This is a genomic window from Bradyrhizobium sp. USDA 3311 (genome assembly GCF_054062495.1).
This window is the reverse complement of the sequence record NZ_JBSSFI010000001.1, coordinates 3,680,084-3,737,754: the sequence shown is the minus strand read 5'-3', so window position 1 is coordinate 3,737,754 and position 57,671 is coordinate 3,680,084. Positions and strand designations below refer to the sequence as shown.

General features: G+C 64.6%; 45 protein-coding genes and 2 pseudogenes (2 of these 47 running past the window's edge). 32 read left to right on the top strand and 15 right to left on the bottom strand.

The window, feature by feature from the left end:
* The 3 genes and pseudogenes from ACVWW6_RS17740 to ACVWW6_RS17730 all read left to right on the top strand — a co-directional run.
* Window positions 1-139, top strand: partial view of an efflux RND transporter periplasmic adaptor subunit gene (locus ACVWW6_RS17740; RefSeq protein ID WP_456681141.1) — the end only. 1,055 nt of this gene lie to the left of the window's left edge; the window shows 139 of its 1,194 coding nt (coding positions 1,056-1,194); its start codon lies off the left edge, out of view; the stop codon is at window positions 137-139.
* A gap of 12 nt (window positions 140-151) precedes the next feature.
* Window positions 152-3,310 carry an efflux RND transporter permease subunit gene (locus tag ACVWW6_RS17735; RefSeq protein WP_456681140.1) on the top strand — a complete coding sequence of 1,053 codons (3,159 nt, stop codon included), beginning with the start codon at window positions 152-154 and terminating at the stop codon, window positions 3,308-3,310.
* Between the two features lie 329 nt (window positions 3,311-3,639).
* A pseudogene (locus ACVWW6_RS17730) lies at window positions 3,640-4,792 on the top strand (IS481 family transposase).
* 205 nt (window positions 4,793-4,997) lie between these two features.
* Here the strand turns inward: ACVWW6_RS17730 and ACVWW6_RS17725 are convergent.
* Window positions 4,998-6,170 carry an MFS transporter gene (locus ACVWW6_RS17725; protein ID WP_161533619.1) on the bottom strand — a complete coding sequence of 391 codons (1,173 nt, stop codon included), beginning with the start codon at window positions 6,168-6,170 and terminating at the stop codon, window positions 4,998-5,000.
* 59 nt (window positions 6,171-6,229) lie between these two features.
* Between ACVWW6_RS17725 and ACVWW6_RS17720 the strand changes: the two genes are divergently transcribed.
* On the top strand, window positions 6,230-7,030 hold the full coding sequence (locus ACVWW6_RS17720; RefSeq protein ID WP_161533618.1) for an AraC family transcriptional regulator: 801 nt from the start codon (window positions 6,230-6,232) through the stop codon (window positions 7,028-7,030).
* A gap of 299 nt (window positions 7,031-7,329) precedes the next feature.
* The gene (locus ACVWW6_RS17715) at window positions 7,330-8,679 is read left to right on the top strand and encodes a malonyl-CoA decarboxylase (protein WP_456681139.1); all 1,350 of its coding nucleotides are present in this window, start codon (window positions 7,330-7,332) and stop codon (window positions 8,677-8,679) included.
* Window positions 8,680-8,765: 86 nt separating this feature from the next.
* On the opposite strand, the gene tarD is transcribed toward ACVWW6_RS17715, so the two are convergent.
* The 5 genes from tarD to ACVWW6_RS17690 all read right to left on the bottom strand — a co-directional run bounded on the left by tarD (window position 8,766) and on the right by ACVWW6_RS17690 (window position 12,663).
* Window positions 8,766-9,935, bottom strand: coding sequence for a D(-)-tartrate dehydratase (tarD, locus tag ACVWW6_RS17710; protein WP_028174563.1), 1,170 nt, complete (start codon window positions 9,933-9,935; stop codon window positions 8,766-8,768).
* Window positions 9,936-10,038: 103 nt separating this feature from the next.
* Window positions 10,039-10,296 (bottom strand): DUF3297 family protein, encoded by a 258-nt coding sequence (locus ACVWW6_RS17705; RefSeq protein ID WP_011089470.1) that lies wholly within the window; start codon window positions 10,294-10,296, stop codon window positions 10,039-10,041.
* On the bottom strand, window positions 10,293-10,769 hold the full coding sequence (locus tag ACVWW6_RS17700; protein WP_011089471.1) for a glutathione peroxidase: 477 nt from the start codon (window positions 10,767-10,769) through the stop codon (window positions 10,293-10,295). Before ACVWW6_RS17700 ends, ACVWW6_RS17705 begins: the two co-directional genes overlap by 4 nt.
* 2 nt (window positions 10,770-10,771) lie before the next feature.
* Window positions 10,772-12,172 carry an amidase family protein gene (locus tag ACVWW6_RS17695; protein ID WP_404521256.1) on the bottom strand — a complete coding sequence of 467 codons (1,401 nt, stop codon included), beginning with the start codon at window positions 12,170-12,172 and terminating at the stop codon, window positions 10,772-10,774.
* 233 nt (window positions 12,173-12,405) lie between these two features.
* On the bottom strand, window positions 12,406-12,663 hold the full coding sequence (locus ACVWW6_RS17690; RefSeq protein WP_028174561.1) for a DUF6894 family protein: 258 nt from the start codon (window positions 12,661-12,663) through the stop codon (window positions 12,406-12,408).
* Between the two features lie 266 nt (window positions 12,664-12,929).
* Between ACVWW6_RS17690 and pqqA the strand changes: the two genes are divergently transcribed.
* From pqqA to ACVWW6_RS17640, 10 genes are all read left to right on the top strand, one after another.
* Complete coding sequence (gene pqqA, locus ACVWW6_RS17685) at window positions 12,930-13,010, top strand: pyrroloquinoline quinone precursor peptide PqqA (RefSeq protein ID WP_007595659.1); 81 nt, start codon at window positions 12,930-12,932, stop codon at window positions 13,008-13,010.
* 148 nt (window positions 13,011-13,158) lie between these two features.
* Window positions 13,159-14,088, top strand: coding sequence for a pyrroloquinoline quinone biosynthesis protein PqqB (gene pqqB / locus ACVWW6_RS17680; RefSeq protein WP_456681138.1), 930 nt, complete (start codon window positions 13,159-13,161; stop codon window positions 14,086-14,088).
* Window positions 14,085-14,864, top strand: a complete 780-nt coding sequence (gene pqqC, locus ACVWW6_RS17675) for a pyrroloquinoline-quinone synthase PqqC (protein ID WP_011089476.1) — start codon at window positions 14,085-14,087, stop codon at window positions 14,862-14,864. Before pqqB ends, pqqC begins: the two co-directional genes overlap by 4 nt.
* A 25-nt stretch (window positions 14,865-14,889) precedes the next feature.
* On the top strand, window positions 14,890-15,201 hold the full coding sequence (pqqD, locus tag ACVWW6_RS17670; protein ID WP_060908679.1) for a pyrroloquinoline quinone biosynthesis peptide chaperone PqqD: 312 nt from the start codon (window positions 14,890-14,892) through the stop codon (window positions 15,199-15,201).
* Entirely contained in the window at window positions 15,198-16,397 is a 1,200-nt protein-coding gene (pqqE, locus tag ACVWW6_RS17665; protein ID WP_456681137.1) for a pyrroloquinoline quinone biosynthesis protein PqqE, read from the top strand. Before pqqD ends, pqqE begins: the two co-directional genes overlap by 4 nt.
* Window positions 16,387-17,373, top strand: a complete 987-nt coding sequence (pip, locus tag ACVWW6_RS17660) for a prolyl aminopeptidase (RefSeq protein ID WP_456681136.1) — start codon at window positions 16,387-16,389, stop codon at window positions 17,371-17,373. The genes pqqE and pip overlap by 11 nt, the downstream gene beginning before the upstream one ends.
* 13 nt (window positions 17,374-17,386) lie before the next feature.
* Window positions 17,387-18,064: a DUF4286 family protein gene (locus tag ACVWW6_RS17655; RefSeq protein ID WP_028174557.1), complete on the top strand. Its 678-nt coding sequence runs from the start codon at window positions 17,387-17,389 to the stop codon at window positions 18,062-18,064.
* Window positions 18,065-18,301: 237 nt separating this feature from the next.
* A complete protein-coding gene (locus tag ACVWW6_RS17650) occupies window positions 18,302-20,101 on the top strand; it encodes an FAD-dependent oxidoreductase (RefSeq protein WP_011089481.1) in 1,800 nt (599 codons plus the stop codon).
* A complete protein-coding gene (locus tag ACVWW6_RS17645) occupies window positions 20,071-21,918 on the top strand; it encodes a 2-oxoacid:acceptor oxidoreductase subunit alpha (RefSeq protein WP_456681135.1) in 1,848 nt (615 codons plus the stop codon). The genes ACVWW6_RS17650 and ACVWW6_RS17645 overlap by 31 nt, the downstream gene beginning before the upstream one ends.
* Entirely contained in the window at window positions 21,915-22,970 is a 1,056-nt protein-coding gene (locus ACVWW6_RS17640) for a 2-oxoacid:ferredoxin oxidoreductase subunit beta (protein ID WP_011089483.1), read from the top strand. The genes ACVWW6_RS17645 and ACVWW6_RS17640 overlap by 4 nt, the downstream gene beginning before the upstream one ends.
* On the opposite strand, the gene ACVWW6_RS17635 is transcribed toward ACVWW6_RS17640, so the two are convergent.
* The 3 genes from ACVWW6_RS17635 to ACVWW6_RS17625 form a co-directional block, all read right to left on the bottom strand.
* Window positions 22,971-23,417: a DUF4399 domain-containing protein gene (locus ACVWW6_RS17635; RefSeq protein ID WP_028174554.1), complete on the bottom strand. Its 447-nt coding sequence runs from the start codon at window positions 23,415-23,417 to the stop codon at window positions 22,971-22,973.
* 17 nt (window positions 23,418-23,434) lie between these two features.
* Window positions 23,435-24,967, bottom strand: coding sequence for an SUMF1/EgtB/PvdO family nonheme iron enzyme (locus ACVWW6_RS17630; RefSeq protein WP_011089485.1), 1,533 nt, complete (start codon window positions 24,965-24,967; stop codon window positions 23,435-23,437).
* Between the two features lie 393 nt (window positions 24,968-25,360).
* Complete coding sequence (locus tag ACVWW6_RS17625; RefSeq protein WP_028174552.1) at window positions 25,361-25,930, bottom strand: STM3941 family protein; 570 nt, start codon at window positions 25,928-25,930, stop codon at window positions 25,361-25,363.
* A gap of 207 nt (window positions 25,931-26,137) precedes the next feature.
* Here ACVWW6_RS17625 and ACVWW6_RS17620 point away from each other — a divergent pair, with 207 nt between their 5' ends.
* The 6 genes from ACVWW6_RS17620 (at window position 26,138) to ACVWW6_RS17595 (ending at window position 28,961) form a co-directional block, all read left to right on the top strand.
* A complete protein-coding gene (locus tag ACVWW6_RS17620) occupies window positions 26,138-26,761 on the top strand; it encodes a hypothetical protein (protein WP_028174551.1) in 624 nt (207 codons plus the stop codon).
* Between the two features lie 41 nt (window positions 26,762-26,802).
* Window positions 26,803-27,252, top strand: coding sequence for a DsrE family protein (locus ACVWW6_RS17615; protein ID WP_028174550.1), 450 nt, complete (start codon window positions 26,803-26,805; stop codon window positions 27,250-27,252).
* A gap of 260 nt (window positions 27,253-27,512) precedes the next feature.
* Complete coding sequence (locus ACVWW6_RS17610) at window positions 27,513-27,836, top strand: ArsR/SmtB family transcription factor (protein ID WP_011089489.1); 324 nt, start codon at window positions 27,513-27,515, stop codon at window positions 27,834-27,836.
* Complete coding sequence (locus ACVWW6_RS17605) at window positions 27,833-28,264, top strand: SRPBCC family protein (protein ID WP_011089490.1); 432 nt, start codon at window positions 27,833-27,835, stop codon at window positions 28,262-28,264. Before ACVWW6_RS17610 ends, ACVWW6_RS17605 begins: the two co-directional genes overlap by 4 nt.
* Window positions 28,265-28,308: 44 nt before the next feature.
* Window positions 28,309-28,521, top strand: a complete 213-nt coding sequence (locus ACVWW6_RS17600; protein WP_082755416.1) for a hypothetical protein — start codon at window positions 28,309-28,311, stop codon at window positions 28,519-28,521.
* Window positions 28,518-28,961 (top strand): DUF1801 domain-containing protein, encoded by a 444-nt coding sequence (locus ACVWW6_RS17595; RefSeq protein WP_011089492.1) that lies wholly within the window; start codon window positions 28,518-28,520, stop codon window positions 28,959-28,961. The genes ACVWW6_RS17600 and ACVWW6_RS17595 overlap by 4 nt, the downstream gene beginning before the upstream one ends.
* 137 nt (window positions 28,962-29,098) lie before the next feature.
* Here ACVWW6_RS17595 and ACVWW6_RS17590 read toward each other — a convergent pair whose 3' ends face one another.
* The 4 genes and pseudogenes from ACVWW6_RS17590 to ACVWW6_RS17575 all read right to left on the bottom strand — a co-directional run bounded on the left by ACVWW6_RS17590 (window position 29,099) and on the right by ACVWW6_RS17575 (window position 34,857).
* The gene (locus tag ACVWW6_RS17590) at window positions 29,099-30,637 is read right to left on the bottom strand and encodes a SpoVR family protein (protein ID WP_011089493.1); all 1,539 of its coding nucleotides are present in this window, start codon (window positions 30,635-30,637) and stop codon (window positions 29,099-29,101) included.
* Window positions 30,634-31,918 (bottom strand): annotated as a pseudogene (locus tag ACVWW6_RS17585) (YeaH/YhbH family protein). Before ACVWW6_RS17585 ends, ACVWW6_RS17590 begins: the two are co-directional and overlap by 4 nt.
* A 13-nt stretch (window positions 31,919-31,931) precedes the next feature.
* Window positions 31,932-33,875 (bottom strand): PrkA family serine protein kinase, encoded by a 1,944-nt coding sequence (locus tag ACVWW6_RS17580; RefSeq protein ID WP_011089495.1) that lies wholly within the window; start codon window positions 33,873-33,875, stop codon window positions 31,932-31,934.
* 298 nt (window positions 33,876-34,173) lie between these two features.
* Window positions 34,174-34,857, bottom strand: a complete 684-nt coding sequence (locus ACVWW6_RS17575) for an STM3941 family protein (protein ID WP_456681134.1) — start codon at window positions 34,855-34,857, stop codon at window positions 34,174-34,176.
* Window positions 34,858-35,148: 291 nt separating this feature from the next.
* Between ACVWW6_RS17575 and ACVWW6_RS17570 the strand changes: the two genes are divergently transcribed.
* From ACVWW6_RS17570 to ACVWW6_RS17545, 6 genes are read left to right on the top strand one after another with little or no spacing between them, the layout of a single operon-like run.
* Window positions 35,149-37,998 carry a bifunctional transaldolase/phosoglucose isomerase gene (locus tag ACVWW6_RS17570; RefSeq protein WP_456681133.1) on the top strand — a complete coding sequence of 950 codons (2,850 nt, stop codon included), beginning with the start codon at window positions 35,149-35,151 and terminating at the stop codon, window positions 37,996-37,998.
* Between the two features lie 13 nt (window positions 37,999-38,011).
* Entirely contained in the window at window positions 38,012-39,010 is a 999-nt protein-coding gene (gnd, locus tag ACVWW6_RS17565; RefSeq protein ID WP_011089498.1) for a phosphogluconate dehydrogenase (NAD(+)-dependent, decarboxylating), read from the top strand.
* A gap of 40 nt (window positions 39,011-39,050) precedes the next feature.
* Window positions 39,051-40,562, top strand: coding sequence for a glucose-6-phosphate dehydrogenase (gene zwf, locus ACVWW6_RS17560; RefSeq protein ID WP_456681132.1), 1,512 nt, complete (start codon window positions 39,051-39,053; stop codon window positions 40,560-40,562).
* Entirely contained in the window at window positions 40,562-41,311 is a 750-nt protein-coding gene (pgl, locus tag ACVWW6_RS17555; protein ID WP_456681131.1) for a 6-phosphogluconolactonase, read from the top strand. Before zwf ends, pgl begins: the two co-directional genes overlap by 1 nt.
* Window positions 41,298-41,840: a gluconokinase gene (locus ACVWW6_RS17550; RefSeq protein WP_011089501.1), complete on the top strand. Its 543-nt coding sequence runs from the start codon at window positions 41,298-41,300 to the stop codon at window positions 41,838-41,840. Before pgl ends, ACVWW6_RS17550 begins: the two co-directional genes overlap by 14 nt.
* Window positions 41,837-42,649, top strand: a complete 813-nt coding sequence (locus ACVWW6_RS17545) for an HAD family hydrolase (protein ID WP_161533608.1) — start codon at window positions 41,837-41,839, stop codon at window positions 42,647-42,649. Before ACVWW6_RS17550 ends, ACVWW6_RS17545 begins: the two co-directional genes overlap by 4 nt.
* A gap of 82 nt (window positions 42,650-42,731) precedes the next feature.
* Here ACVWW6_RS17545 and ACVWW6_RS17540 read toward each other — a convergent pair whose 3' ends face one another.
* The gene (locus tag ACVWW6_RS17540; protein ID WP_161533607.1) at window positions 42,732-44,537 is read right to left on the bottom strand and encodes a glycoside hydrolase family 15 protein; all 1,806 of its coding nucleotides are present in this window, start codon (window positions 44,535-44,537) and stop codon (window positions 42,732-42,734) included.
* Between the two features lie 29 nt (window positions 44,538-44,566).
* Entirely contained in the window at window positions 44,567-46,528 is a 1,962-nt protein-coding gene (gene malQ / locus ACVWW6_RS17535) for a 4-alpha-glucanotransferase (protein ID WP_161533606.1), read from the bottom strand.
* A 203-nt stretch (window positions 46,529-46,731) separates the two neighbouring features.
* Here malQ and ACVWW6_RS17530 point away from each other — a divergent pair, with 203 nt between their 5' ends.
* The 5 genes in view from ACVWW6_RS17530 to treZ are tightly spaced (at most 12 nt apart) and all read left to right on the top strand, a layout consistent with a single transcriptional unit that may run on beyond the window.
* Window positions 46,732-48,678, top strand: a complete 1,947-nt coding sequence (locus ACVWW6_RS17530) for a maltotransferase domain-containing protein (RefSeq protein ID WP_456681130.1) — start codon at window positions 46,732-46,734, stop codon at window positions 48,676-48,678.
* Window positions 48,679-48,690: 12 nt separating this feature from the next.
* Window positions 48,691-51,987, top strand: coding sequence for a maltose alpha-D-glucosyltransferase (gene treS, locus ACVWW6_RS17525; protein ID WP_456681129.1), 3,297 nt, complete (start codon window positions 48,691-48,693; stop codon window positions 51,985-51,987).
* The gene (glgB, locus tag ACVWW6_RS17520) at window positions 51,980-54,127 is read left to right on the top strand and encodes a 1,4-alpha-glucan branching protein GlgB (RefSeq protein WP_038965697.1); all 2,148 of its coding nucleotides are present in this window, start codon (window positions 51,980-51,982) and stop codon (window positions 54,125-54,127) included. Before treS ends, glgB begins: the two co-directional genes overlap by 8 nt.
* Window positions 54,128-54,130: 3 nt before the next feature.
* Window positions 54,131-56,209: a glycogen debranching protein GlgX gene (gene glgX, locus ACVWW6_RS17515; protein WP_456681128.1), complete on the top strand. Its 2,079-nt coding sequence runs from the start codon at window positions 54,131-54,133 to the stop codon at window positions 56,207-56,209.
* On the top strand, window positions 56,206-57,671 hold the 5' portion of the coding sequence (treZ, locus tag ACVWW6_RS17510; RefSeq protein WP_456681127.1) for a malto-oligosyltrehalose trehalohydrolase. The gene runs 286 nt beyond the window's last position; 1,466 of the gene's 1,752 nt are visible here — the first part of the coding sequence; it begins with the start codon at window positions 56,206-56,208; the stop codon falls past the right edge of the window. The genes glgX and treZ overlap by 4 nt, the downstream gene beginning before the upstream one ends.

Below are 57,671 nucleotides of genomic sequence, written 5' to 3'. Positions count from 1 at the left end.
TAACGGCCTGCGCGTGATCGAGAGCGGGCTGAAGCCGGACGACCGCGTCGTGATCGCGGGGCTGCTGCGGGTGATCCCGGGCCAGAAGATCGACCCGCAAGTGACGAAGATCGAGCAGCCGCAGGCGTCTGCCAAGTAGGAGCTGCCTGCCATGATCTCAAAATTCTTCATCGAGCGGCCGGTCCTCTCGAACGTCATCGCACTGCTGATGATCCTGATCGGCGGCGTCGCGCTGTTCAACCTCGCGATCGCGCAATACCCCGACGTGGTGCCGCCTACCGTGCAGGTCACCACGCGCTATCCCGGCGCCAGCGCCAAGGCCGTGATCGACACGGTAGCCCTGCCGATCGAACAACAGGTCAATGGCGTCGAGGACATGCTCTACATGCAGTCCTACAGCGGCTCCGACGGCACCTATACGCTGACCGTGACCTTCAAGATCGGCACCGACCTCAACTTCGCGCAGGTGCTGGTGCAGAACCGCGTCTCCAGCGCGCTGTCGCAACTGCCGACGTCCGTGCAGAACCAGGGCGTCACCGTCCAGAAGAAATCGACCTCGATCCTGCTGTTCGTGACGCTGACCTCGCCGGATTCCCGGTTCGACAGTCTCTATTTGAGCAACTACGCCACCATCAACATCCGCGACGAGCTCTCGCGCCTGCCCGGCGTCGGCAACGTCACGGTGTTCGGCGCAGGCCAGTATTCGATGCGGGTGTGGCTCGACCCGAACAAGCTGCAAGTCCGTGGCCTCGTGCCGCAGGACGTGATCCAGGCGATCCAGCAGCAGAGCCAGCAGGTCTCCGCCGGCCAGGTCGGCGCGCCGCCGACGCCGCCGGGCCAGGCGTTCCAATACACGCTCAACGTCAACGGCCGGCTCGACGACACCAGCCAGTTCGAGAACATCATCGTCAAGTCAGGCACCAGCGGCGACGTCACGCGGGTGCGCGACGTCGGCTGGGTCGAACTCGGCGCGCAGACCTACAGCCAGATCTTTTCGCTGAACAAGCAGCCCGCCGTCGGCATCGGCGTGTTCCAGTCGCCGGGCGCCAACGCGCTCCAGGTCGAGCAGGCCGTTGAGAAGAAGATGGCGGAGCTCGCCAAGCGCTTCCCGGAAGGCATCAAATACGACACGCCGTTCGACACAACCAAATTCGTCGAGGCCTCGGTGCACGAGGTCTACATGACGCTGATCGAGGCCGGCCTGCTCGTGCTGGTCGTGATCCTGGTGTTCCTGCAGGACTGGCGCGCCATGCTGGTGCCGGCAACGACCGTGCCGGTGACCATCATCGGCGCCTTCGCCGCGATGGCGGCGCTCGGCTTCACCATCAACATGTCCACGCTGTTCGCGATCGTGCTGGCGATCGGAATCGTCGTCGACGACGCCATCGTGGTGGTCGAAGGCGCCGCCCACAATATCGAGCAGGGCATGAACGGCCACGACGCCGCGATCAAGGCGATGGACCAGCTATTCGCGCCGATCGTCGGCATCACGCTGGTGCTGATCTCGGTGTTCCTCCCGGCCTCGTTCCTGGCGGGCCTCACGGGCCGCATCTACTCGCAATTCGCGCTGGTGATCGCGGCGACCGCGCTCTTGTCCGCCATCAACGCGGCGACCCTGAAGCCGACGCAATGCGCGCTGTGGCTGCGGCCGGCGGTGCCGCCGGAGCGGCGCAACTTCTTCTATCGCGGCTTCAACAACGTCTATGACCGCGTCGAGCGCGGCTACACGCGGCTGATCACCTTCCTGGTCAGGCACGCCACGGTGTCGGTCGCGGTGGCGCTGGTGCTGATCGGGATCGGCGGCTACGGCCTGTCGCGGGTGCCGACCGGCTTCCTGCCGATCGAGGACCAGGGCTATCTGATCGCCGCCATCCAACTGCCCGACGGCGCCTCGCTGGAGCGGACCCAGAAGGTGCTCGACCGGGCCAGCGAGATCATCAAGGAGACGCCGGGCGTCCAGCAGGTCATCACCATCGCCGGCATCTCCGCGCTCGACAGCAGCGCGAGCCTTGCCAATGCCGGCGTCGCCTACATCATCCTGAAGGATTGGGACGCGCGCAAAGGTCCCGGCGAGGATCTGCGCTCGCTGGTCTACGGTCTCAACGACAAGCTCGCTGTGATCATGGAGGCGCGCACCATCGTGCTGCCGCCGCCGCCGATCCAGGGCATCGGCAACGCTGCCGGCTTCTCGATGCAGGTCGAGCTGCGCGACGGCAACAGCGATTTCGCCAAGCTGCAGGCGATCACCGGTGCGATGGTCTCCAACGGCCAGAGCCAGAGCGCGCTCCAGCGCGTCCAGTCCTCGTTCCGCTCGTCGGTGCCGCAATTCAACGTCGAGATCGACCGCATCAAGACCCAGACTTTGCATGTCACCACCGATCAGGTGTTCTCCGCGCTGTCGACCTATCTCGGCTCGTCTTTCGTCAACCAGTTCAACAAGTTCGGCCGCGTGTTCCAGGTCTATACGCAAGCCGATCCGGCCTTCCGCGTCACCGAGCGCGACATCGCCAACATGCAGGTGCGCAACTCGAACGGCGACATGATCCCGATCGGCACGGTGGCCACGATCACGCCGGCCACCGGCCCGTCGCTGATCAGCCTCTACAATCTCTATCCCTCCTCGACAATCATCGGCCTGCCGGCACAGGGCTACTCGTCCGGCCAGTCGCTGAAGCTGATGGAGGAGATTGCCGACAAGACGCTGCCGCAGGGCACGGGTTATGAATGGACCGCGATGTCCTACCAGGAGAAGGCGGTCTCGAACCAGATCTACTGGGTGTTCGGCCTCGCCATGCTGCTGGTCTATCTCGTGCTCGCCGGCCAGTACGAGAGCTGGTACGCGCCGATCTCGGTGATCCTGGCGGTGCCGCTGTCGCTGATCGGGCCGATGCTGATCCTCAACGCCCTCAAGATCGACAACAATCTCTATTGCCAGATCGGCCTGATCCTCTTGATCGCGCTGTCGGCCAAGAACGCCATCCTGATCGTCGAGGTCGGGCTGGAGCTGCACGGCCGCGACGGCAAGCCGATCCTGGTGTCGGCGATCGAGGCGGCCCGCGCCCGCTTCCGCCCGATCCTGATGACCTCGTTCGCCTTCATCCTCGGCGTGGTGCCGCTGGTGATCGCGACCGGCGCCGGCGCCAGCGCCCGCAAGTCGATCGGCATCACCGTGTTCTCGGGCATGCTGGCCTCGACCTGCCTCGCGGTGCTGTTCGTGCCCGCGTTCTTCGTGGTGGTGCAGCGGTTCGAGAACTGGCGGGCGTCGAAGAAGGCGCCGAAGGTGCAGCCGGCCGTGGAGGTGAAGCCGTAGGCTTCTTCTGCGGAAGGCCCGCTCCGATAAAAAAGTCGAAAACAACCCCATGCACAGTAGAACGGCGTTGATGGCGTTGAGGTTTTTTCAGCGACGCCAGCGTTTGACCCGTCGGGCAAGACACTGGCAGAATGGCATGATGGGTGGCATGCACGATGTGCCGCCATCTCCCCCGTCATTGCGAGCGCAGCGAAGCAATCCAGAGTCCCTCCGCGGAAAGATTCTGGATTGCTTCGCTACTGTTTAGCCCGGAGACATGACTGACGGGTGTTCGGGGACATGGTTGACACGTCAAAATCGGCTCGATTCGTCAAACAAGGGGGCGAGCGATGCCGTGGCGCGAGGTGTCTGTCATGGATCAACGGCGAGAGTTTGTGATGCTTGCCAAGCAGGAGGGAGTGAACCGGCGGAGGCTGTGCCGGCAGTTCGGCATCAGCGCCCAGACCGGCTACAAGTGGATCCAGCGGTACGAAGCGGGCGATGCGACGTTGGCAGACCGGTCGCGACGACCTCATCACAGTCCGGAGCGTACAGCTGCTGCGACCGAGCAGCAGATTGTCGAGCTGCGAGATGCGCACCCGGCCTGGGGTGCGCGCAAGCTCGCGCATCGCCTGAAGCGCAATCGGCAAGCCACTCCCGCGATATCGACCGTGCACGAAATTTTACGCCGTTACGATCGTGTGAAGGAGCCCGCGGGCACGCCTGGACAGCCCTATACTCGCTTTGAGAAGGATGCGCCCAACCAGCTTTGGCAAATGGACTTCAAGGGGCACAGTGCGCTGGAGAACGGCGTGTCTTGTCATCCACTGACGACGCTAGACGATCACTCGCGCTTTATGCCTGGCAGCCTGTGACAACGAACGAGGCTCGACGGTACGAGGACATCTTGAGGCGACGTTCCATCGCTACGGACTGCCGGATGCGATGTTCGTCGACAATGGCGGCCCCTGGGGCTTCACCCTTGAAGACCCCTGGACCACGCTGACGGTGTGGCTTCTCAAGCTCGGCGTCCGCACGATCCACAGCCGGCCCTATCATCCCCAGAGCCGAGGCAAGAACGAACGGTTCCATCGCAGCCTGAAGGCCGAGGTTCTCGCCTTCAAGCGCTACCGGGACCTTGCCGATGTCCAGCGGGCATTTGACCAATGGCGAGCCGTCTACAATCTAGATCGGCCGCACGAGGCATTGGGCTTCGATGTGCCCGCAAGCCGTTATCGACCAAGCCAGCGCCTCATGCCGGATCGCCTTCCAACGGTGGAGTACGACGAGGGCGAGATCGTCCGTTCCGTCTCCACCACGAAGGCCTATGTCAGCTTCAAGGGACGGCTCTGGAAAGTCCCGCAAGCCTTCCGTGGTGAGAAACTCGCCATTCGTCAGCTCAGTGCTGAGGGAAAGTTTGGAATATTCTTTGCCGCTCACCAGATCGAAACGATCGATCTACGTAACCCCAAAAGTGTCAACCATCTCCCCGAACAGGTGTAAGCTATGTGCCCGGGCTGAACACTACGCTCGCAATGACGAGGTTGAAGCAGCTGCGCGCATCTCTTCGGTCATTCCGGGGCGCGCCGATGGGCGCGAGCCCGGAATCCATTGGGCGGCAGAAGCTGCGGGTAAATGGATTCCGGGCTCGTCGCTGTGCGACGCCCCGGAATGACGGGGTGGCGCGAGCCGCCCGCCTCACTGCCCTTCACGCCGCTTGCGGCGTCCGGATCTCGCGCGGCAGGATCAACGCGGCGGCGATCGCGAGCAGGCAGAGCGCGGCGAAGGCGTGCAGCATGGTGACGAACCCGCCCTGCTCGTAGAGCCAGGCGACCAGGCCGACGGAGGCGCCGGCGGCGGTGAAGCCGACGAAATAGCGCACGGCATAGGCGCGCGAGCGCCACTCCTCCGTGGTGTATTTGCCGACCATGGCATCGTTGACCGTGACCTGCCCGAACGCGCCCATGACGATGCCGATCGAGACCAGGATCAGCGGCAGATTGGACAGGCTCGCAGCCAGATACAGGAACGGCGCCAGCATGAAGGACAGCGGCAGCGCCACCGTCTTCAGCGAATAGCGGTCGAGCAGCCGGCCGATCGTGTACTGCGTCATGGCGCCGAACACGTAGACACAGGCCGCGATGACGCCGAGCAGCGCCGGGCTCCTGGTGAGATCGGCGAGCCGCTCCGCGAACAGTTTTGGCAGCGCGACGGTGACGGCGTTGAAGGTGGTGGAGATCGCGATCACCACGATCAGCAGCGCCAGGATCACGCGCCACATGTCCTGCTTGGCGACGCGCGCCTGCGCCGCCGCCTGCTTCGAACCCTTGCGGTCCTCGTGCACGACGATCATCGCAAAGGCGATGCCGATCAGGATGGTGACGACGCCGGGGACGATGAAGGCAAAACGCCAGCCGAGATACTGGCCGATCACGCCGGTCACCAGCGCGGACGAGGCCACGCCGAGATTGCCCCAGACGCCGTTGATGCCCATCTCGCGGCCGAGCCTGTCGGCATAGGACACGATCATGGCGGTGCCGACGGGATGGTAGATCGAGGCGAAGATGCCGATCGCCAGCAGCGCCGCGCCGAGCTGAACCGGGGTCTGAACGAAGCCGACCGAGATCATGGAGAGGCCAATGCCGACGAAGAAGATCAGCATCATGTGGCGGCGGCTCCAGCGGTCCCCGAGCCAGCCTGTCAGCAGCGAGCCCGCGCCGAACGCGATGAAGCCCGGCGTCGCGTAAGGCAAAAGTTCCGAATAGGCCATGCCGAGCGCCGGCCCCATGATGATCACGGCGGCGGCGAAGATCAGCATCGAATAATGGTCGATGAAATGGCCTGCGTTGACGAAACTGATGACCCGGCTGGGGCTGTTCATACGAATCCTCTCCTGCTCCGAAATGAGTTATATTTCGGGCAAATGACGGGATGCAGCCAATGACTGTCTTGGAAACGCCAATCCTCCGGGAGGTCCGGAGCAACCATCGCTCGCCTGCGGGCGTGCATCTGGTCGCGCGTGACTACCCCAGGGGCCTGCGGCTCGATCCGCACATGCACCGCGAGGCGCAGCTCGTCTATGCCGCCAAGGGCACGATGCAGGTGACGACACCGAAGGGCCGCTGGCTGGTGCCGCCGGACCGCGCCGTCTGGGTCCCGGCCGGGCTCGAGCATGCCATCGACCTGCTCGCCGACATCGAGTTGCGCACGCTGTATTTCGACCTGCCCTGGCTGAAGCGCGAGCAACGCTATGAAGGCCTGACCAAGGAATTCGTGGTGCGGGTCTCGCCGTTGCTCAACCAGGCGATCCTCGCGCTGTTCGACGCGCGCAACACGGAAGAGCGCACCGAGCTGCTGGTCCGCCTCGTCATGCTGGAATTGCACCAGGCCGAGGATTCCGCGACCTTCGTGCCGCTGCCGCGCGAGCCGCGCTGCCGGCGCGCCGCGATGATCGTGCTCGACGACCCAACCGGCCTGCACGACATCGATACGCTGGCGCGCGAGGTCGGAACCTCCGCGCGCACGCTGTCGCGGCTGTTCTCCACGGAGACGCAACTGAGCTTCAAGAGCTGGTGCCAGCGCGCCCGGATCGCCGCGGCAATCCAGCGGCTGTCCACAGATGCGAACGTTTCGGTGAAGCAGCTCGCGACCCAGCTCGGCTATGCCAGCGTGCCGGCGTTCTCGGCCGCGTTCCGCCAGGTGACAGGGCGGACGCCGACGGAGTTTGCGGGGAAGGGGTAGCGGCAACCTCGGTGTCGTTGCTCGCCGCTCCACTCCCGGTGTCATTGCCCGCGAAGGCGGGCAATCCAGTACTCCGAGACGGCGCGGCTAGAACCGAGACGCCGCGGCGTACTGGATGCCCCGCCTGCGCGGGGCATGACAGCGGTTGTGAAGCGCGACGGTCTTCGCGGGGCATGACAACGTTCCTGAGTCGCCTGCCCTGACTAAAGTTGCCAAATTCCCCTGCTTGATTGTGATCGGCTTCTGCCTAAATCCCGTGTAAGCTTCCGCACCGCACAAACCGGTTTCGAAAGGCCCAGATGGCTAACGCCTTCTTCTCCGATCTCCTCGCCACCATCTCCGAGCGCGGCCGTACGCTGCTTCGTCGCGATTCCGCGGATACCAAACAGGACGCCGACGGCCTGATCGCGCTCTGCGGTGCGCTGCTGTCGGGCCGGGGCGAAGCCTCCGGCACAGCCATGGCGCGCGAGGTGCTCGATCTCTACCAGGACCTGGATGCGGCAGGACGCCGCGCCTTCTTCGAGGCGCTGGTGCGCGATTTCGGCCCCGACCGGGAACGCCTGTCCAAGGCGATAGAGAAATGGCGCGCCAAGCCCAGCGACGAGGACGCGAGCTCGCTGCATTTCGCCTCCGAGCCGCGCCGGCAGGAGCTGATCCGCCGCCTCAACCGCGCGCCCGGCGGCACCGGCGACCTCGTCAACATGCGTGCCGACCTGCTCGGCATGATGAACGGACACACCGATCTCGCCGCGCTCGATCGCGACGTCTCGCATCTGCTTTCTTCGTGGTTCAACAGGGGGTTTCTCGTGCTGCGCAGGATTGACTGGTCAACCCCGGCCAACATCCTCGAAAAGATCATTCGCTATGAAGCCGTCCACGAGATCAGCGACTGGGACGATTTGCGCCGTCGCATCGATCCGGTCGACCGCCGCTGCTACGCCTTCTTCCATCCGGCGATGGTGGACGAGCCCCTGATCTTCGTCGAGGTAGCGCTGACCGAGACGATCCCCGGCGCGATCGCGCCGCTGCTGGCGGTCGACCGCCAGCATCTGCCGATCGAGCGCGCGCGCACCGCCGTGTTCTATTCGATCTCCAACACCCAGCGTGGCCTCGGCGGCATCTCGTTCGGCAGCTTCCTGATCAAGCAGGTGGTGGAAGAGCTGCGCCGCGAATTGCCGAAGCTCGACAGCTTCGTGACGCTGTCGCCGGTGCCGGGCTTCATGCAATGGGTCAAGCAGGACAAGGAGCTGCCGCTGTCGGACGAGGATCGCGAGGTGCTGAAGCGCCTCGACGATCCCAAATGGTTCGAGAACCCCGAGACGACGGCACTGCTGCGCGGCATACTGGAGCCGCTCGCGGCGCACTACTTCCTGAAGGCCCGCACCCCGAAGGGCCGGCTGATCGACTCCGTCGCCCGCTTCCATCTCGGCAACGGCGCGCGGCTCGAGCGCATCAACTGGCTCGGCGACCTCTCGCCCAAGGGCGTGCGCGAGTCGGCCGGCGTGATGGTCAACTACCTCTACCGCCTCGACGACATCGAGAAGAACCACGAAGCCTACGCCAATGACGGCGAGATCGTTGCCTCAAGCGCGGTGAAGAAGCTGCTGAAGGGCGAAGGACGGCGGCTGCTGGATATGCGGCTGTCGTAGGGTTCTGTCGTCCTGGCGAAAGCCAGGACGACGTTGGGGAGAGTTCTCGCGACTATCGCAACGATACATGCGCGGCGTGGAGTGAATTACTCCGCCAGCGCCTTCATCTCCTTGTAGAGATCCGACTTGCCTTCGAAGCCGATGCCCGGAAGGTCCGGCATGGTGATGTGGCCGTTCTCGACGCGCACGCCGTCGGGGAAGCCGCCGTAGGGCTGGAACAGGTCCGGGTAGCTTTCGTTGCCGCCGAGGCCAAGGCCGGCGGCGATGTTGAGCGACATCTGGTGGCCGCCATGCGGGATGCAGCGGCTTGGCGACCAGCCATGGGTCTTCAGCACTTCGAGCGTGCGCTGGTATTCGCAGAGGCCATAGGACAGCGCGCAGTCGAATTGCAGCCAATCGCGGTCCGGACGCATGCCGCCATAGCGGATCAGGTTGCGGGCGTCCTGGTGGCTGAACAGGTTTTCGCCTGTCGCCATCGGACCGGGATAGAATTCGGCGAGCGCGGCCTGCAGCGCGTAGTCGAGGGGATCGCCGACCTCCTCGTACCAGAACAGCGGATAGTCCCGCAGCATCTTGGCATAGGCGATGCCGGTCTCGAGGTTGAAGCGGCCGTTGGCGTCGACGGCGAGCTGCGCGTCCTTGCCGATCTCCTCCAGCACCGCCTCGATGCGCATGCGATCCTCCTCGATGGGCGCGCCGCCGATCTTCATCTTCACGACGTTGTAGCCGCGGTCGAGATAGCCACGCATCTCGCCGCGCAGCATCGAGAGCCCCTTGCCGGGATAGTAGTAGCCGCCGGCGGCATAGACGAACACGCGCGGGTTGGCTTTGACGCCGTGACGTTCGGCGAGCAGGCGAAACAGCGGCTTGCCCGCGATCTTCGCCACCGCGTCCCACACCGCCATGTCGATGGTGCCGACCGCGACCGAGCGCTCGCCATGGCCGCCCGGCTTCTCGTTGATCATCATCGCGGCCCAGACCTTGTCGGGATCGAGATTGTCGCCGGCCTCGTTCAGAAGCTTCTTCGGATCGGCCTCCAGGATGCGCGAGGCGAAGCGCTCGCGGATCAGGCCGCCCTGCCCGTAGCGGCCGTTGGAATTGAAGCCGTAGCCGACGACCCGCTTGCCGTCGCGCACAACGTCAGTGACGACGGCGACGAGGCTCGTCGTCATCTTGGTGAAATCGATATAGGCGTTGCGGATCGGCGATGAGATCGGCTTGGTGATCTCGCGGACGTCGACGATGCGGACGGACATGGGGTTGGCTTTCTCTTATCGTCATTCCGGGGCGATGCGCAGCATCGAACCCGGAATCTCGAGATTCCGGGTTCTCGCTTCGCGAGCCCCGGAATGACGCATGTTACTTCTTATCCCTGAAATACGGCTCGACCGGCCCGTGCACCTTGATGGTCAGCGGGTTGCCGTGGCGGTCCTTGGCGTTGCCGGCGGTGACGCGGACCCAGCCTTCGCTGATGCAGTACTCCTCGACATTGGTCTTCTCGATGCCCTTGAAGCGGATGCCGACGTCGCGCGCCAGGATGTCCGCGTTGTAATAGGGGCTGTTCGGATCGACCGACAGGCGGTCCGGAAATTCGTCGCTCATGATTGTCTCGCTCATAACAGGGTCTCGATTTGCTGCCGCAATCCTTCGGGCCGCGCGGTCGGCGCGTAGCGCGCGATCACCCGGCCGGCACGGTCCACCAGGAATTTGGTGAAATTCCATTTGATGGAGGCGCCGAGGAGCCCGGATTGCTGGCGTTTCAGATACTCATACAAGGGATGCGCGTTGGCGCCGTTGACGTCGATCTTCTCGAACAGGGGAAAGGTGACGTCGTAATTGGTCGAGCAGAATTCCTGGATCTCGCTCGCCTGCCCCGGCTCCTGCGCGCCGAACTGGTTGCAGGGAAAGCCGAGCACCGCGAAGCCGCGCGGCGAGAGATCGCGGTAGAGATCCTCAAGGCCGCGATATTGCGGCGTGAAGCCGCATTTGCTCGCGGTGTTGACGATCAGGAGCACCTGCCCTTCGAACCGGCGCATGGGCACTTCCTCGCCGAGCAGCGAGTTGGCCTTGAAGTCGTAAATCGCCGACATCGCTAACCCACGGGATCGATCGGCGACGGCGGCACGCCGCCCGCCTCGATCGCTTCGCCGGCAAGCAGGCACAGATCCTCGCGGTAGCGGCCGGACACGATATGCACGCCGACCGGCGCCTTGCCGACGAGGCCGGTGGAAACCACGAGGCCCGGCAGGCCCATGAAGGGAATCGCGATCTGGGGCAGCTGCGCCTCCCAGACCCGCTTGAAGGATTCGTCGTCCTTGCGGTCGAGATGATCCGGGAACGGCAATTCGCCGGACACCGGCGTCAGCAGCACCGCATATTTTTCGAAGAACAGCATCCAGTCGCGGGTCAGCGTGGCGCGGCGGGTCAATGCCTTCGCGTAATTCGCCTGGTCCATCGGCGTCACCCTGCTGCGGTTGCCGCGCAGGCACGCCAGCGCACCGGGATCGCCTTCGCGCTCTGCCATCTCGAGCTGCGCCTCATAGCCGTCGCCGAGCCAAAGCTTGATCTGCCACTCGACCGCCTCGCGCATCGGCGGCGTGTTCTCGATCACGTCAACGGTCCACCCGGCACGCTCGAGGCGCTTGCCGGCATCGGTCACCGCCGCCTTCACCTCCGGCGTGGTCGCAAGGCCGTCCGGGTTGAGGCAGAGCGCGGCGCGCTTCGGCCGCGCGGGGCCTTCCAGCGGCGCCGGCACATACCAGGGGTCGCGGATGTCGCGGGCGGACATGGCCGCGAGCGAGATCCTGATGTCGTTGACGGTGCGCGCCAGGGGTCCCGACACCGCCATGATCTGCGGGCCGATCGGGCGTTCCGGCAGCGCCGGATTGAAGGCGGGGATGCGGCCCAGGGTCGGCCGCAGGCCATGCACGCCGCAGGCATAGGCGGGATAGCGGATCGAGCCGGCGATGTCGGTGCCATGGGCGATGTGGCCGATGCCGGCCGCGACCGCCGAGCCGGCGCCGCCGGAGGAGCCGCCCGGCGTCAGCGAGGCATCGCGGGGGTTCTTGGTGTCGCCATGGACCAGGTTGGTGGTGAACCAGCGATAGGAGAAGGCCGGGCAATTGGTCCGGCCGAGCAGGATGGCGCCCGCCTTCCGAAAGTTGGCGACCACCGGATTGTCTTCCCGCGCGATCAGGTCGCGCTGGAGTTTTAAGCCGTTGGTGGTGGCAAAGCCCTCCTGGTCGACATTGGCCTTGATGGTGACGGGGACGCCGGCCAGCACGCCGGGGTCCTCGCCCCGGCCAATTGCGGCATCGACGGCGTCGGCCTGCTTGAGCACGTCCTCCGGCCGGTGGTCGATCACGGCGTTGAGCTGGGGATTGACGGCGTCCAGACGGGCGAGGCCCGCCTTGGCCGCCTCCCTGGCGGACACCTTTTTGGCCTTGACGAGGGTGGCGAGGTCGGCAGCCGACAGGCGCCAGAGATCTTGCATGGCTTGCTCCGTGTAACCGGCGTCTTTTAGCGCCGGGAACGCGGTAAAGCCATGCGGATTTCGCAGGGGCGAAGGGCTCGGATTGCGGCATCTTTCGGCATTGTGAGCGCAGCGAAGCAATCCAGACTGTCTCCGCGGAACCGGTCTGGATTGCTTCGTCGCATCAGCGCAAAATTGCTTCACAATTTTGTCGCGCGCTCCTCGCAATGACGTGGAGAGAGCGGCGGACCTCTCTAATGCCTCGTCGCGGACTGATCCGGCATGTCCAGCAGCGCTTCGGTGAAGGGAAACTCCAGCACGACTTCGCCGTCGACATCGGTGACCTCGATCACCGCCTCCAGCAGCGCCGGCTGGGTCCCTTCCGATCTCAGGACCTCCAGGATCATCTGGCGGGCGACCTCCCAGGCGCGATCGGGATTGCGCAGATCCTCGCCCTCGGGATCCACGATCAATTCATCGCCGATGCGGGTGTTGAAGAAATATTTGGGCATCACCGAGGTCCAGATTGGGTCGCCTGTAGCCGATTGGAAGCCGTTCCATACTCACAACTGGTTTTATCCCGACAGGGATCACGACCTATCGGTAATTTTTCTTATGTCATTCGCTCAACTTTACGGCCGCAATACGCTCTCTTTGCAGTGCAACAATTCCGCCAGCCTACTACTTAGGTCGGGAAAATTTCACTGGCGAACTTTTCCACCCGCAGTAATTTAACCCGTGGGCGGATGCGTCCGAATTCACGAAAATGGAGAGCCAAATGGCCTGGAAAGCCCCGAAGATCGTCGAAGTGCCCTGCGGCATGGAAATCAACATGTATGTGAGCGCCACCCGCAAGTAAGCGGTTGGTGAGTTTGCGTTCTGCGCAGGTGGTTCTTTCGGTCGGGCACTCTCGGCTACGATGTCTTCCGGTCACGATGCATTTCCGGAAGATAGATTTCGTGTCGGCCTGAGATCCACCTCGCGACGTTGCCTCCAGGAGACGGATCATGCTTCGCGTCGTCGTCCTGGGCGCCGGGGCCGGCGGCGGAGTGCCGCAATGGAATTGTGGCTGCGAAGGTTGCCGCACGGCCCGTGCCATCGGCGATGAGCTCTTGCGAACCCAGGCCTCGGTCGCCTTCAGCGGCGACGGCGAGCATTGGTTCCTGATCAACGCCTCCCCCGATCTGCGCCAGCAATTGAATGCCACGCCGCAACTGCACCCCAAGCCGGGCGCGCTGCGTCATACGCCGGTCGCGGGCGTGATCCTGACCAATGGCGAGGTCGATGCCGTGGCAGGCCTGCTGTCGATGCGCGAGGGCTCGCCCTTCACGGTCTATGCGCATGAGAAGGTGCTGGCGATCCTCAGCGCCAACAGCATCTTCAACGTGCTGAACGAGAAGAACGTGCGGCGCCAGCCGATCGCCATCCGCGAGCCGTTCGAGCCGCGGCTGGTTGACGGTGTGCGGTCTGGAATCGAGGTGTTGCCGTTCGCGGTCCCCGGCAAATCGGCCTGGTACCTGGAAGGCAAGGCGCATCCGGGCGGCGAGACCGGCGACGGCGATACGCTGGGCCTCAAGGTCACCGACAAGACGACCGGCAAGTGCTTCTACTTCATCGCCGCCTGCGCCGAAGTGACCGACGCGCTCAAGGCCGAGATCGACGGCGCCGCGCTGGTGTTCTTCGACGGCACGGTCTGGCAGGACGACGAGATGATCAAAGCCGGGCTCGGCCACAAGACCGGCAAGAGCATGGGGCATGTCGCCATGTCCGGCGAGGACGGCGCGATCGCGCGGCTCGCCGATCTCGATATCGACAGGAAGCTGTTTCTGCATATCAATAACTCGAACCCGGCGCTGCTGCCCGCTTCACCCGAGCGGAAAGCGGCCGAGCAGGCGGGCTGGCAGATACCCGCGGATGGAACGGAGATCGTGCTGTGAATGCCGCATCACTGACTGGAATAACCGCGCTCTCGATCGGCAAGGACATCAAGCTCAACTCGGCCGAGGAGCTGGAAGCGGCGCTGCGCCATATCGGCGCGACGCGCTATCACAGCCTGCATCCGTTCCATAAGCTGCTGCACGGCGGCAAGCTGAACAAGGGCCAGGTGCAGGCCTGGGCGCTGAACCGCTACTATTACCAGAGCACGATCCCGATCAAGGACGCGGTGGTGATCTCGCGCTTCCGCGACCGCGCCACGCGCCTGGAATGGCGCCACCGCATCGAGGACCATGACGGCGATGTCGGCTCCGAAGGCGGCATCGAGCGCTGGCTGAAGCTGACCGAAGGTCTCGGCCTCGACACGGCTTACGTGGAATCGACCGAAGGCATTCTCCCCGCTACGCGCTTCGCGGTGGAGGCCTATGTCCACTACTGCCGCGAGAAGAGCCCGCTGGAGGCGATCGCCTCCTCGCTCACGGAACTGTTCGCGCCAAGCATCCACGAGGAGCGCATCGCCGGCATGTTGCAGCATTATGATTTCGTCAATCCTGATATCATGAGCTACTTCAAGCGCCGCCTCACGCAGGCGCCGCGCGATGCCAATTTCGCGCTCGAATATGTCAGGACGCATGCGAGGACGCCGGAGGAGCGTGCCTCCGTGTGCAATGCGCTGATCTTCAAGACCAACGTGCTGTGGGTGCAGCTGGATGCGCTCCAGCACGCCTATGTCGAGGGCCACATTCCGCCGGGCGCGTTCGTGCCCAAAGAAAACTAAAAAGGCGAGCTGAAGAGGAACTGTCATGGCCGGGCCGCGTCATATCAGCGTCAGCGAGGCGAGCCGCCCCGTGCTGCCGCGGCATGCCAAGCTGAAATACGACGAGACGCGCAAAGTGTGGGTGATCCTGGCGCCGGAGCGCGTGCTGGCACCGGACGAGATCGCGGTCGAGGTCCTGCAGCTCTGCAATGGCGAGCGCAGCGTCGGCGACGTTTCCGACCAGCTGGCGGCGAAATACGCCGCGCCGCGCGAGGCGATCCTCACCGATGTCGTCGCCATGCTCCAGGATCTCGCCGACAAGGGCTTCCTCACCGAGGCCCGGGAGAAGACGTCATGAGCGATGTGCTCGGTAATCCCAAAATCCCGCCCGGGACAAGTGACAGCCTCGCGGTGCTGGAGAAGCAGCGCTCGACGGCGGAGACCTTCGGCATTCCGCTCGCCGTGCTGCTCGAGATCACGCATCGCTGTCCGCTGCAATGTCCCTATTGCTCCAACCCGGTCGAGCTCGACCGCTCGGGCAAGGAACTGACGACCGAGGAATGGAAGAAGGTGTTGAGCGAGCTCGCCGAGATCGGCGTGCTCCAGGTGCATTTCTCAGGCGGCGAGCCGACGGCGCGGAAGGATCTCGTCGAGCTGGTGAAGCATGCCAGCGACGTCGGCCTCTACACCAACCTCATCACCTCGGCCGTGCTGCTGACGCGCGAGCGGCTGAGCGAGCTGGCGGAGGCCGGGCTGTGCCACGTGCAGATCAGCTTCCAGGGCGTCGAGGAGGGCCTTGCCGATCGCGTCGCCGGCTACCGGAACGCGCACCGCAAGAAGCTCGAAGTCGCGAAGTGGACGCGCGAGCTCGACCTGCCGCTCACCGTGAATGCGGTGATGCACCGGCAGAACCTGCACCAGCTCCCCGACATCATCCAGATGTCGATCGATCTCGACGCCGACCGGCTCGAGGTCGCCAACGTGCAATATTACGGCTGGGCGCTGAAGAACCGCGCCGCCTTGATGCCGACGGTGGCGCAGCTCGACGAATGCACCCGCCTCGTCGAGGAAGCGCGGGAACGGCTGAAGGGCCGGCTTTCGATCGACTACGTCGTGCCGGACTATTACGCGCTGCGGCCGAAGAAGTGCATGGGCGGCTGGGGCCGGCAGTTCTTCAACATCTCGCCGGCCGGCAAGGTGCTGCCCTGCCATGCCGCCGAGAGCATCACCGGGCTCGACTTCGAATCCGTGCGCTCCAACCACTCGATCGCCTGGATCTGGCAGAACTCCGAGGCCTTCAACCGCTATCGCGGCACCGGCTGGATGAAGGAGCCGTGCAAATCCTGCGAATTCCGCGAGATCGATTTCGGCGGCTGCCGCTGCCAGGCCTTCGCGCTGACGGGCGATGCCGCCAACACCGATCCGGCCTGTGCGCTGTCGCCGCTGCACGAGACCATCTTCAAGCAGGCCGAGCGCGAGGCCGAGGGCGAGACCAACCGCTTCCTCTACCGCAACTTCGCCGGCGGCACCCTGGAACCCGAGAATGACGCCTGACGCCGACGCGGCCAGCTCACTCAGGCGTGCCGATCCCTTTGCGCCGCTGACCTCCGACATGCTCGACGTCGGCGACGGCTTTGAGCTCTATGTCGAGAGCGTCGGCCGCGCCGGCGGAATCCCTGCGATCTACCTGCATGGCGGGCCCGGCAGCGGCTGCCAGCCCGATCATCGCCGGCTGTTTGATCCTGAGCGCCTCCATGCCGTGCTGTTCGACCAGCGCGGCTGCGGCCGCAGCCGGCCGAAGGGCTCGCGCGAGCACAACACCACGGCGCATCTGATCGCGGACATGGAGAAGATCCGCGAGAAATTCGGCTTCGAACGCTGGATCGTGGTTGGCGGCTCCTGGGGCGCGACGCTGGCGCTGGCGTATGCGCAGGCGCATCCCGAGCGCGTCTCCGGCATCGCGCTGCGCGCGACCTTCCTGGGCACGCGGGCGGAAGTCGTCACCGGCTTCACCGTGCGCCTGCCGCATTTCTATCCCGGGCTGCACGAGGATTTTCTCAGCGTGCTGCCGCCCGAGGAGCGGGACCGGCCGGTGGACGCCTATTGGCGCCGCATCCTCGATGCCGATCCGGCCGTGCATGGACCGGCGGCGCGGGCCTGGCACGATACCGAGCGCATCTTGTCCGAGCACAAGCCCGCACGGACGCGGCTCGACCTCGCCTCGCTGAACGTCTGGCGCGCGTTGCCCGCGACGCCGTTCATGGAAGCGCACTACTTCGTCAACGACAGCTTCATGACCGAGAACCAGCTGCTGCAGAATGCAGGGAGGCTCGCCGGCATTCCCGGCATCATCATCCAGGGCCGCTACGACCTGCTGTGCCCGCCCGAGACAGCGCATGCGCTCGCGAAAGTCTGGCCGGGTTCCGAGCTTCGCATCGTGGAAGAAGCCGGGCATTCGCTCTATGATACCGGCGTGAGGGACGCGGTCATGAAGTCGATCGCGGACCTTGCCTCGAAGTCCGCGCGATGAGAGGACAAGAAAAATGCCGCTCGCCGGGAAAGGCATGCTGCTGACGTCGATGAATATCGACGCGGCCGATGAGGCCGATTTCAACCGCTGGTACGATCGCGAGCATCTGGAAGAGCGTGTCGCGATCGAGGGATTCCTGGAAGCGCGGCGCTATGTCGCGCACGCCGCCAATCCCAAATATCTCTGCCTCTATTCGACCGCGACGCTCGACGTGCTCGACAGCCCCGCCTACCGGGCGCGGCTCGCGAGCCCGACCGACTGGTCGCGGCAGACCATGGCGCGTTTCAAGGACATGCTGCGCGTCGTCGCGCGCGTCACCATCAGCAACGGCAGCGGACGCGGAGCTGCGCTCGGCGTGGTGCGGCTGCGGCCGACGCCCGGCAACGCCGCGCCATGGCGTGATGCGCTGCAAGAAAGGCTGGCGCCGGAAAAGCGCGACGGCATCATCTCGATGCATCTGCTCGAGAGCGAGCCGGAATTGTCGGGCGCAGCGCCCGGGATTCCGGCAGTGCGCAACGAAGGTGCACGCGACTGGTTCGTGCTGATCGACGGCACGCATGTCGGCGCGGTCTCGGCTGTCATTGCCGAACGCTTCACCGGCCCCGCCGCATCGCCCTTCCCGCTTCCCGTCTCCGTCGGCACCTACGCGCTGATGTGGGACCTCGCGAAGAGCGACATCGCGCACCGCTGACGCGACTCCATGCACCGCAACATATTGCACCGCCGCATTGCTGCGCGCAGCCGTTAATGCTGTGCACGCGCAGCTCCCATGAAAGCGGGTGATCCCCCAAATTTGCCGTTGTACTTCGGAAGAGTTCTAATAAGCTAACCCAATGACGTCATTCAGAAACCAGATCGACGCGCGTTAAGCGTTCGCCAAGCTCAGAAGAGGCCGCCGGGTCTTTGGGCCTGCGCGGACAGGGTAGGAATGAAACCGACCGATATCGCGGCCCCCGACTACTTTCACAAAGTGGTCGACTGTCAGTGGGCCTGTCCTGCACACACCCCGGTTCCCGAATACATCCGACTGATCGCCCAAGGTCGTTACAGCGACGCCTACATGATCAATTGGAAATCGAACGTGTTTCCCGGCATTCTGGGACGCACCTGCGATCGTCCCTGCGAGCCGGCGTGCCGCCGCGGACGCGTCGAGGAAACACCGGTCGCAATCTGCCGCCTCAAGCGCGTCGCAGCCGACTTCAAGGACGACATCACGCAGCGCCTGCCGCGCCCTTCGCCGAAGAACGGCAAGCGCGTCGCGCTGGTCGGCGGCGGTCCGGCCTCGCTGACGGTGGCGCGCGATCTGGCGCCGCTCGGCTATCACTGCACCGTGTTCGATGCCGATCCGGAAGCCGGCGGCATGATGCGCTCGCAGATCCCGAAGTTCCGGCTGCCCAATTCCGTGATCGACGAGGAGACCGGCTACATCCTCAATCTCGGCGTCGAGTTCAAAGGCGGTCACCGCATCGAGAGCATGAAGGCGCTGCTCACGGAGAAGTACGACGCGATCTTCGTCGGCTCCGGCGCGCCGCGCGGCCGCGAGCTCGACATTCCCGGCCGCAAGGAGGCCGCCGCCAATATCCATATCGGCATCGACTGGCTGTCCTCCGTTTCGTTCGGTCACACCGACAAGATCGGCAAGCGCGTGATCGTGCTCGGCGGCGGCAACACCGCGATGGATTGCTGCCGCACCGCGCGCCGCCTCGGCGGCGAGAAAGTCACGGTGATCGTGCGCTCCGGCTTTGAGGAGATGAAGGCCTCGCCGTGGGAGAAGGAAGACGCGATCCACGAGGATATTCCGATCCTCAACTACATGGTGCCGGTGGCATTCAAGCATGTCGCCGGCAAGCTCATCGGCGTCACCTTCCAGCATGTCAAAGCCGAATACGACGCCAAAGGCCGCCGCAACCTGGTGCCTTCGGGCGACCCCGAGCAGACCATTCCCTGCGACGACGTGCTGGTCGCGGTCGGCCAGGAGAACGCCTTCCCCTGGATCGAGCGCGACTGCGGCATCGCGTTCGACAAGTGGAATATGCCGCAGGTCGACCCCAAGACCTTCGTCTCGACCAACCCCAAGGTGTTCTTCGGCGGCGATGCCGCTTTCGGCCCGAAGAACATCATCTGGGCGGTGGCGCAGGGCCATGACGCCGCGCTGTCGATCCACAGACTGCTGTCGGGCGAGGACATCACCGAGCGGCCGCTGCCGGAGGTGCACGTCTCCTCGCAGAAGATGGGCATCCACGAATGGAGCTATGACAACGACATCTCCGTCGACAAGCGCTTCAAGGTGCCGCATCGCGACAAGGTGATCGCGCTGAAGGACATCCGCACCGAGGTCGAGCTCGGCTACGACGTCAAGCTCGCGCTCGGCGAAGCCCATCGCTGCCTGAACTGCGACGTGCAGACGGTGTTCTCGACCTCGCTCTGCATCGAGTGCGACGCCTGCGTCGACATCTGCCCGATGGACTGCATCACCTTCACGGAGAATGGCGAGGAACCCGATCTGCGCCAGCGACTGAAGGCGCCGTCGCTGCACCCCGACCAGGATCTTTACGTGTCCTCCGATCTCAAGACCGGACGCGTGATGGTGAAGGACGAGGATGTCTGCCTGCATTGCGGGCTGTGTGCCGAGCGTTGTCCCACCGGAGCCTGGGACATGCAGAAATATTTGATCGAAATGACTCACGCAGGTTCAGCATGTCCGACAAAAAGCCGATCAGCAGCGTAAACGACTTCGTCGTCCGCTTCGCCAACGTCAACGGATCGGGCTCGGCCAGCGCCAACGAGATGTTCGCGCGCGCGATCCTGCGCCATGGCGTGCCGGTCTCCCCGCGCAACATCTTCCCCTCCAACATCCAGGGCCTGCCGACCTGGTACGAGGTGCGGGTGACGGAGGACGGCCATCTCGGCGCCCGCGGCGGCGTCGACATGATGGTGGCGATGAACCCGCAGACCTGGGACAAGGACGTCGCCGGTATCGAGCCCGGCGGCTATCTGTTCTACGATTCCACCAAGCCGATGCCGTCGACGAAATTCCGCGACGACATCACCGTGATCGGCGTGCCGCTCACCGCGATCACCAACTCGACCTACACCGATCCGCGCCAGCGCCAGCTGTTCAAGAACATCATCTATCTCGGCGCGCTCTCGGCGCTGCTCGACATGGACGCGAAGCTGATCGAGCAGCTGATCGGCGAGCAGTACAAGGGCAAGGAGAAGCTGCTCTCCTCCAACGTCCACGCGCTGCATCTCGGCCGCGACTGGGCCTTGCAGAACCTGAAATGCCCGATCGGGCTGCGGGTGAAGAAGTCCGACAAGGTGGGCGACCGCATCTTCATCGAGGGCAACAGCGCCGCCGCGCTCGGCGCGGTCTATGGCGGCGCCACGGTGTGCGCGTGGTATCCGATCACGCCGTCCTCGTCGGTGGCGGAAGCCTTCACCGCCCATTGCAAGAAGTACCGGCACGCCCCTGAGACCGGCAAGGCGAAATACGCCATCGTGCAGGGCGAGGACGAGCTTGCCTCGATCGGCATCGTGATCGGCGCCTCCTGGAACGGCGCCCGCGCCTTCACCGCGACCTCCGGCCCCGGCATCTCGCTGATGACCGAGTTCATCGGCCTTTCATATTTTGCCGAGATCCCGGCCGTGATCATGAACATCCAGCGCGCCGGGCCTTCGACGGGCATGCCGACCCGCACCCAGCAATGCGACATCATCGCCTGCGCCTATGCTTCGCACGGCGACACCAAGCATGTGCTGCTGTTCCCGGAAGATCCGGCGGAGGCGTTCGAGTTCGCAGCCGCCGCCTTCGATCTCGCCGAGCGGCTGCAGACCACGATCTTCCTGATGCTCGACCTCGACATCGGCATGAACCACCGCCTCTGCCGCCCGCTGAAGTGGGACGATGCGCGGCAGTATGACCGCGGCAAGATCATGACCGCGGAGATGCTGGAGGAAGGCCGCGACTTCGGCCGCTATCTCGACGTCGACGGCGACGGCATCCCCTACCGCACCTATCCCGGCACGCATCCGACCAAGGGCTCCTATTTTACCCGCGGTACGTCCCGGGATCGCTATGCGCGCTACTCCGAGGAGGGCCCGGTCTACGCCGACAACATGCAGCGCCTGGTGCGCAAGTTCGAGACCGCGCAGGACCTCGTGCCGCGGCCGCTGCAGGCCAATGCGGAACGGCCGACCAAATATGGCGTGATCTATTTCGGGTCCACCTCCCCCGCGATGGACGAGGCGATCGGATTGCTCGAGGCACGCGGGCATCAGCTTGATCGCCTGCGCATCCGTGCCTTCCCGTTCCACTCGAGCGTGGCGAGCTTCCTCGCTGAGCACGATTTCGTCTACGTGGTCGAGCAGAACCGCGACAGCCAGCTCCGCCAGCTCATCGTCAACGAGAACGGCATCGATCCCGTCCGCCTCGTGCCGATCGTGCATTACGACGGCTCACCAATCACCGCCCGTTTCATCGCAAAAGCCATTGGCGATCACCAGGATCAACTCAAGGTGACCCCGCTCCGCAAGGCCGTATCATGACCTATATTGCCAAGCCGAAATTCCATCATCCGGGCCTCAAGAAGAACGAGCTCGGCTACACCCATCGCGACTACGAGGGCAAGATCTCGACGCTGTGCGCCGGCTGCGGCCACGATTCGATCACGGCCTCGATCATCGAGGCCTGCTATGAGCTGTCGATCGAGCCGCACCGGGTGGCGAAGATCTCCGGCATCGGCTGCTCGTCGAAGACGCCGGACTATTTCCTCGGCAATTCGCACGGCTTCAACTCCGTGCACGGCCGCATGCCCAGCGTGCTGACCGGGGCCAACCTCGCCAATCGCGACCTGATCTATCTCGGCGTGTCCGGCGACGGCGATTCCGCCTCGATCGGCTTCGGCCAGTTCGCGCATTCGATCCGGCGCGCCGTCAACATGACCTATATCGTCGAGAACAACGGCGTCTACGGCCTCACCAAGGGCCAGTTCTCGGCGACCGCCGACCGCGGCTCGAAGTCCAAGAAGGGCGTGACCAACACCGACAACGCCATCGACCTCGTGGCGATCGCGCTGCAACTGGGCGCAACCTTCGTGGCGCGCTCGTTCTCCGGCGACAAGACCCAGCTCGTGCCGCTGATCGCGGCCGCGATCCGCCACAAGGGCGCGTCCTTCATCGACGTCATCAGCCCCTGCATCGCCTTCAACAACCATGCCGGCTCGACCAAGAGCTTTGACTATGTCCGCGAGCACAACGACGCGGTGAACCGGCTCGACGTGCTGGTCGGCCGCGATCCGATCGCCGTGGACTACGCGCCGGGCACGGTGCAATTGGTCGAGCAGCATGACGGCAGCAAGATCGCGCTGCGCAAGATCGACGCGGACTACGATCCGCATGACCGGCTCGGCGCCCAGACCTTCCTCGCGAAGCACGCCGCCAAGGGCCAGATCGTCACCGGCCTGCTCTATGTCGATCCCGACGCGGAAGACCTGCACGCGCATCTCAACACGGTCGAGACGCCGCTCAATACGCTGGAAGCGGACACGCTGTGCCCGGGCTCGGCGGCGCTGGACAAGTTCAACGCCAGCCTGCGGTGATCATCTGCCGCGCTGAGGCAGCGGCCTGACGCGCACGGTGATCTTGTCCGACACGACAGGCGGCTCGAACGGATAGTGCTTCGCGTCGCCCAGCACCAGTTGAAGGGTATGGGTCCCGGGCGGAAGCTCGAGAAATGTTTCGGTCTGCCCTGCCCCGAAATGCAGATGCGACTTGTCCTGCGGGATCGGCTCCTTCGGATCGATGGGGTCGCTGACGTCGACCAGCAAATGATGATGGCCGGCGTTCTGGTAGTCGTCGCCGGCATGCGTCACGCCCATGTTGCGCAAGCCGAACCGGACCAGGAAACCGGCGCGCACCCTTTGCCCGTCATACGGGGTGATGAAATAAACCTTTGCGTCCTTTGGAGCAGCCTTACCCTGCGAGAAGGCCACGCCCGGGAGCAATGTGAGCACCGCCGACAGCGCAACGCAGCGAAGGATTTGCATCGGATCTACTCCTGCACTCAAGGACCGAGCGCGACGCGGAATCCATGCGTCGGGTAACGAACATTGGTATCGTAACCGTCGCGGTTGGACGGCCGCACGTATCTCGAATCGTTCTTCCAGGAGCCCGAGCGCAGGACGTGCGAACTGCAGTCCCCACCGCTCCATGCCGAACCGTCATTGGGCGCGCCTTGATAAGTCCTGTGCCAGCAATCGGCGACCCACTGATCGACGCCGCCGCCCATATCGTAGAGTCCAAATGGATTGGGTTTGAAGCTGCCGACCTTCGACGGCTGCTCGGCGGCTGCGTCACCGCAATCCTTGCACCCGGCCATGCCCGGCTGGAGCTTGTCGCCCCACCAATATTTGCTCTGCGTTCCGCCGCGCGCCGCATATTCCCATTCCGCTTCGCTCGGAAGCCGGTACGGCTTCTTCGTCGCCTGCGCCAGCCAGGCCGCATATTGCTGGGCATCGGTCCAGCTTACATTCGTGACGGGGGCGTCGTCCTTCCCGATCGCCGTAAAGCCACACGCCTTTGCGGCGGCGCATTCATTCCACTCCCGCACCGTCACAGGGTATTTGCCGATCGAGAATGGCTTGATCGCGACCTGGTGAACAGGGCGTTCGGTCGGATCGTCGTTGCTTCCCATCGTGAAGCTACCGCCGCGAATGGCGGTCATGTCCGGCTCGCTGGCGGGCGTCGGCGATTGGCTGGGCGTCGGCGTCGGTGCCGGCGGCGCAGGTGAAGCCAACGAGGGCGACGGTTGCGGCGTCGGCACGGCCGATTCGCGCGCCGGAGGCTGCTGGACAGGAGATGCGACCGGAGAGGCAGTCGGCGTGGCGGCCTGCTCGCTTCCCTTGCCGGGCGGCTGCGCCAGAAGATACCAGAGCACGCCGGCTGCGCTGACCAGCAACGTCAAGCTGAGGAGAAAGATCAAAGTATTCTCGCGCCGGCCTCGCGTCCCGCCGACGGCATCTGCGTCGGGCAGGACGCGATAGATGCGTACGGGGTCGGTGATGTTCTTCACCTTGCGGTCGCCAAGGGCCTCGTAGCCGCACACCACCTTGTGCTTGATCTGCTCGTAGATCGCGCCCGAGATGTAGACCTGACCGGGCTCGGCAATGCCCTCGATACGCGTGGCGATGTTGACGCCATCGCCGTAAACGTCGTCCGGCTCGATGATGACATCGCCGAGATTGACGCCAATTCGGTACTCGATCCGGGAGTGCTTCGGAAGCGAGGCATTGCGGCCGATGAGATTCTGCTGGATGACGATGCTGCAGCGAACGGCCTCAACAGGGCTATCGAAGATAGCGATGAAGCCGTCGCCCGTCGTCTTCACCAGGCTTCCATGGTGCTCGACGATACTGGGCTCGATGAGGTCCCGCTCAATCCGCTTGACGCGGACATGCGTGCCTTCCTCGTCGGCCTGCATCAAGCGGCTGTAGGAAGCGATGTCACCGACAATGATTGCTGCGAGACGACGAGGCATGGCGCCGTGCGAAGGCGGCTCGTTCTGATTCCCGGATCTGAAGTTGCGAATTTCGCCCATTGCGCGGGGACTCCACAAACTTACAAAGGCCGCCCCACCCTACGATTTCGAGAAGCAATCGTCTGTGAAGGCTATCACATTGACAAACTGGGACAATGTCGAAGGACTCGCGACATCGAGTTCCAGGGAGCGACGACCTTGAACCCTTCCGGTCCAACCAGCGACTAAAGCACCGCTCGGAACATCCATCTCATGTCGGTCCAGTGATGACGATGTCTGGGAGGAGCGAACGTGAACGCGCCGCGCTTACCCTGCGACTAACGGCCCGCCTGGGCTTCCGCTATCGCCATCGCAGCGACGATTTCGACTCCAGCGGGTCGTGCGGCAGCCACGCGGTGCTTCTCACTCAGGGCGACGGAGTCCGCCACTGGTTCAGCCAAGACACATCGGGCTTCAATGGACAGGCTCGGGCTCAGCTGCGGCGCGACCCGAATATGCCAACCGGCCGGCCGTCCAGTATTGCTTGCAGGTCTCGAACAGCGTTTCGCCGTCCATGGTCAGGCCGCCCGTGACGAGCACGCCGTCCGCGCCAATGGGCTTGTTCAGCAGCGACAAGACGCGCTTCAGAAAGCCGCCTTCGAACCGCCCGGCAAGAAGAGGATCGACCTGAAGAACGACGATCTTCTGGCTGCGATACCGAAAGATCGATATGTCCCTCACCGATCTCCACGAGATGGTGTCATCGGCGATCCTGGTGTCGCGAATGCCGATACGGGTGATGAAGAGGACCGGCTCCCTGGCGGAGATCAATGTCGAGAGCGTCTTGCAGGTGGTCAGGCCGAAAAACACGATGCCGAAATAGCTGAGCGCGATCTGGATCGTGGCGATGTCCTTGCCATAGTGCCAGCTGAATGCGAGCGCGCCGCACAGCAGCGTCGCCAGCAGGCTGGCTCCCAGCAACTTGAACAGCCGCGCAAGGGAATAGCCGATCGCAAGGTTGGGCAAGTTCTGACTTATGGACATTTTGACCGCCACCAGTCATCTGCAACAACCAGGGGCTTACCAACCCCCCTCCTTCCAAATTGTTACAGCGGGAACCTTGCGCGAGGCTGCCCGCGAGGCGTGCGGCCAGGAACGCTTGAACGCAACGCTTTCCGCCCGCGACTAACGGCCAATCGGCCCTGACCGTCCCGCCGCGGGCCGTCAACGGCTCACGCGTTCGGTGCGACCATGAAGCTTGCCCTCCTCCTGCCGCTTGTCCTTGCCGCATTCACCGGCCTCGCCCACGCCGATGAGGCCGATAAAGTCCGGGAAACCACAAAGGCCGAAGCCGACGCCTTCACGGCCCGAATCTATGCGGGAGCGCCGGGTGACAAGGCCTATGCCTGCTTCGTCCGCCGCTACGATGCCGAGCATCTGGCGCGGCATCCCAAGCAGAAGGTCGCGTCGATGAAGCTGCTGATCTCCGCGGAAACCGACAAGGAGGACAAGCAACTCCACAATTCCTTCCGCCTGGGCTTCCGCTATCGCCATCGCAGCGGCGATTTCGACTCCAGCGGGTCATGCGGCAGCCACGCGGTGCTTCTCACGGAGGGCGACGAAGTCCGCATGGGCTGCGGGGTCGACTGCGAAGGCGGCGGCATCGAAGTGGCGCTGTCCAAGGACAACAGGTCCGCCATCATCCGGCTCGAACAGGTCAGGGTCTGGCAGAACAACAAGCCGGATGACGAGGCCGAGCAATCGCTGGTCGCCGGCGCCGACGACAAGATTTTCCGCCTCGACCGCACCGACAATGGCGAGTGCGCCTCGCTGGTGACCGACCGCAAGGAACTCGCCGCGCTCCGCCACAAGTGATATGTGTCCGGCAAATTCGGGCGTAGCCGAGGGAGATCGCCATGAACCGCCGGAACATCCTGTGGAGCGCCGTTTCAGCGCTAGGTGCGGCGCTCGGCGCCTCCCGCGCACAGGCCGCGACCGAGGCTCCGCCGTCGAACAGGCTCAAGGTCGTCTATCACCTCAGCGACGCCGAGAAGGTCAATTTCGTGCTCGGCAACATCCAGAACCACATCGACGGCGTCGGCGGCCCCGAGCACGTCACGATCGCGCTGGTGATCCACGGGCCGGCGCTGAAGGCGTTTCACTCGGCGCAGGCCAACCCCGATGTCAGCAAGCGCGTCGGCGAGTTCTCCAAGGACGGCGTCGAGCTCGCGGCCTGCGGCAACACGATGAAGGCGCAGAACGTCACGCTGACGGATCTGCTGCCGGGCTTCGTCAGCGCGGAGAAAGGCGGCGTGGTCCGCCTGGCCGAGCTCCAGTCGCAGGGATATCTCTATCTGCGGCCTTAGAGCACTGCTGTTGCCACGAAAAAGGTGCGCTCCCTCCCCCGCTCGCGGGGGAGGGCTCGGGAGAGGGTGTCTCCGCGATCGAGAACCCCCAAGAGGAGAGAACCCCTCACCCGGCGCTTTGCGCCGACCTCTCCCGCAAGCGGGAGAGGTGCAGCGGAGCCTGCGGCCGGTATCGAAATCCAATAGCCCCAAACACGCTTGACTTACCCATAACCCTGCGGTTATGAATTGATCCATAACTGAATGGTTATGGAATTTGCATGTCCACCGCCCCCGACCTCCTGTTCAGGACGCTCGCCGATCCGACCCGGCGGGCGATCTTCGAGCGGTTGTGCCGCGAGGGCGAGCAGACGGTCGGGGCACTGACGGCACGGTCGGGCGTTTCCCAGCCGGCGGTCTCGAAACATCTCGGCGCGCTGAAGCAGGCCGGCCTCGTGCGCGACCGCCATGAAGGACGCCAGACCCATTACAGCGCCCAGCCCGGTGCGCTCAATCCGCTGCTCGACTGGACCAGCCAGATGGCCGGGTTCTGGCAGAACCGGCTCGACGCACTCGACGATCTCCTGAAGAGGATGGACCAATGACCGAAACCTCAAGCGAGACCCGCGCCGTCGTCATCGAGCGCGAATTTGCCTTTCCGGCCGAGCGGATCTGGCGCGCGCTGACACAGCCGCACCTGATCGAGGAATGGCTGATGAAGAACGACTTCAAGCCGTCAGTCGGCCATCGCTTCAATCTTCGCGGCGAATGGGGCGGCGTGCTGGACTGCGAGGTGCTCACCATCGAGCCGCAGAAGACGCTCGCCTACACCTGGAATTTCGCGCATGAGGACGCGGCGTTCGACTTGCGAAGCGTCGTCACCTTCACGCTGACACCGACGAATGCGGGCACGCATCTGCGCGTCGAGCAGGCGGGCTTCAGCCCGACGCAGAAGCAGGCCTATGGCGGCGCGCATGCCGGCTGGAAGCAGTTTCTCACCAAGCTGGACGAGCTGCTGGCGCGACCGGATTGAGCCGGCGGCGTACATCCATTCCGACCATTGCAAAGGAGGTCTCGTTGAACATTCGACAAATCCATCGCTGGCTGTCCATCGCCTTCACGATCGCCGTCATCGCGAACATCGTCGCGATGACCATGCAGATCCAGGCCGTGTGGATCGGTTTCCTGGCGCTCGTCCCGCTGATCCCGCTGCTCGCGACCGGGCTGTATCTGTTTGCGCTGCCCTATCTTGACCGGCGCAGCGGCGTGCAGCGCGAGGCGAGGTCATGAAGAAGGCCGCCGCGATGAAGACAAGCAGCCCGAAGGACGCGGACGGAGCGTCGGCGTCCAAGTTGATCGACGGCAGGATCAAGGAGCTCGGCGACTGGCGCGGCGAGATGCTCGGGCGGATTCGCGCCCTGATCAAGGACGCCGACCCTGACGTGGTCGAGGAATGGAAGTGGCGCGGCGTTCCCGTGTGGGAGCACGACGGCATCATCTGCACCGGCGAAACCTACAAGGCCGTCGTGAAGCTGACCTTTGCAAAGGGTGCGGCGCTCGATGACCCGGCCGGCCTGTTCAATTCCAGCCTCGACGGCAATGTGCGGCGCGCGATCGATATTCGCGAAGGCGAGAAAATCAACGAGAAAGCGCTGAAGGCGCTGATCCGCGCAGCCGTGGCCCTGAACGCGTCCAAGGTGAAGAAGAAGCCAGCGAAGACGAAAGCGTGATGAGCTGAGGTCAAATCGAGTCTGGCCAGGGCAAGGCAACGCTCTCTCCGTTCCCTCCCCCACAAGGGGGGAGGGAACGCACCTTCGTCGGCGCACTAGTAGGGACTCATCGTCAAGCGCCAGAAGTTGCCGGCGCCTCAGGCCACCGCCGCCGGGATCGGGCGCGGGCTCACGACATATTCACGCAGGACCTTGTCGTTGGCATCGACCTCGATCAGCGCGACGTCGTAGGTCCAGAGGTCCGCCAGATGCTGGAGCACCCGCTTGGCGTCGGTCTCGTTGAGCTGTGCGCCCTTGATGACGTGGTGATGCAGGATCAGCCGGCGGTCGCCGGAGAGATCGACGTCGACCACCTCGATATTGGCGTCGATGTAGCCGACATCGTGCTGCCGCGCCAGCTCGCGCCGGACGCGGCGGAAGCCACGCTCGTCGTGAATGGCATCGACGCGGATGCCGGCACGCTCCTCGGGGTCGTCGTGCAGATGGAACATGCGGAGCTGCCGCATCAGCTTCGGGCTCAGGAACTGGCCGATGAAGCTCTCGTCGCGGTAGTTGGCCCAGACGTCGCGCAGCACGCCCATCACGTCGTTCTTGCCGGCGATGTCAGGGAACCACTCGCGGTCCTCGTCCGACGGGCTGGTGACGATGCGCTCGATGTCCTGCATCATGGCGAAGCCGAGCGCGTAGGGATTGAAGCCGGAGAAGCGCGGATCGTCGAATTCGGGCTGGAACACCACGTTGGTGTGCGATCCCAGGAATTCGAGGAAGTTGCCGTCGGTGATGCGGCCCTGCTGGTGCAGCTTGGTCATGATGCGATAGTGGACGTAGGTCGCCGTCCCCTCGTTCATCACCTTGGTCTGGCTCTGCGGATAGAAATATTGCGCGATGTGGCGGACGATGCGCAGCAATTCGCGCTGCCAGGGCGCCAGCCGCGGCGCGCTCTTTTCCAGGAAGTAGAGCAGGTTCTCCTGCGGCAGGCCGAGCAGCTTGCGGCGCCGCTCGACGCTGAGCGCGGAACGGCTCTTGCTCTTGCCCGCCGGCACGGTGCGCCAGAGGTCGTTGAAGACCTCCTCCTCGTGCTGGCGGCGACGCCCTGCCCGCTTCTCCTCGGCGCGCAGGTCGAGCTTCTTCTTGCCCGGGTAGCGGTCGATGCCGTGCGACATCAGCGCGTGCGCTGCATCGAGCGTACGCTCGACCTCGGCGCGGCCGTAGCGCTCCTCGCACTGCATGACGTAGTTCTTGGCGAAATCGAGATAGTCCAGAATGCCGTCGGCGTCGGTCCACTGCTTGAACAGATAGTTGTTCTTGAAGAAGTGATTGTGGCCGAAGGCGGCGTGCGCGATCACCAGCGTCTGCATCGTCGCCGTATTCTCCTCCATCAGATAGGAGATGCAGGGCGAGGAGTTGATCACGATCTCATAGGCGAGGCCCATCAGGCCCTTGCGGTAGGAGGCCTCGTGGTAGGCGAAGTGCTTGCCGAAGGACCAGTGCTTGTAGAACAGGGGCATGCCGACCGACGAGTAGGCATCCAGCATCTGCTCGGCGGTGATGACCTCGATCTGGTTCGGATAGACGTCGAGCCCGAGATCGTTCTTCGCCACCTCCTCACAGGCATCGGTGATGCGCTGCAAGGTGTGGAAGTCCCAATCCGCGCCTTCGAACAATCTTTCCGTCATGGAGCGGCTTTCTCCTGAGAGGTTTCGCGGCGCTGGAACAGGTCGTGGAACACCGGGAAGATCTCGCTGCGCTCGCTGACCTTGCGCATCGAGAGCGGTGCGCCGCTGTTGCGCAGGCGCTCATAGAGGGTCCAGAGCGAGGAGTCGGAGAGATCGAAGGCGCTGCCGCCGGACTCGCCGACCTCGAGATAGGCAAAGAACTGGCAGACCGGCAGGATCTTGTCGGTCAGCAGAAGCCCAGTGAGCTCGCCGTCGGAATAGGAGTTGTCGCCGTCGGAGGCCTGCGCTGCGTAGATATTCCAGTCCGACGGATTGAAGCGCTCGCGCACGATGTCGTGCATCGCCTGGAGCGCGCTGGAGACCAGCGTGCCGCCGGAGGCCGGGCCGTAGAAGAAGGTCTGCTCGTCCACCTCCTCGGCGCGGTCGGTGTGGCGGATGAAGACGATCTCGACGTGCTTGTAGCGGCGCTTCAGGAACACGTAGAGCAGCATGTAGAAGCGTTTGGCGAGATCCTTCATGTGCTCGGACATCGAGCCGGAGACGTCCATCAGGCAGAACATCACGGCCTGCGCGACCGGCTTCGGCACCGTCTCGAAGCGGCGGTAGCGGATGTCGAGCGGATCGATGAACGGAATCCGCTTCGTCTTCGCCATCAGCTTTTCCAGCTCGGCGAGAAGCACCACACGCTCGTCCTCGTCCGTGCATGCGGCGATTGCGGCTTCGAGCTCTTCGATCTCGTCCTTGCGGGGACGCTTGAGCGCGATGCGGCGGGCGAGCGCGAGCTTCACCGTCCGGCTCACCGAGATGTTGGCGGGCGAGCCCGACGTGGTGTAGCCGGCGCGCTGGATGCCCTCGCTCTCGGTCTGCGCGATCTTGCGCTTGGCAAGATCCGGCAGCTCGAGGTCGTCGAGGAAGAGATCGACGAATTCGTCGCGGCTCAGCACGAAGCGGAAGGCGTCCTCGCTGTCGCCTTCGCCGGGACCGGAATCCTTGGCGCTGCCCTGGCCGGAACGCTGCAGATAGTCGCCCTCGACGAACTTCTTGTTTCCGGGCAACACCATGTCGCGCGTTCCGCCTTCGCGGCGGAAAACGCGGCTCATGCATCCCGTCGAGCGGGATCGTGACCTCACCACCCTCCAGGACGTCCTTGATGTCGCGTTCCTGCGAGGTCTTCTTGACGGCGCCCTGCACCAGGGATTTGGCCCGACGCAAGAACCGCTGGCGGTTCTCAAGACTCTTGCCGCCTGGATTCAGGCGCCTGTCAATAATGTGAATGGGCACTTTTCCATCCGCCTCAACCGGCCTGCTTCACACGCATATACCATTCGACGAGCCGGCGAACCTGACGCTCGGTGTAGCCGCGCTCCACCATGCGTGCGACGAACTCGCCGTGCTTCTTCTCCGTCTCGCCGTCCTTCTTCGACCCGAAGGAGATGACCGGAAGCAGGTCCTCGACCTGGGAGAATATCCGCTTTTCGATCACGTCGCGAATCTTCTCGTAGGAGGTCCAGGTCGGATTCTTGCCGCCGTTCTGGGCCCGCGACCGTAACGAGAATTTGACCACCTCGTTGCGGAAGTCCTTGGGGTTGGCGATGCCCGCCGGCTTCTCGATTTTGGTCAGTTCCTGGTTCAACAATTCGCGATCCAGGAGCTGTCCCGTATCGGGATCCTTGAAGTCCTGGTCCTCGATCCAGGCATCGGCATAGTCGACGTAGCGATCGAACAGGTTCTGGCCGTAATCCGAGTAGGATTCGAGATAGGCTTTCTGGATCTCGTTTCCGATGAACTCGGCATAGCGCGGCGCGAGGTCCGCCTTGATGAATTCGAGGTACCGTTTCTCGACTTCCTCGGGCAGCTGCTCGCGCTTGATCGACTGCTCCAGCGCGTACATCAGATGCACGGCGTCGGCGGCGACCTCCTGCGGATCGTGGTTGAACGTCGCAGCCAGGATCTTGAAGGCAAAGCGCGTGGAGACGCCGTCCATGCCCTCGTCGACGCCGGCGGCATCGCGATATTCCTGGACGCTGCGCGCCTTCGGATCGGATTCCTTCAGGCTCTCGCCGTCGTAGACCCGCATCTTGCCAAACACGGTGGAATTCTCGTGCTTGCGCAGGCGCGACATCACCGAGAAACGCGCCATCGTCTCCAGCGTCGACGGCGCACACGGCGCCGACGCCAGCTCGGAGCCCTGGATCAGCTTCTCGTAGATCTTCTGCTCTTCCGTGACCCGCAGGACATAGGGCACCTTGATCACGCAGATGCGGTCGATGAAGGCTTCGTTGTTCTTGTTGGCCTTGAAGCTCGCCCACTCCGCCTCGTTGGAGTGCGCGAGGATGATGCCGGTGAACGGGATCGCACCGATGTTCTCGGTGCCGATGTAGTTGCCTTCCTGCGTCGCCGTGAGCAGCGGGTGCAGCATCTTGATCGGCGCCTTGAACATCTCGACGAATTCGAGGATACCCTGATTGGCGCGGTTGAGACCGCCGGAATAGCTGTAGGCGTCGGGGTCGTTCTGCGCGTAGGTCTCGAGCTTGCGGATGTCGACCTTGCCGACCAGCGAGGAGATGTCCTGGTTGTTCTCGTCACCGGGCTCGGTCTTGGCAATCGCGATCTGGCGCAGCCGCGACGGCTGGATTTTTGCGACCCGGAACTGGGAAATGTCGCCGCCGAAGGCCTCAAGCCGCTTGTAGCACCACGGGCTCATCAATCCGGTGAGGCGCCGGCGCGGAATGCCGTATTTCTCCTCCAGCATCGGCCCGAGCTGATCGGGATCGAACAGGCTGAGCGGGCTCTCGAACACGGGCGAGAGTTCGTCGCCGGCCTTGAGCACGTAGATCGGATGCACTTCCATCAGCGACTTCAGCCGCTCGGCGAGCGAGGATTTGCCGCCGCCGACGGGGCCGAGCAGATAGAGGATCTGCTTGCGCTCCTCCAGGCCCTGCGCCGCGTGCCGGAAGAAACCAACGATGCGCTCGATGGTTTCTTCCATGCCGTAGAAGCCGGCGAAGGCCGGATAGGTACGGATGGTGCGGTTCAAAAAAATACGGCCAAGGCGTGGGTCCTTGGCCGTGTCAATCGTCTGGGGTTCACCGATCGCTGCTAGCAGTCGTTCGGCCGCGTTCGCGTATTTCATGGGATCGCTTCGACACGATTCCAGATATTCCGCCATCGACATGTCGTGCTGGCTTCTCGCCTCGAACGACCGAGCGAAAGCGTTGAATAGAGAATCGTTGTACATGATCCCTCTCCGCGTGAGTTCCGCTACAAGCTGAAACGAAAGCAGTTACCGGACCGTTCCTCAGGCCGTTTCGAATCAGCGTGAGCACATGACGATCATTGGACACCCGGGGGCCGACTCGACGCAACGCACAACGTAGGCAACCAGGTGAGTTACGAACAGGCACCTGCCTGTTATTTATGCGAATCTATGTATATCTTCGCTCATTTCCAGCAAATGTCACTCGGCCGCAACATCCGGGCGTTACCGGGGATCAGCCTATCCGGCGGTGCAGCATAGCCGTCAGCCGGCGGCAGCTTTATGACGCTTGTGCGGCCAAGCCTTGTGAGACCGAACCCGAGCCTTCCGCGCCTTGATCGCGGTCCCGCCGCAATGCGGTGCGTGAATCGCTGGCGGCGTGACAGTCGCGGCAGGCGCGCAGCAATGTGTCAAAATCGGTCGCCAGTCCGTCGGGGCGTATGATGATGCGATCGTCCTGCACGCCGCGCGACGTCGACCGGATGTTGGCGCGGATACAGGAGAGCTGCCGCTGCAAGCCCGGCGTCGGCGTCAGCACGATCGCCTTGCGGCCGCGCCGCTCCTCGGTCGAAACCTCCGCAATCGACTCCCACAGCAGAAATTCATTGCCGATGCGGAGATCGCGGATGCCATAAGGGGTGACGATCACCACCGGCCCGCGTTCGGCGGGGAGCATCCAGATCAGCCGGCTGGTGACCAGGCCGAACACCGCGACGCCGGCATAGCCGACCGTCGTGTCGTAGTCGCCGAGGCCGTCCCACCAGTCGACGGCAAGGCCGGCGCTGAGCAGGGTCATCGCAAAGCCCGCCGCGACCAGCAGCCGCAGATACGTCGTGCATGGGTTGATTTCGAGATCGTGGGCCGCGTCGATACCTCCGGCCGGCACGACTGATTGCGATCCGTCGGTGACGGCGAGCGGTGGGCCGTCAGGATGTGCGTGCATGCCTTCCCCCAGCATGGCCATTCGCGACCGGGCGATGAAGCATCAGGCGGATCGGAATCCGCCGATGCACTCTGTGCAGCGGCCGGCAGACGTTACGCAACGAGACCTCGACCGAACCTCCCCGGCCAGCGACTTTTTACGCAACACGACCACAACCGCCTGGATCGCCATGATCGCGACGGAGTTACACTGGAGGGTATGACGCCTATTCCCTTGATTGGTTCCCTCCCGGGAGCATGTAAGCTAGAGGATAGCGCGTCAGGACCGGCGCGGAAACCCCTCGCCCGCAGGCTTGGAGATAAATAAAGTATCATGAATCCCGTCAAAGAACTGGAAAAGCACGGACAAGCCGTCTGGCTGGACTTCCTGGCCCGTGGCTTCATCGCCAAGGGCGACCTCAAGCGGTTGATCGACACCGACAGCGTCAAGGGCGTCACCTCCAATCCGTCGATCTTCGAGAAGGCGATCGGCAGTTCGGACGAGTACGACGCCCCGATCGGCAAGGCGCTGAAGCGCGGCGACCGGAGCGTGGCCGACCTGTTCGAAGCCGTCGCGGTCGAGGACATCCAGAACGCCGCCGACGTGCTCCGCCCGGTCTATGACCGCCTCAAGGGGGGCGACGGCTATGTCAGCCTGGAGGTCTCGCCCTATCTTGCGATGGACACCGCCGGGACGGTCGCCGAGGCACGGCGGCTCTGGAAGGACGTCAACCGCAAGAACCTGATGGTGAAGGTGCCGGCGACGCCGGAAGGCCTGCCGGCGATCGAGACGCTCATCGGCGAGGGCATCAGCATCAACATCACGCTGCTGTTCTCCAGGGACGTCTACCTCCAGGTCGCGGAGGCCTATCTCGCCGGCCTCGAGAAATATGTCGCAGGCGGCGGCGATCCGTCGCATGTCGCGAGCGTCGCGAGCTTCTTCGTCAGCCGGATCGACTCGGTGGTCGACAAGCAGCTCGACGAGAAGATCGCGCGCGCCAACGACCCCAGCGAGAAGGAACGGCTGGCCGCGCTGAAGGGCAAGGTCGCCATCGCCAACGCCAAGGTCGCCTACCAGGATTACAAGCGCCTGTTCTCCGGTTCCCGCTGGGAGAGGCTCGCCGCCAAGGGCGCCAAGCCGCAGCGCATGCTGTGGGCCTCGACCGGCACCAAGAACAAGGATTACAGTGACGTCCTCTATGTCGAGGAGCTGATCGGCCCCGACACCATCAATACCGTGCCGCCGGCGACGCTGGATGCGTTCCGCGACCACGGCAAGCCGCGCGACAGCCTGGAAGAGAACATCGACGACGCAAGGCGCGTGCTGGAAGAGCTGGAGCGCTCCGGCGTCTCGCTCGACGCGATCACCGAAGAGCTGGTCAAGGACGGCGTCAAGCTGTTCGCCGACGCCGCCGACAAGCTCTACGGCGCCGTTGCGCACAAGCGCGCAACCGTGCTCGGGCCCGCGCTCGACCGCCAGCAGTTGTCGCTCGGCGACGGGCTCGGCAAGGCGGTGGCGAAGAGCACCGAGGAATGGCGCGCGTCGGCCAAGATCCGCAGGCTGTGGCAGCGTGACAAATCGGTCTGGACCGGGGCCGACGAGGACAAATGGCTCGGCTGGCTCGACAGCGCCGCCAAGGCGGACGTCGCCGACTACGAGGACTATGCGAGCCGCGTGAAGGGCCAGAAATTCTCCGATGCCGTCGTGCTCGGCATGGGCGGATCGAGCCTCGGACCCGAGGTGCTGGCCGAGACCTTTGCGCGAAAGTCAGGCTTTCCGAAGCTGCATGTGCTCGATTCCACGGATCCCGCCCAGGTGCGGGCGATGGAAGCGAAGATCGACATCGCCAACACCGTGTTCATTGTGTCCAGTAAGTCCGGCGGCACCACCGAGCCGAACGCGATGAAGGACTATTTCCACGACCGCGTCGCGCAGGCGGTCGGCCCCAAGGTGAAGACCGGCCACCGCTTCATCGCGGTGACCGATCCCGGCTCGTCGCTGGAGAAGTCGGCCAAGACGCTGAACTACGCCCGTATCTTCCACGGCGAGCCCTCGATCGGCGGCCGCTATTCGGTGCTCTCGCCGTTCGGCCTAGTGCCGGCGGCGACCGCGGGCATCGACGTCAAGACCTTCGTCAAGCATGCGCTCGCGATGGCCCGCTCCTGCGGACCGGACGTGCCGCCAAGCGAGAATCCCGGCGTGCAGCTCGGCCTTGCCATGGGCCTCGCCGGCCTCGAAGGCCGCGACAAGGTGACGATCCTGTCGTCGAAGAAGATCACCGATTTCGGCGCCTGGGCCGAGCAGCTGATCGCGGAATCGACCGGCAAGGAGGGCAAGGGCCTGATCCCGATCGACGGCGAGCCGCTGGGCGAAGCCGCGGCTTACGGCAACGACCGCTTCTTCATCGACATCCGCACCGAGGGCGAGGCGGACGCCGCCCATGACTCGAAGCTTGCCGCGATCGAAGCGGCCGGCCATCCCGTCGTGCGCATCGTCATGAAGTCGATCGACCATCTCGGTCAGGAGTTCTTCCGCTTCGAGATGGCGACGGCGGTGGCAGGCAGCATCCTCGGCATCAACCCGTTCGACCAGCCGGACGTGGAAGCGGCCAAGATCAAGACCCGCGAGCTCACCGCGTCGTTCGAGAAGACCGGCGCGCTGCCGGCGGAGCAGCCGGTGGTCAGCACCGACGAGGCCGATCTCTACACCGACGAGGCCAACGCCACGGCACTGCGCGCCGCCGGCGCCAACGGCGACCTCACTTCCTGGCTGAAGGCGCATCTCTCGCGCTCGGGCCATGGCGATTATGTCGCCCTGCTTGGCTACATCGCGCGCGACAAGGCCACCATCGACGCGCTTCAGGCGATGCGGCTCGAGGTGCGCGAGAAGCGCCATGTCGCGACCTGCGCCGAGTTCGGACCGCGCTTCCTGCACTCGACGGGACAGGCCTACAAGGGCGGGCCCGACAGCGGCGTGTTCCTCCAGATCACCGCTGACGACGCCAAGGACCTGGCCGTGCCGGGCCAGAAGGCCAGCTTCGGCGTGATCAAGGCGGCGCAGGCGCGCGGCGATTTCGATGTGCTCACCGAGCGCGGGCGGCGCGCATTGCGCGTCCACCTGAAGGGCGGACTCAAGAAGGGTCTCGCGGCGCTCAACGCGGCGCTTAACGACGCGCTGAATTAAGGGAATCTCTCAGATGCAACTCGGCATGATCGGCCTCGGCCGGATGGGCGGCAACATCGTTCGCCGGCTGATGCGCCACGGCCATTCGACCGTGGTCTATGACAAGGACGCCAAGGCCGTCGCCGGCCTTGCCGCAGACGGCGCGGTAGGCTCGGCGACGCTGGAGGAGTTCGTCGCAAAGCTGGAGCGGCCGCGCACGGCCTGGGTGATGCTGCCTGCGGGGCGCATCACCGAGACGACGATCGACACGATCGCGGGCGTGATGCAGGAAGGCGACGTCATCATCGACGGCGGCAACACCTTCTGGCAGGACGACGTCCGCCGCGGCAAGGCGCTGAAGGCACGCGGCATCCACTATGTCGACGTTGGCACCTCCGGCGGCGTCTGGGGTCTCGACCGCGGCTATTGCATGATGATCGGCGGCGAGAAACAGGTGGTGGACCGGCTCGATCCGATCTTCGCCGCGCTCGCGCCCGGCGCCGGCGACATTCCGCGCACGGAAGGACGTGAGGGGCGCGATCCCCGCATCGAGCAGGGCTATATCCACGCCGGCCCCGTCGGCGCCGGCCACTTCGTCAAGATGATCCACAACGGCATCGAATACGGCCTGATGCAGGCCTATGCCGAAGGGTTCGACATCCTCAAGAACGCCAACATCGATGCCTTGCCGGCGGACCATCGCTACGATTTCGATCTCGCCGACATCGCAGAAGTCTGGCGGCGCGGCAGCGTGATCCCGTCCTGGCTGCTCGATCTCACCTCGACGGCGCTCGCCGACAGCCCGGCATTGGCGGAATATTCCGGCTTCGTCGAAGATTCCGGCGAAGGCCGCTGGACCGTGAATGCGGCGATCGACGAGGCGGTGCCGGCCGAAGTCCTGACCGCGGCGCTCTACACACGTTTCCGTTCCCGCAAGGAACACACCTTCGCCGAAAAAATTCTCTCCGCGATGCGCGCGGGTTTCGGCGGCCACAAGGAGCCAAAGCAGCCGGGCGCTTCGAAGCCCAAATAAAAGGCGAAGTATCAAGTAACAGAGCGAAGGCCGATTATTCGTGACAAAAGACCCGCAAGCCAAGCGCAAGCCGGAAAATTGCGCCTTCGTCATCTTTGGCGTGACCGGAGACCTTACTCATCGCCTTGTGATGCCCTCGCTCTACAATCTCGCGGCCGAGCACCTGTTACCGGAAAAGTTCTGTGTCGTCGGCGTGGCCCGCAAGGGCCAATCGGATGACGAGCTGCGCAGCAGCCTGTTGAAGGGCCTGCGCCAGTTCGCGACGCGACCCGTGGACGACGATATCGCCCAGAAGCTGCTGCAATGCCTGACCTTCGTCGAGGCCGACCCGAAGGACCCGCCGTCCTTCGACCGCTTGCGCGAGCATCTGGATTCGCTGGAATGCGCGCAGGACACCGGCGGCAACCGGCTGTTCTATCTGGCAACGCCGCCCGCCGCGTTCGCGCCGACCGCGCGCGAGCTCGGCCGCACCGGCATGATGGAGGAGAACGGCGCCTGGCGACGCCTCGTGATCGAAAAGCCGTTCGGCACCGACCTCGCCTCGGCACGCGCGCTGAATGCCGAGCTGTTGAAGATCATGGACGAGCACCAGATCTACCGGATCGATCACTATCTCGGCAAGGAGACGGTGCAGAACATTTTGGTGCTGCGCTTTGCCAACGGCATGTTCGAGCCGATCTGGAATCGCAACCACATCGACCACATCCAGATCACGGTGGAAGAGAAGCTCGGCGTCGGCCATCGCGGCGGCTTCTACGACGCCACCGGCGCGCTGCGCGACATGGTACCGAACCATCTGTTCCAGCTGATGTCGCTGGTCGCGATGGAGCCGCCTGCACGATTCGACGCGCATTCCGTGCGCTCCGAGAAGGCCGACGTGCTCACCTCGATCCAGCAGCCCAGCCGGGAAGAGGCGCTGAAGAATTCAGTGCGCGCGCAATATCTCGCCGGCCGTATCGGCGACGAGGAGATCACGGACTATCGCAAGACCGAGGACGTCAAGCCCGGCAGCACCACCGAGACCTTTGTCGCGCTCAAGCTGATGATCGACAATTGGCGCTGGGCCGGCGTCCCCTTCTACTTGCGCACCGGCAAGGCGCTGGGTCACAAGCGCACCGAAGTCGCGATCAAGTTCAAGCAGGCGCCGCTGTCGATGTTCTCGGGCACGGACGTCGACCGCCTGTCGCAGAACTTCCTCACCATCGGCATCGCGCCGACCGAGACCATCGAGCTTCAGTTCAACGCCAAGATTCCGGGCCCGAGCATCACCATCGACGGCGTCGAGATGAAGTTCCGCTATGGCGACTATTTCCGCGTCGATCCCTCGACCGGCTACGAGACGCTGATCTACGACTGCATGATCGGCGACAACATACTGTTCCAGCGCGCCGACGGCATCGAGGCCGGATGGCAGGCGGTGCAGCCGTTCCTGGACGCCTGGAAGAGCGAGGGCACCAACGGCATCGAGACCTATGAAGCCGGCAGCGACGGCCCCGCCTGCGCGGACGAGCTGCTCCGGCGCGACGGACGAAGCTGGCGGAAGTTTTCGTGATGGCGGCGGCCGGCCAGCCGAAGCTGATTGTCGCGGCCGACGCCGAGGCCCTTGCGCAGGCCGCGGCGGAACGGGTGATGGCGCGGATTGGCGCCAATCCGGGGCGTATCGCGATCTGCCTGACCGGCGGCTCGAGCCCGAAAAAGCTCTATCAACTGCTCGGCGGCGATTCCTGGCGTGGAAAAATCCCGTGGGATCGCGTGCACTGGTTCATCGGCGACGAGCGCTTCGTGGCTGAGAGCGATCCCCTCAACAACATGGCGGTCGCGCGCGCGGCCTTTCTCGACCGCGATGCGCCCTCCGGCCATGTCCACCCGATCCCGACCGCGACTGAGAACCCGGATCAAGGCGCCGCCGCCTATGCGCGCGAGCTGCAGGCCTTCTATGGTTCGGAAAGCCTCGATCCGGCCCGGCCACTGTTCGACCTGGTCTTGATGGGCGCCGGTCCGGACGGTCACACCGCCTCGCTGTTTCCCGGCTACCCCGAAATCGAGGAAATGCAGCGCTGGGTCGTCGGGGTGCCCAAGGCCAATGTGGCACCCTTCGTGCCGCGGGTCTCCCTCACCCTGCCCGTCCTTTCGTCCTGCCGCGAAATGCTGTTCGAGATTGCGGGACATGACAAGCAGCCGATCTTGACGCGCCTCCTCAATGGCGAGACTCTGCCGGCTGTACGCGCGCGCTCGAATGGTGAGACCGTCTGGCTGGTCGACCAGGCCGCGCTTCCGGAGGAAATTCGTGGGCCGCGTTGAAGCACCTTGTGCGTTGATCGTGATGGGCGTGTCGGGTTCGGGCAAGAGCACGGTTGCGGAGGCGCTGGGCGAGCGGCTCGGCTGGCGCTTCGAGGACGGCGACAGCTTTCATCCCGCCAGCAATGTCGAGAAGATGAAGGCCGGCCATCCCCTCACCGACGAGGACCGCTGGCCCTGGCTCAACGCCATCGCCGACGAGATCGAACGGGTCTGCAAGAGCGGCAAGCACGTCATCATCGCCTGCTCGGCGCTGAAGCACACCTATCGTGACGTACTGCTGCGGGGGCGCGACGACGTCCGCTTCGTCTTCCTGAAGGGCACGAAGGAGCTGATCGCCGAACGCCTCGCGCACCGCAAGGGCCACTTCATGCCGCCAGGGCTGCTGACGAGCCAGTTCAACACGCTGGAAGCCCCGGAGGCGAGCGAGCACGTCGTCACCGTCTCGATCGACGAAACCGTCGAGGCGATCGTGGACGGCGTCGTGCGGCAATTGAAACTGGGCGGCGCAATACCCAAGGTTCTGCCATGACGCCAATCTCACTCGTGGTCTCCGACGTCGACGGCACGCTGCTGACCAAGGACAAGACGCTGACGGAACGTGCGAGGTCCGCGGTGCAGCGGCTGCACCAGGCCGGCATCGGCTTCACCATCACCTCCAGCCGCCCCGCCATCGGCATGCGCTTCCTGATCGAGCCGCTGGCGCTGTGGCTGCCGGTCGGCCCGTTCAACGGCTCCTCGATCGTCGATCCCGAGATGAAGCCGGTCGAACAGCACCTCATTCCCGCAGGCGCGGTCGAGCGGTCCTTGCAGATCCTCCGGGAGTTCCGCGCCGACATCTGGCTGTTCACCACCGACAAATGGCTGATCGACAACCCTGGCGGTAAATACGTTGCCCATGAGCAGCACACCATCCGCTCCGATCCGACCATCGTGACGGATTTCTCGCCGTACCTTGCGAGCGCCTGCAAGATCGTCGGCGCCAGCGCCGACGCCGCCGGACTCGCCGCTTGCGAGAAGGCGATGCAGGAGGCGCTCGGCAGCGAGGCGACCGCGGTGCGCTCGCAGACCTATTATCTCGACATCACCCCGCCCGGCTTCGACAAGGGCACCTTCGTCGAGGCGATGGCCAAGCGCCTCGACATCTCGACCGACGCGGTCGCGACCATCGGCGACATGCAGAACGACCTCGCGATGTTCCGCGTCAGCGGCACCTCGATCGCCATGGGCAACGCCACCGACGACGTCAAGGACCAGGCCACCCACGTCACCGCCACCAACGAGCAGGACGGCTTTGCCGAGGCGATGGAGATGATCTTGAAGCGGAACGGGGTCGGCTAGGGCTTGATGGCCTCAACTATCGCCTGCCGCTGGGTACCCACCTCTCCCCAGCGGGGAGAGGTGAAGAACCTGCCGCGCCGATCTACTTCGACCGCTGCATCGCGGGCTTCTCGCTCTCCTGCCTTGCCGCCGATAGATTATGCGCGGTGTTGACCAGCGCGATGTGGGTCAGCGCCTGCGGGAAGTTGCCGGTCTGGCGGCCCGCCACGGAATCGTATTCCTCGGCCAATAGCCCGACGTCGTTGGCAAGGGCGGCCACGCGGTCGAACAGCACCTGCGCCGTGTCGAGATCGCCCGACAGCACATAGGCATCGGCGAGCCAGAGGGTGCAGGCCAGGAACGCGCCCTCGGTCGGCTGCTTTTCCTCGGACACTTCGCGCGGATCGTGCCGCAGCACGAAGCCGTCGCACATCAGGTGCTTTTCGACGGCTGCGATGGTGCCGCGGATGCGCGGGTCCTCCGCCGGCAGGAAGCCGACCGCCGGCACCAGCAGCACGCTGGCGTCGAGCAGCTTTGAGCCGTAGGACTCGACGAAGGCATTTTCCTCCGCGTCGAAGCCATTGTTGCAGACGTCGCGGTGAATGGCCTCGCGCAGCGCGCGCCAGTGCAGCAGCGGCGCCCTGAAGCCAAAGGTCTCGGCGCTCTTGATGCCGCGGTCGAAGGCGACCCAGGTCATCACCTTGGAGAAGACGTAGTGCTTCGGCTCGCCGCGCCGCTCCCAGATGCCGTGGTCGGGCTGGTCCCAGACCTCGGCGAGATGATTGAGCACCGCGCATTCCAGCGCCCAGGTCGCTTCGTCATTGAGCTTGAGCCTGGCCATGCGCGTCTGGTGGAAGGCGTCGATCAGTTCGCCATAGACGTCGAGCTGCAGCTGTGCATGCGCGGCATTGCCGACGCGGACCGGCTGGGCGCCCTCATAACCGTCGAGCCAGCCCGCCTCCCATTCCAGCAGGCGCCGCTGGCCCCAGATGCCGTACATGATCTGCATGTTCGCCGGCGAGCCGGCGGCGGCGCGCAAGAGCCAATTGTGCCAGGCCAAGGCCTCCTCGGTATAACCCGAGTTCATCAGCGCCAGCAGCGTGAAGGTGGCATCGCGCAGCCAGCAGAAGCGGTAGTCCCAGTTCCTGCTGCCGCCGAGCTTCTCGGGCAGCGAGGTCGTGGGCGCCGCGACGATGCCGCCGGTCGGGCCGAAGGTCAGCGCCTTCAGCGTGATCAGCGAGCGCATGATGAGATCGTGATACTCGCCGTCCCGCGTGCAGCGGCTGCACCAGTCCTTCCAGAATCTTTCGGTCTCCTGGAGCGCGATCTCCGGGTCGATCGGCTCGGGCGGATCGAGGTGCGAGGGGCCATAGGTCAGCACGAACGGCACGGTCTCGCCGGCCTTCACCTCGAATTCGGCAACCGTCGTCAGGTCCTCGCCGCGGGTCCCGACCGGCGTGCGCAGCACGGTCATGTCCTGGCCGGCGACCGCCAGCAGCGAACCGTCCCTGCAGCGGCGTACCCAGGGAATATCGACGCCGAAACCGAAGCGGATCACGAGCTCCATCCGCAGCTTCACCGTGCCGCTGACGCCGCGCACCAGCCGCACGACGTCGGACGCCTTGCCGCGCGGCGGCATGAAGTCGATCAAGGCGACAATGCCGCTCCTCGTCTCAAACTGCGTTTCGAGGATGAGGGTATCGCCGAGATAGCGGCGTGACGTCGTGGTGACGTCCCCGGCCGGCGCGATCTGCCAGCGGCCGTTCTTGCGCGTGCCGAGGATTGCGGCAAAGCAGGCGTCGGAATCGAAGGCGGGCCAGCACAACCAGTCGATCGAGCCGTTGCGCCCGACCAGCGCCGCGGTCTCGCAGTCGCCGATCAGCGCATAGTCCTCGATCCTCTGAGACAATGTCGTGCGAGCCTAAAAACCCCGGCGGATTAACTCCCGCCGAGCAACGAACGTTCCCGCGTCGCCGCTCTCAAGGCCGTGAGATCGACCTTCGAGGCGATCTTGTCGAGCGTGACAGGCAGGCGCTGCCGCCAGTTCGGATGCTCGTCGATCGTGCCGGGAATGTTGGGCTGGTCGATCACGCCGAGCAGATCCTCCAGCGACACCGCGAGCAGCCGCGAGGGCGTGCGCGACAGGAAGGCGAGCACCGAATAGAGATCGTTGGCGTTGATGCCGTTCTGGCGCAGGATCTCATCGAGCATGCCGAGCGCATGCCAGCGGGCCTTGTCGTCCTCGCCGGGATCGAGCCCGAGCGACAGCTTCATCTTGAGATCGCTGAAGGAGCGCCAACCCGCATAGGTGCAGAGGTCGTGCGTGTTCAGCGTCACCAGCGCGTTCGGCCGGTAATAGTCGATGTTGCGGAAGTGGCCGGCATCGTCGCGCTCGAACATCATGACGAGGTAGGACCAGATGCCGAAATCCTGCATGGTCTCGCGAAAACCTTCCGGCACCGTGCCGAGGTCTTCGCCGATCACGATGCACTTATGGGCCGCGCTCTCGCGCGCCACGGCGCCCAGCAGCGCCTCGAACGGCATCTGCACATAGGCGCCGTTGTCGGGCTTGAAGCCGCGCGGCACGAGATAGAGCCGCTTCAGCCCGAGCACGTGATCGATCCGGATGGCGCCGGCATGGCGCATCGAGGCGGCCAGCATGTCGGCGAACGGCACGAAGGATTGCGCCTCCAGGCCGCCGGCGTTGAAGCCGGCAAGACCCCAGTCCTGGCCGACCGTGTTGAGCACGTCGGGCGGCGCGCCGACGGCGAGATGGCGCGAGATCGCCGTCTGCTCGTTCCAGGCATCGAAGCCGTTGGACTGCACGCCAACGGCAACGTCGAGATAAAGCCCGACCCGCATGCCGAGCTGGCCGGCCAGCTCTTTGGCCGCATGCAACTGGCTATCGGCGGTCCATTGCACGAATTCGACGAACTCGACCTCGCGCTTGTCAGGGCCGTTGCGCAGCTGGGCGCATTTTGTCTCGTCGGGCTGCCGCCACTCGGGGGGCCATTCCCACCACGGCCCGGTGAAGCGATGCCGCAGCACCTCGAAGCAGGCGAAGCGGGACAGCAGCGGCGCGCGGTCCGCGCGGAAGGCGTCGAACTGATTGCGGCGGACGCCGCTCGCGCTCCGCACGAAGCTGTTAAAGGCAGCGCGCAAGGCCAGCCATTTCAGCGCCGCCATGTCGGCATAGGGGACACGGTCGCCTTCGCGCAGCCGCGCGGCGGTCGCGGCCGCATCGGGGACGAGGTCCGCGGAAAATTCCGGGATCGCCTCGACGTCGATGTAGAGCGGATTGAGAAACAGTCGGCTGTTCGGCGAATAGGGGCTGCAATCGGCCGGGTGGTCGTCGAACAACACGTGCAGCGGATTGAGGCCGACGCCGTCGGCCCCGAGCTGTTTTGCGAGCCGGACGAGATCGGCAAGGTCGGTGAAATCGCCGATGCCCCAGTTGCGCTCCGAGCGGACGCCGTAGAGCTGCACGGCGAGCAGCCAGCCGCGGTCGAAATCGCCGCCGAAGGCGCGCTCGGGCGCCACGATCATCGGCACCTCTTCGGTCACGCCTTCGGCATCGGTCAGCGTCAAGCGGTGGTAGCCGAGCGGCAGGCCGGCGGGCCAGGCGATGACAGGCTCGCGCGTCTCGCCTTGCGCGATCACGTTGCCGTTGCCGGCGATTTTCCATTGCAGCGGCGGCGCGCCGGTGGCCGCCAATTCCGTCCGCGGATGTCCCAGGGCGCGAACCACCACGGGCCCGCTGACGAAGCGATAAACCCGCTTCTCCGGCAGGGCGTCGAGGATGGATTTGAGGGCCACGGGATCGGTGACCCGCAGCTTTCCGAGGGCGTCCACGAATTCGGACTGAACACCCTTGATCTGGGCTTGAGCTAAAAGATCCATTCGGCACGCAGCTTGCAGGCCATTGTGTGGCCGGGGGCAGGGATTTTAACGAGGTGGCGGAAGACGTTAGTCAGGGGTAACTCAAAAACGGGCCTGCCGTTCCCAGGCGGAACTAATGACACACAAGCGGCTTTCTATATAGGTATCAAGCGTAGGTTCCCGACAAGGGAAACGGGCCCTGCTTTCTTGTCAATGGCATCACCGTGAACAAGACAATTCAAACTGTCGAAAGTGCCGCAGCCGGCAGCGCTTTCCTCATCGAAGACGTCTATCCCTTGATCGGCGGCGGCCGTTTCGCCGTGAAGCGGATCGCGGGCGAGTGCGTCGAGGTGTGGGCCGACATCTACCGCGACGGCGAGGCCGTGGTCGGCGCCGCGCTGATCTGGCGACGCGAGCAGGACCGGGAATGGCGGAGCGAGCCGATGATCCATCACGGCAATGACCGTTGGTCCGGCGCGTTCACGCCCGTCGAGCCCGGCCAATATCTCTACGCGATCGAGGCCTGGACCGACGAGTTCGCGACCTGGTCTCACGCGGTCGCGCGCAAGCGGCTGTCCGGCGCCGATGTCAGCCTCGACGCCATCGAGGGCGCCGGGCTCCTGACCAAGGCGCATGGCGCGCGGCAGGACGCCGCGGCGGTGATCGTCAGACAATGCGAGGACTATCTTCAGACCGGCGATGTCACCCCGCTGCTCTCAACCGAGCTCGGCAGCGCCATGGCCGAGAGCCAGTCGCGGCCCGACCTCACGCGCTCGCCGCTCTTCCCGCTGATCGCCGACCGCGACAAGGCGCGCTTTGGCGCCTGGTATCAGATGATGCCGCGCAGCCAGGGCCGGATCCCCGGCCGGCACGGCACGCTGCGCGACTGCATCGCGCGCGTGCCCGATATCGCCGCGATGGGCTTCGACGTGCTCTACTTCACGCCGGTCCACCCGATCGGGCATAACAGGCGCAAGGGCCGCAACAATGCGCCGGTGGCGACCGCAGGCGAACCCGGCTCGCCCTATGCGATCGGCACCGCCGAGGGCGGACACGATGCACTGCATCCCGAGCTCGGCACCATCGAGGATTTCCGCGCGCTGGTTGCGACCTGCCTGGAATACGGCCTCGAGCTCGCGCTCGATTTCGCCGTGCAATGCTCGCCGGACCATCCCTGGCTGACGCAGCATCCGGAATGGTTCAAATGGCGGCCGGACCGCTCGGTGCGGACGGCTGATGGCCCCTATTCGGACATCGTCATCCCCGATTTCGCCTCCGTCGACCGGGCCGGGCTGTGGAATGCGTTCCGCGACGCGATGTTGTTCTGGATCGACCATGGTGTCACCATCTTCGCCATCGACAATCACGATACCGCGCCGCTTCCGTTCTGGGAGTGGCTGATCCGCGACATCCGCCGCCGGCATCCCGAGGTGATCCTGTTCTCGAAGACGTTTGCACGGCCGAAGCTGATGAAGGGCCTCGCCAAGCTCGGCTTCGCGCAGTCCTTCACCTATTTTCCCTGGCGCACGTCGAAGTGGGAGGTGGAGCAATATCTCGGCGAGCTGACGCGTTATCCCGAGCGCGACTTCTATCGCCCGAACCTGTTCGTGAACACGCCGGACCTGTTGCCCTTTCATCTCCAGAGCGGCGAAGCCTGGGCCTTCAAGTCGCGGCTCGCGCTGGCCGCGACGCTGTCGGGCAATTACGGGATCTATAGCGGCTTCGAATTGCTCGAACACGAAGCCATCCCCGGCCGCGAGGAATATCTCGATTCCGAGAAGTACCAGATCAAGCAGCGCGACTGGGACAAGCCGGGCAACATCAAGCCCTACATCGCCGCTCTCAACCGCATCCGCAACGACAATGCGGCACTCCAGCAGACGGCGAATTTGCGGTTTCTCGGCATCGAGGACGGCGAGACGATCAGCTTCGTGAAAGAGGCGACCGATCCGGCCAACGCCGTCGTCGCCGCCATCGCCCTCACGCGCGATGCGCGCGAATTCTGGTTGCCGCTCGGCGACCTCACCATCGACGCCGGCGGCCAGCGCCGCCACGTCACCGCACTCGAAAATCTCCTCACCGGCGAACAGTCCCGCATCGAATGGGGCGGGATCAGGTTGCGTATCGATCCCGACCGCGATCCGGCGCTGCTGTTCCGCTGCCTGGCGTAAAGGCTTAACGCCATGAATGTTCTGTCTTCCGTCGATACCAAGAAGATTGAGGCTGCCGAGGTCGTGGATGAGCTCTGGTACAAGGACGCCATCATCTACCAGCTGCACGTCAAGGCGTTTGCGGACAGCAACAATGACGGCATCGGGGACTTCGCCGGCCTGACCGAGAAGCTGCCCTATCTCCAGGAGCTCGGCGTCACCGCGCTGTGGCTGCTGCCGTTCTATCCCTCGCCCGGGCGCGACGACGGCTACGACATCGCGGACTACGGCTCGGTCAATCCCGATTTCGGGACGATGAAGGACTTCAAGCGCTTCATCCAGGAGGCGCAGAAGCGCGGCTTGCGCGTCATCACCGAGCTTGTCGTCAACCACACCTCGGACCAGCACAAATGGTTCAAGCGTGCGCGCCGCAGCCATCCGGGCTCGAGCGCCCGCAACTGGTACGTCTGGAGTGACACCGACCAGAAATACCAGGGCACGCGCATCATCTTCACCGACACGGAAAAGTCGAACTGGACCTGGGATCACGAGGCCGGCGCCTTCTACTGGCACCGCTTCTTCTCGCACCAGCCGGACCTCAATTTCGACAATCCGCGCGTGGTCAGCGCGCTCATCCAGGTGATGAAGCGCTGGCTGGACGCCGGCGTCGACGGCTTCCGGCTGGATGCCATTCCCTATCTCTGCGAGCGCGAGGGCACTTCGAACGAGAACCTCCCCGAGACGCATGCGATCATCAAGCGTCTGCGCCAGGAGCTGGATTCCTACTCCAAGGGCAAGCTGCTGCTGGCCGAGGCCAATCAATGGCCGGAGGACGTGCAGGAATATTTCGGCCGTGGCGACGAGTGCCACATGGCCTACCACTTCCCGCTGATGCCGCGCATCTACATGGCGATCGCGCAGGAGGACCGCTTCCCGATCACCGACATCCTGCGCCAGACGCCGGACATTCCGGCAAGCTGCCAATGGGCGCTGTTCCTGCGCAACCACGACGAGCTGACGCTGGAAATGGTCACCGACGTCGAGCGCGACTATCTCTGGACCACCTACGCCAACGACCCGCGCGCCCGCATCAATGTCGGCATCCGCCGGCGCCTCGCGCCGCTGATGGACAACGACCGCCGCAAGATCGAGCTGATGAACTCGCTCTTGCTGTCGTTCCCCGGTACGCCGATCATCTATTACGGCGACGAGATCGGGATGGGCGACAACATCTATCTCGGCGACCGCAACGGCGTGCGCACGCCGATGCAGTGGAGCCCGGACCGCAACGGCGGCTTCTCGCGCTGCGACCCGGCCCGTCTCTACGCGCCGCTGATCATGGATCCGGTCTACGGCTATGAATCGGTGAACGTGGAGGCGCAATCGCGCAGCCTGTCCTCGCTGCTCAGCGCCACCAAGCGGCTGATCTCGGTGCGCAAGTCGACGCTCGCCTTCGGCCGCGGCACCATGACCTTCATCCGCCCGGCCAACCGCGCCGTGCTGGCCTATGTCCGGCAGTACCACGACGAGGTGATCCTCTGCGTTGCCAACCTCTCGCGGGCGGCGCAGGCGACCGAGCTCGACCTGTCGCCGTGGAAGGACCGCATCCCGCAGGAGATGCTCGGCCGCACCCGCTTCCCGCCGATCGGCGAGCTGCCCTACATGATCACGCTGGGGCCGTACGGCTTCTACTGGTTCCATCTCATGGAGCGCGACAAGTCCGAGCCGGTGACGCCGCGCGCGGTGCCGGAATTCGAAACGCTGGTGGTGCCGGTCAACTCGACCTGGGTGTCGCTGGCGCGCGAGCGCGGCGTGTTCGAGCACGATGTGCTGCCGGGATTCCTGTCGCGGACACGCTGGTATCCCGAGCACGATCCCAAGCACATCAAGCCGACGCTGACCTCGGCGGTGCCGTTCTGCGACATCGGCGACAACCGGCCCTGGATCGCGTTCTTCGAGGCGGCGCAACAGGACGCCGTTGCGACCCGCTACGTGCTGCCGATGCAGATCGAATGGGTGCGCTTCGACCGCGAGCGCTTCAACCCGAAGGCGCTCGCCGCCGTGCGCCAGGGCGCGCGCGAAGGTACGCTGCTCGACGTCGCGACCGACCAGATCTTCATCGGCTTGTTCCTGCGCAACCTGTCGCAGAACCTGGTGGTGGAAGAGAACAATCTGCGGCTGGAGTTCAAGGCGACCAGCCGGTTTGCCGACTACACCATCAAGGAGCCCGGACGCATCCGCGCGATCGAGCAGTCGAACAGCACCGCGCTGGTCGACAACCAGTACGTCGCCAAGATCTATCGCCAGCTCGAAGGAGGCACCAATCCCGAGATCGAGATCGGCCACTACCTCACGGAAGTCGCCCGCTTTGCCAATACGCCGGCGCTGCTCGGCAGCGTCGAGCTGGTCGAGGGCGATCAGCGCAGCACACTCGGCGTGCTGCATGCCTATGTCGAGAACCAGGGCGACGGCTGGGCGGTGACCACGGGCTATCTCGACCGCTATATCGACGAGCAGCGCGTCTTGTCGGCGGGCGAAGCGCCGCGCGAGACCCAGGAGCAGTCGCCCTACCTGCACTTCGTCATGCAGATCGGCCGGCGCCTCGCCGAGCTGCATGTCGCTCTGGCCGCGGCAAGGCCTGACGATCTCGCTCCGGAGCCGATCGGCTCCGCCCACATCAGGCACTGGGTCTCCGACCTCAAGGCACGCGCCGGGCGGGTTTTCGAGCGACTGGCCGACAGCCGCGACGGCCTGCGGGAAGCGGACCGGCCGCTGATCGACCAGCTCACGGCGCTGCGCACGAGCCTGCCCGACCGCCTGAATGCGCTCTTGCCATCCGACATCGACGGGTTGAACATCCGTCATCATGGCGACTTCCGCCTCGGGCAAATTCTGATCGTGAAGGACGATATCTGCATCATCGACTTCGACGGCGATCCGCGTCTGCCGCTGGCCGACAAGCGGCGCAAGCTGCCTGCCGCGCGCGACGTCGCCGGTCTGATCCGCTCGATCGATCTTTCGGTGAACGTGGCGCTTGGCCGGGCCCTGTCAGGAGGCACTGACGAGCAGAGCCGGCTTGTAGCCGCGCTCAGTGAATGGCGCGAGCGCGCCACCACGACCTTCCTGTCCGCCTATCGCGAGGCCATGACCGATCGGCGGCTGTGGCCGGAAGATCCGCAATCCGCGGAAGGCCTGTTAAGGTTTTTCCTGCTTGATCAAGCGTTCGACGAAGTAGGGTACGAGCTGTCCCACCGGCCTGAGGGGCTCCATGCGCCGCTGACCGGACTGCTTCGCATTCTGTCCAATGCCGAGAGCGAAGCCCATGCCTAAACTACCTGCCGAGGCCTACGCGATCATCGAGGGCCGCCACGCCGACCCCTTCCACTATCTCGGGCTGCATCCCGAGGGCGGCAAGAGCGTGGTGCGCGCCTTTCTGCCCGAGGCCTCCAATGTCGAGGCGGTTGGCGAGCACGGCGAGGTCGCCCGGCTCGACCGCGTCCACGACGCAGGCCTGTTCGTCGGCGCCTTGCCGAACGGCTCGAAGCATTACCAGCTACGCGCCAAATTCGGCGACAGCATCGTCGAGTTCGAGGACGCCTACCGCTTTCCGCCGATCCTGACCGATTTCGACCTCTATCTGCTCGGCGAAGGCACCCATCAGCGCCTCTATGACAAGCTCGGCGCGCATCCGATGACGCTCGACGGCGTCGACGGCATCGGCTTCGTGGTGCTGGCGCCGAATGCGCGGCGCGTGTCCGTGGTCGGCGATTTCAATTTCTGGGATTCGCGGCGCCATCCGATGCGGGTGCGCGGCAGCGGCTATTGGGAATTGTTCATCCCGCACGCCAAGCGGGGCGATCACTACAAGTTCGACATCGTCGGGCCACACGGCCATCAGCTGCCGCTGAAATCCGATCCGATGGCGTTCGCGAGCGAGGTGCGTCCGAAGACGGCCTCCATCGTGTTCGACGAGGCGCACCTGCCGCGGCCGCGCCCGGCGCCTGACGGCATCAATGCGCTGTCGGCGCCGATGTCGATCTACGAGGTCCATCTCGGCTCGTGGCGGCGCAAGGGCGACAATGAATGGCTCACCTACCGCGAGCTGGCCGAGCAGCTGCCGGCCTATGCCCGCGACATGGGGTTTACCCATCTCGAATTCCTCCCCGTCAGCGAGCACCCGTTCGACGGCTCCTGGGGCTATCAGCCGACCGGCCTCTATGCACCGACCAGCCGGTTCGGCACGCCGGAGGATTTTGCCGCGCTGGTCGACGCCTGCCACCGCGAAGGCGTCGGCGTGCTGCTCGACTGGGTGCCCGGCCACTTCCCGGATGATCCGCACGGACTCGGCAGCTTCGACGGCACCTCGCTCTACGAGCACGCCAACCCGCTGCAGGGCCGGCATCTCGACTGGGGCACGCTGATCTACAATTACGGCCGCACCGAAGTGACGAACTTCCTGGTGTCGAACGCGCTGTTCTGGCTGGAGCGCTACGCGATCGACGGCCTGCGCGTCGATGCCGTCGCATCGATGCTCTATCTCGACTACAGCCGCCCGCCCGGCGCCTGGATTCCGAACCAGTATGGCGGACGGGAGAACATCGAGGCGATCGCGTTCCTGCGCCGCTTCAACACCGAACTGTTCGCCCGCTTTCCGCAGGCAACCACGGCGGCGGAAGAATCCACGGCGTGGCCGCAAGTCTCGCGCCCGGTCGAATTCGGCGGGCTCGGCTTCGGCTACAAGTGGAACATGGGCTGGATGCACGACACGCTGAACTACATCAGCAAGGATCCGATTCACCGCAAGCATCATCACGGCGAGATCCTGTTCGGCCTGCACTATGCCTTCTCGGAAAATTTCATCCTGCCGCTGTCGCATGACGAGGTCGTGCACGGCAAGCGCTCGATCCTGGGCCGCATGCCCGGCGACGAATGGCAGCGCTTCGCGAACCTGCGTGCCTATTACAGCTTCATGTTCGGCCATCCCGGCAAGAAGCTCTTGTTCATGGGCGCCGAGATCGCGCAAAGCCGCGAATGGAATCACGACCAGTCGCTCGACTGGCACCTGCTCGAATACAAATATCACTCGGGCATCCAGGCGCTGATCCGCGACCTCAACCGGCTCTATCGCGCGGTGCCGGCGCTGCACCAGATGGACTGCGACCAGGCCGGTTTCGAATGGCTCATTACCGACGACGCCAATCGCAACGTGTTCGCCTGGCTGCGCAAGGGGCTCGACGAGCACGCGCGCTGCCTCGTGATCGTCAACTTCTCCCCCAACGTCTATCGCAACTATCGCGTTCGCGTGCCCTTTGCCGGCAAGTGGAAAGAGGTGCTCAACTCGGACTCCGCCCATTATGGCGGCAGCAATGTCGGGAACATCGGCGAGGTTCATGCCGTCGATGGCAAGACGCCCGAGCTCCGCCTCACCATTCCGCCGCTCGCCGCGATCTTCCTCGTTCCGGAAAGCTGACCGATGCGCCTGACTGCCGGATCGCCCGCACGCCTCGGCGCAAGCTGGGACGGACGCGGCACCAACTTCGCGCTGTTCTCGGCCAACGCGCAGAAGGTCGAGCTCTGCCTGTTCGACACGCAAGGCCGCCGCGAGCTCGAGCGCGTCGAATTGCCGGAACGGACCGAGGACGTCTGGCACGGCTATCTCAACGACGTCTCGCCGGGCCAGCTCTATGGCTATCGCGTGCACGGCCCGTACGAGCCCGAGCACGGCCACCGCTTCAACGCCAACAAGCTGCTGCTCGATCCCTATGCCAAGCGGCTCTCCGGACGACTGGTCTGGAGCGATGCGCATTTCGCCTACCGCACCGGCAGCCCGCGCGAGGACCTGTCCTTCGACCGGCGCGACAATGCGCGCGGCATGCCCAAGGCCGTCGTGGTCGACGAGACCTTCAACTGGGGCCGGCGCGAGATCCGCCCCAACATCGCCTGGGAAGACACGATCATCTACGAGGCTCACGTCAAGGGCCTGACGCAGAAGCGCGACGACGTCCCGCCGAACTTGCGCGGCACCTATGGCGGCCTGTCGTCGCCGGCGATGATCGAGCATCTGAAGAAGCTTGGCGTCACCACGATCGAGCTGCTGCCGATCCACAGTTTCGTCGACGACCGCATCTTGGTCGAGAAGAAGCTCGCCAATTACTGGGGCTACAACACGCTGTCCTTCTTCGCGCCCGAGCCGCGCTACGCCCAGGACAACGCGCTCGATTCCTTCCGCACCACGGTCGCGCGCCTGCACGATGCCGGCATCGAGGTGATGCTCGACGTCGTCTACAACCACACCGCCGAAGGCAACCACCTCGGCCCGACGCTGTGCTATCGCGGCATCGACAACGCCTCCTATTACTGGCTGAACCGCGAGAACCCGCGCTATTACGACGATTTCACCGGCTGCGGCTCGTCGGTGAACCTCACCCATCCGCGCGTGCTGCAGATGGTGATGGATTCGTTGCGCTACTGGGTCGAGGTCTGTCATGTCGACGGCTTCCGCTTCGACCTCGCCACGACCCTCGCGCGCGGGCCCAACGGTTTTGATCGCGGCAGCTCGCTCCTGACCGCGATCCGGCAGGATCCGGTGCTGGCCGCCGTCAAGCTCGTCGCCGAGCCGTGGGACCTCGGGCTTGGCGGCTACCAGGTCGGGGCGTTCCCCTCGCAATGGTCGGAGTGGAACGACCGCTATCGCAGCGCCATGCGCCGCTACTGGAGCGGCGAAGGCAGCCTGATCGGCGACATCTCCAGCCGCATGACGGCATCGTCCGACCTGTTCAACCACGACGGACGTCGGCCGCGCGCCAGCATCAACCACATCACCGTGCATGATGGCTTCACGCTGGCCGACCTGTTCAGCTACAACGAGAAGCACAACGAGGCCAATGGCGAGGACAATCGCGACGGCTCCAACGACAACCACAGCAACAATTGCGGCGTCGAAGGGCCGACCGACGATCCCGGGATTCTCGGTCTGCGCCGCCAGCTTCGCAAGAACGTGCTGGCCTGCCTGATGCTGGCGCAGGGCGTTCCCCTGCTTCTCGCCGGCGACGAGGTCGGTAATTCGCAATCCGGCAACAACAACGCCTATTGCCAGGACAACGAGGTCGGCTGGGTCGGCTGGGGCAATCTCGGCAAGGACGGCGACGACATGGTCGATTTCGTCGCCGGTCTCGCCGACATCCGCCGCCGCTTCTCGCAGCTTCGCAGCCATCGCTGGCTCGACGGACGCCCCAAAGACGGCCTCTCCTACGGCGCGCTGTGGCTGACGCCTGCCGGAGAAGAGATGACGGAGAACGACTGGAAATTCCCGGAAGGGCGGTTCCTCTCCTATGTGGTGGGGCCGATGGAACCGGGCGGGGCCGCGATCTTTATCGTCCTGAACGCCGCTCCCGAAGAGATCGCATTCAAATTGCCCAAGATGACCGAATACAAGAGCTGGCAGCAGATCCTCAACACGACCGATGCCAAGCTGAACACGATCGACTTCCAGCCCGGAAGCGACAGCAAGGCGCCGCCGCGCTCCGTGCTCGCCTTCGCGGGGGCGCTATGAGGCCGTCCTTCGGCGCGAGGCCGACGAAGGAGGGCGTGTCGTTCCGCCTGTGGGCGCCCGGCGCGCGACGAGTCGATCTCCTGCTCGACCGAAGGCACGCGATGCAGCGCCGGCAGGACGGCTGGTATGTGGCCGAGATCGCCGGCCTGACCACCGGCAGTCCCTACAAGTTCAGGATCGATGACGAGATCGACGTGCCTGATCCGGCCTCCGCATTCCAGCCCGAGGACGTGTTCGGCCCGAGCGAGGTGATCGATCACGACGCCTTCGCCTGGCGCGCGCGCGACTGGCGCGGCCGTCCCTGGGAAGAGACGGTGCTGATCGAGAGCCATGTCGGCACCTTCACAGCGGAAGGTACTTACCGCGCCATGATCGACAGGCTCGATCATCTCACGGCGACCGGCATCACCGCGCTTGAACTGATGCCGCTGGCGGATTTCGCCGGCCGCCGCGGCTGGGGCTATGACGGCGTGCTGTGGTATGCGCCCGACAGCGCTTACGGTCGGCCCGAGGACCTGAAGACGCTGATCGACGAGGCGCATCTGCGCGGGCTGATGGTGTTTCTCGACGTCGTCTACAATCATTTCGGCCCCGAAGGGAATTACCTCGGACGCTATGCGCCGGGCTTCTTCACCGACGCGCACACACCCTGGGGCAGCGCCATCGACTATCGCGTGCCGCAGGTGCGAGCCTTTGCGGTCGAGAACGCACTGTCCTGGCTCAGCGATTATCGCTTCGACGGACTGCGGCTCGATGCCGCCAACCACATCATGGCGCTGCCCGGCGAGCAGTCGATGCTGCAAGACCTCAGCGTCGCCGCCGGCGAGCTCGCCAAGGCCACGGCGCGGCACATCCATCTGGTGCTGGAGAACGGCGACAATCGCGCCAGCCTGCTCGACGCCGCGCAGGAGCCGCCGAACGGCAGATATCGCGCGCAGTGGAACGACGACTATCACCACGTCTGGCATGTGATGCTGACCGGCGAGCTCGCCGGCTACTATGCCGACTACCAGACGCCGCGCATGGATCTCGCACGCGCGCTCGCCTCGGGCTTCGTCTACCAGGGCGAGATCTCGGAGTTCTGGGGCAAGAAGCCGCGCGGCGAGCCGAGCCGCGAGCTGCCGCCGGCGACCTTCGTCAACTTCCTGCAAAACCACGACCAGATCGGCAACCGTCCGTTCGGCGAGCGGCTCGAAAGCCTGGCATCGCCGCGGCAGATCGAAGCCGCGCTCGCGGTCACGCTGCTGGCGCCGATGGTGCCGATGCTGTTTCAGGGCGAGGAATGGGGCTCGAAGGTCCCCTTCCCGTTCTTCTGCGACTTCCAGGGCGGGCTGGCCGACGCCGTGCGCAAGGGACGCCGGCAGGAATATGCCTGGGCCTATGAGAAATACGGCGACGAGGTGCCCGACCCGCTCGATCCGGCAACACTGCAATCGGCCGTGCTCGATTGGGGCGGCCGCAC

Bases quoted from the DNA above. Each gene is read 5' to 3' on its own strand.
- glgB (WP_038965697.1), top strand. From the start codon at position 51,980: ATGCCTAAACTACCTGCCGAGGCCTACGCGATCATCGAGGGCCGCCAC.
- ACVWW6_RS17610 (WP_011089489.1), top strand. From the start codon at position 27,513: ATGTCCACCGCCCCCGACCTCCTGTTCAGGACGCTCGCCGATCCGACC.
- ACVWW6_RS17735 (WP_456681140.1), top strand. From the start codon at position 152: ATGATCTCAAAATTCTTCATCGAGCGGCCGGTCCTCTCGAACGTCATC.
- ACVWW6_RS17630 (WP_011089485.1), bottom strand. From the start codon at position 24,967: ATGGGCGAAATTCGCAACTTCAGATCCGGGAATCAGAACGAGCCGCCT.
- ACVWW6_RS17580 (WP_011089495.1), bottom strand. From the start codon at position 33,875: ATGTACAACGATTCTCTATTCAACGCTTTCGCTCGGTCGTTCGAGGCG.
- ACVWW6_RS17595 (WP_011089492.1), top strand. From the start codon at position 28,518: ATGAAGAAGGCCGCCGCGATGAAGACAAGCAGCCCGAAGGACGCGGAC.
- ACVWW6_RS17575 (WP_456681134.1), bottom strand. From the start codon at position 34,857: ATGGCCATGCTGGGGGAAGGCATGCACGCACATCCTGACGGCCCACCG.
- pip (WP_456681136.1), top strand. From the start codon at position 16,387: ATGACGCCTGACGCCGACGCGGCCAGCTCACTCAGGCGTGCCGATCCC.
- ACVWW6_RS17725 (WP_161533619.1), bottom strand. From the start codon at position 6,170: ATGAACAGCCCCAGCCGGGTCATCAGTTTCGTCAACGCAGGCCATTTC.
- pqqE (WP_456681137.1), top strand. From the start codon at position 15,198: ATGAGCGATGTGCTCGGTAATCCCAAAATCCCGCCCGGGACAAGTGAC.
- ACVWW6_RS17620 (WP_028174551.1), top strand. From the start codon at position 26,138: ATGAAGCTTGCCCTCCTCCTGCCGCTTGTCCTTGCCGCATTCACCGGC.
- ACVWW6_RS17570 (WP_456681133.1), top strand. From the start codon at position 35,149: ATGAATCCCGTCAAAGAACTGGAAAAGCACGGACAAGCCGTCTGGCTG.
- ACVWW6_RS17700 (WP_011089471.1), bottom strand. From the start codon at position 10,769: ATGTCGGCGATTTACGACTTCAAGGCCAACTCGCTGCTCGGCGAGGAA.
- ACVWW6_RS17590 (WP_011089493.1), bottom strand. From the start codon at position 30,637: ATGACGGAAAGATTGTTCGAAGGCGCGGATTGGGACTTCCACACCTTG.
- pqqD (WP_060908679.1), top strand. From the start codon at position 14,890: ATGGCCGGGCCGCGTCATATCAGCGTCAGCGAGGCGAGCCGCCCCGTG.
- ACVWW6_RS17695 (WP_404521256.1), bottom strand. From the start codon at position 12,172: ATGCAAGATCTCTGGCGCCTGTCGGCTGCCGACCTCGCCACCCTCGTC.
- ACVWW6_RS17720 (WP_161533618.1), top strand. From the start codon at position 6,230: ATGACTGTCTTGGAAACGCCAATCCTCCGGGAGGTCCGGAGCAACCAT.
- ACVWW6_RS17645 (WP_456681135.1), top strand. From the start codon at position 20,071: ATGTCCGACAAAAAGCCGATCAGCAGCGTAAACGACTTCGTCGTCCGC.
- ACVWW6_RS17625 (WP_028174552.1), bottom strand. From the start codon at position 25,930: ATGTCCATAAGTCAGAACTTGCCCAACCTTGCGATCGGCTATTCCCTT.
- ACVWW6_RS17650 (WP_011089481.1), top strand. From the start codon at position 18,302: ATGAAACCGACCGATATCGCGGCCCCCGACTACTTTCACAAAGTGGTC.
- ACVWW6_RS17715 (WP_456681139.1), top strand. From the start codon at position 7,330: ATGGCTAACGCCTTCTTCTCCGATCTCCTCGCCACCATCTCCGAGCGC.
- ACVWW6_RS17615 (WP_028174550.1), top strand. From the start codon at position 26,803: ATGAACCGCCGGAACATCCTGTGGAGCGCCGTTTCAGCGCTAGGTGCG.
- pgl (WP_456681131.1), top strand. From the start codon at position 40,562: ATGGCGGCGGCCGGCCAGCCGAAGCTGATTGTCGCGGCCGACGCCGAG.
- malQ (WP_161533606.1), bottom strand. From the start codon at position 46,528: ATGGATCTTTTAGCTCAAGCCCAGATCAAGGGTGTTCAGTCCGAATTC.
- ACVWW6_RS17640 (WP_011089483.1), top strand. From the start codon at position 21,915: ATGACCTATATTGCCAAGCCGAAATTCCATCATCCGGGCCTCAAGAAG.
- ACVWW6_RS17605 (WP_011089490.1), top strand. From the start codon at position 27,833: ATGACCGAAACCTCAAGCGAGACCCGCGCCGTCGTCATCGAGCGCGAA.
- pqqA (WP_007595659.1), top strand. From the start codon at position 12,930: ATGGCCTGGAAAGCCCCGAAGATCGTCGAAGTGCCCTGCGGCATGGAA.
- pqqB (WP_456681138.1), top strand. From the start codon at position 13,159: ATGCTTCGCGTCGTCGTCCTGGGCGCCGGGGCCGGCGGCGGAGTGCCG.
- ACVWW6_RS17545 (WP_161533608.1), top strand. From the start codon at position 41,837: ATGACGCCAATCTCACTCGTGGTCTCCGACGTCGACGGCACGCTGCTG.
- glgX (WP_456681128.1), top strand. From the start codon at position 54,131: ATGCGCCTGACTGCCGGATCGCCCGCACGCCTCGGCGCAAGCTGGGAC.
- ACVWW6_RS17655 (WP_028174557.1), top strand. From the start codon at position 17,387: ATGCCGCTCGCCGGGAAAGGCATGCTGCTGACGTCGATGAATATCGAC.
- treS (WP_456681129.1), top strand. From the start codon at position 48,691: ATGAATGTTCTGTCTTCCGTCGATACCAAGAAGATTGAGGCTGCCGAG.
- ACVWW6_RS17690 (WP_028174561.1), bottom strand. From the start codon at position 12,663: ATGCCCAAATATTTCTTCAACACCCGCATCGGCGATGAATTGATCGTG.
- ACVWW6_RS17705 (WP_011089470.1), bottom strand. From the start codon at position 10,296: ATGAGCGAGACAATCATGAGCGACGAATTTCCGGACCGCCTGTCGGTC.
- gnd (WP_011089498.1), top strand. From the start codon at position 38,012: ATGCAACTCGGCATGATCGGCCTCGGCCGGATGGGCGGCAACATCGTT.
- tarD (WP_028174563.1), bottom strand. From the start codon at position 9,935: ATGTCCGTCCGCATCGTCGACGTCCGCGAGATCACCAAGCCGATCTCA.
- ACVWW6_RS17635 (WP_028174554.1), bottom strand. From the start codon at position 23,417: ATGCAAATCCTTCGCTGCGTTGCGCTGTCGGCGGTGCTCACATTGCTC.